Annotated in this window: 58 protein-coding genes and 1 pseudogene (1 of these 59 only partly in view); 25 read left to right on the plus strand and 34 right to left on the minus strand. The window is 46.7% G+C overall.

The genetic code is table 11. The features are described from left to right. The coding region (locus QZW47_RS18265; protein WP_293129384.1) for a GDSL-type esterase/lipase family protein at positions 1–673 on the minus strand (673 nt) is incomplete at its 3' end. Positions 674–769: 96 nt separating this feature from the next. Beyond that, positions 770–1111: a DUF4437 domain-containing protein gene (locus QZW47_RS18270; RefSeq protein ID WP_293129386.1), complete on the minus strand. Its 342-nt coding sequence runs from the start codon at positions 1109–1111 to the stop codon at positions 770–772. 191 nt (positions 1112–1302) lie between these two features. Here QZW47_RS18270 and QZW47_RS18275 point away from each other — a divergent pair, with 191 nt between their 5' ends. Further along, positions 1303–2472, plus strand: coding sequence for an iron-containing alcohol dehydrogenase family protein (locus QZW47_RS18275; RefSeq protein ID WP_293129387.1), 1170 nt, complete (start codon positions 1303–1305; stop codon positions 2470–2472). A 319-nt stretch (positions 2473–2791) separates the two neighbouring features. Beyond that, positions 2792–3976, plus strand: coding sequence for an aspartate aminotransferase (locus tag QZW47_RS18280; RefSeq protein WP_293129389.1), 1185 nt, complete (start codon positions 2792–2794; stop codon positions 3974–3976). 298 nt (positions 3977–4274) lie between these two features. Here the strand turns inward: QZW47_RS18280 and QZW47_RS18285 are convergent, their stop codons facing one another. The 3 genes from QZW47_RS18285 to QZW47_RS18295 form a co-directional block, all read right to left on the minus strand. After that, the gene (locus QZW47_RS18285) at positions 4275–5420 is read right to left on the minus strand and encodes a hypothetical protein (protein ID WP_293129391.1); all 1146 of its coding nucleotides are present in this window, start codon (positions 5418–5420) and stop codon (positions 4275–4277) included. A 352-nt stretch (positions 5421–5772) separates the two neighbouring features. Further along, positions 5773–6624 (minus strand): diaminopimelate epimerase, encoded by an 852-nt coding sequence (dapF, locus tag QZW47_RS18290; RefSeq protein WP_293129393.1) that lies wholly within the window; start codon positions 6622–6624, stop codon positions 5773–5775. A gap of 137 nt (positions 6625–6761) precedes the next feature. Then, entirely contained in the window at positions 6762–6899 is a 138-nt protein-coding gene (locus QZW47_RS18295) for a hypothetical protein (RefSeq protein WP_293129395.1), read from the minus strand. Positions 6900–6907: 8 nt separating this feature from the next. Here QZW47_RS18295 and QZW47_RS18300 point away from each other — a divergent pair, with 8 nt between their 5' ends. Next, complete coding sequence (locus QZW47_RS18300) at positions 6908–7120, plus strand: RNA chaperone Hfq (RefSeq protein WP_293129397.1); 213 nt, start codon at positions 6908–6910, stop codon at positions 7118–7120. On the opposite strand, the gene QZW47_RS18305 is transcribed toward QZW47_RS18300, so the two are convergent. Continuing rightward, the gene (locus tag QZW47_RS18305) at positions 7099–7359 is read right to left on the minus strand and encodes a hypothetical protein (protein ID WP_293129399.1); all 261 of its coding nucleotides are present in this window, start codon (positions 7357–7359) and stop codon (positions 7099–7101) included. The genes QZW47_RS18300 and QZW47_RS18305 overlap by 22 nt on opposite strands. Further along, positions 7352–9670, minus strand: a complete 2319-nt coding sequence (locus QZW47_RS18310; protein ID WP_293129664.1) for a cation:proton antiporter — start codon at positions 9668–9670, stop codon at positions 7352–7354. Before QZW47_RS18310 ends, QZW47_RS18305 begins: the two co-directional genes overlap by 8 nt. 118 nt (positions 9671–9788) lie before the next feature. Between QZW47_RS18310 and QZW47_RS18315 the strand changes: the two genes are divergently transcribed. After that, positions 9789–10031 (plus strand): hypothetical protein, encoded by a 243-nt coding sequence (locus QZW47_RS18315; RefSeq protein WP_293129401.1) that lies wholly within the window; start codon positions 9789–9791, stop codon positions 10029–10031. 58 nt (positions 10032–10089) lie between these two features. Here the strand turns inward: QZW47_RS18315 and QZW47_RS30180 are convergent. Next, positions 10090–11211 (minus strand): annotated as a pseudogene (locus QZW47_RS30180) (formylglycine-generating enzyme family protein). A gap of 239 nt (positions 11212–11450) precedes the next feature. Here QZW47_RS30180 and QZW47_RS18325 point away from each other — a divergent pair. Next, positions 11451–12389: a M23 family metallopeptidase gene (locus tag QZW47_RS18325; RefSeq protein WP_293129403.1), complete on the plus strand. Its 939-nt coding sequence runs from the start codon at positions 11451–11453 to the stop codon at positions 12387–12389. A gap of 212 nt (positions 12390–12601) precedes the next feature. Then, positions 12602–13138: a late competence development ComFB family protein gene (locus QZW47_RS18330; protein WP_293129405.1), complete on the plus strand. Its 537-nt coding sequence runs from the start codon at positions 12602–12604 to the stop codon at positions 13136–13138. 196 nt (positions 13139–13334) lie between these two features. Here the strand turns inward: QZW47_RS18330 and psb29 are convergent, their stop codons facing one another. Then, the gene (psb29, locus tag QZW47_RS18335; protein WP_293129407.1) at positions 13335–14048 is read right to left on the minus strand and encodes a photosystem II biogenesis protein Psp29; all 714 of its coding nucleotides are present in this window, start codon (positions 14046–14048) and stop codon (positions 13335–13337) included. 336 nt (positions 14049–14384) lie between these two features. Between psb29 and QZW47_RS18340 the strand changes: the two genes are divergently transcribed. Further along, positions 14385–15035, plus strand: coding sequence for a chromophore lyase CpcT/CpeT (locus QZW47_RS18340; RefSeq protein WP_293129409.1), 651 nt, complete (start codon positions 14385–14387; stop codon positions 15033–15035). Positions 15036–15508: 473 nt separating this feature from the next. On the opposite strand, the gene QZW47_RS18345 is transcribed toward QZW47_RS18340, so the two are convergent. Continuing rightward, the gene (locus QZW47_RS18345; protein ID WP_106149243.1) at positions 15509–15871 is read right to left on the minus strand and encodes an STAS domain-containing protein; all 363 of its coding nucleotides are present in this window, start codon (positions 15869–15871) and stop codon (positions 15509–15511) included. A gap of 60 nt (positions 15872–15931) precedes the next feature. After that, positions 15932–16975 carry an oxygen-dependent coproporphyrinogen oxidase gene (gene hemF, locus QZW47_RS18350; RefSeq protein ID WP_293129416.1) on the minus strand — a complete coding sequence of 348 codons (1044 nt, stop codon included), beginning with the start codon at positions 16973–16975 and terminating at the stop codon, positions 15932–15934. Between the two features lie 281 nt (positions 16976–17256). Here hemF and QZW47_RS18355 point away from each other — a divergent pair, with 281 nt between their 5' ends. The 3 genes from QZW47_RS18355 (at position 17257) to QZW47_RS18365 (ending at position 19722) form a co-directional block, all read left to right on the plus strand. After that, positions 17257–18327: an Mrp/NBP35 family ATP-binding protein gene (locus tag QZW47_RS18355; RefSeq protein ID WP_293129418.1), complete on the plus strand. Its 1071-nt coding sequence runs from the start codon at positions 17257–17259 to the stop codon at positions 18325–18327. Positions 18328–18588: 261 nt separating this feature from the next. Beyond that, positions 18589–18780, plus strand: a complete 192-nt coding sequence (locus QZW47_RS18360) for an NAD(P)H dehydrogenase subunit NdhS (RefSeq protein WP_106149246.1) — start codon at positions 18589–18591, stop codon at positions 18778–18780. 273 nt (positions 18781–19053) lie between these two features. Then, positions 19054–19722, plus strand: coding sequence for an HAS-barrel domain-containing protein (locus QZW47_RS18365; protein ID WP_293129421.1), 669 nt, complete (start codon positions 19054–19056; stop codon positions 19720–19722). Between the two features lie 70 nt (positions 19723–19792). On the opposite strand, the gene QZW47_RS18370 is transcribed toward QZW47_RS18365, so the two are convergent. Beyond that, positions 19793–19993: a hypothetical protein gene (locus QZW47_RS18370; RefSeq protein WP_293129423.1), complete on the minus strand. Its 201-nt coding sequence runs from the start codon at positions 19991–19993 to the stop codon at positions 19793–19795. Further along, positions 19990–20334 (minus strand): hypothetical protein, encoded by a 345-nt coding sequence (locus QZW47_RS18375; RefSeq protein WP_293129425.1) that lies wholly within the window; start codon positions 20332–20334, stop codon positions 19990–19992. The genes QZW47_RS18370 and QZW47_RS18375 overlap by 4 nt, the downstream gene beginning before the upstream one ends. A 157-nt stretch (positions 20335–20491) precedes the next feature. Here QZW47_RS18375 and QZW47_RS18380 point away from each other — a divergent pair, with 157 nt between their 5' ends. After that, a complete protein-coding gene (locus tag QZW47_RS18380) occupies positions 20492–20878 on the plus strand; it encodes a Rieske (2Fe-2S) protein (RefSeq protein WP_293129427.1) in 387 nt (128 codons plus the stop codon). A 273-nt stretch (positions 20879–21151) separates the two neighbouring features. Here QZW47_RS18380 and QZW47_RS18385 read toward each other — a convergent pair whose 3' ends face one another. Both QZW47_RS18385 and xrtO read right to left on the minus strand, forming a co-directional pair. Then, entirely contained in the window at positions 21152–24019 is a 2868-nt protein-coding gene (locus tag QZW47_RS18385) for a TIGR02921 family PEP-CTERM protein (protein ID WP_293129429.1), read from the minus strand. After that, a complete protein-coding gene (gene xrtO / locus QZW47_RS18390) occupies positions 23997–25562 on the minus strand; it encodes an exosortase O (RefSeq protein WP_293129431.1) in 1566 nt (521 codons plus the stop codon). Before xrtO ends, QZW47_RS18385 begins: the two co-directional genes overlap by 23 nt. 123 nt (positions 25563–25685) lie before the next feature. On the opposite strand from xrtO, the gene smpB reads away from it, so the two are divergent. Continuing rightward, the gene (gene smpB, locus QZW47_RS18395) at positions 25686–26153 is read left to right on the plus strand and encodes an SsrA-binding protein SmpB (protein WP_293129433.1); all 468 of its coding nucleotides are present in this window, start codon (positions 25686–25688) and stop codon (positions 26151–26153) included. Between the two features lie 95 nt (positions 26154–26248). Here the strand turns inward: smpB and QZW47_RS18400 are convergent, their stop codons facing one another. Next, positions 26249–26395, minus strand: a complete 147-nt coding sequence (locus tag QZW47_RS18400) for a hypothetical protein (RefSeq protein WP_293129435.1) — start codon at positions 26393–26395, stop codon at positions 26249–26251. Between the two features lie 795 nt (positions 26396–27190). Between QZW47_RS18400 and QZW47_RS18405 the strand changes: the two genes are divergently transcribed. The 3 genes from QZW47_RS18405 (at position 27191) to QZW47_RS18415 (ending at position 28559) form a co-directional block, all read left to right on the plus strand. Beyond that, entirely contained in the window at positions 27191–27916 is a 726-nt protein-coding gene (locus QZW47_RS18405; protein WP_293129437.1) for a hypothetical protein, read from the plus strand. Further along, a complete protein-coding gene (locus tag QZW47_RS18410; protein ID WP_293129439.1) occupies positions 27913–28140 on the plus strand; it encodes an Osc7112_2153 family protein in 228 nt (75 codons plus the stop codon). Before QZW47_RS18405 ends, QZW47_RS18410 begins: the two co-directional genes overlap by 4 nt. Positions 28141–28289: 149 nt before the next feature. Then, positions 28290–28559 (plus strand): hypothetical protein, encoded by a 270-nt coding sequence (locus QZW47_RS18415; RefSeq protein WP_293129441.1) that lies wholly within the window; start codon positions 28290–28292, stop codon positions 28557–28559. A gap of 352 nt (positions 28560–28911) precedes the next feature. Here QZW47_RS18415 and QZW47_RS18420 read toward each other — a convergent pair whose 3' ends face one another. The 9 genes from QZW47_RS18420 to QZW47_RS18460 form a co-directional block, all read right to left on the minus strand. Further along, a complete protein-coding gene (locus QZW47_RS18420; RefSeq protein ID WP_293129443.1) occupies positions 28912–30372 on the minus strand; it encodes an IctB family putative bicarbonate transporter in 1461 nt (486 codons plus the stop codon). A gap of 246 nt (positions 30373–30618) precedes the next feature. Then, positions 30619–31512 carry a histidine kinase dimerization/phospho-acceptor domain-containing protein gene (locus QZW47_RS18425; protein ID WP_293129445.1) on the minus strand — a complete coding sequence of 298 codons (894 nt, stop codon included), beginning with the start codon at positions 31510–31512 and terminating at the stop codon, positions 30619–30621. Between the two features lie 352 nt (positions 31513–31864). Further along, positions 31865–33310 (minus strand): 1-acyl-sn-glycerol-3-phosphate acyltransferase, encoded by a 1446-nt coding sequence (locus QZW47_RS18430; protein ID WP_293129447.1) that lies wholly within the window; start codon positions 33308–33310, stop codon positions 31865–31867. Positions 33311–33668: 358 nt separating this feature from the next. Continuing rightward, positions 33669–35678, minus strand: a complete 2010-nt coding sequence (locus QZW47_RS18435; protein WP_293129449.1) for a ribonuclease catalytic domain-containing protein — start codon at positions 35676–35678, stop codon at positions 33669–33671. Between the two features lie 310 nt (positions 35679–35988). Next, positions 35989–36204, minus strand: coding sequence for a 30S ribosomal protein S18 (gene rpsR, locus QZW47_RS18440; protein ID WP_006631377.1), 216 nt, complete (start codon positions 36202–36204; stop codon positions 35989–35991). Between the two features lie 373 nt (positions 36205–36577). After that, entirely contained in the window at positions 36578–36766 is a 189-nt protein-coding gene (rpmG, locus tag QZW47_RS18445) for a 50S ribosomal protein L33 (protein ID WP_015175916.1), read from the minus strand. A gap of 38 nt (positions 36767–36804) precedes the next feature. After that, positions 36805–37338 (minus strand): RDD family protein, encoded by a 534-nt coding sequence (locus QZW47_RS18450; protein ID WP_293129451.1) that lies wholly within the window; start codon positions 37336–37338, stop codon positions 36805–36807. A gap of 104 nt (positions 37339–37442) precedes the next feature. Next, positions 37443–37730 (minus strand): type II toxin-antitoxin system YafQ family toxin, encoded by a 288-nt coding sequence (locus QZW47_RS18455; protein ID WP_293129453.1) that lies wholly within the window; start codon positions 37728–37730, stop codon positions 37443–37445. Further along, a complete protein-coding gene (locus QZW47_RS18460; RefSeq protein WP_293129454.1) occupies positions 37705–37935 on the minus strand; it encodes a hypothetical protein in 231 nt (76 codons plus the stop codon). Before QZW47_RS18460 ends, QZW47_RS18455 begins: the two co-directional genes overlap by 26 nt. Positions 37936–38075: 140 nt before the next feature. Here QZW47_RS18460 and QZW47_RS18465 point away from each other — a divergent pair, with 140 nt between their 5' ends. Continuing rightward, positions 38076–38930, plus strand: coding sequence for an SGNH/GDSL hydrolase family protein (locus QZW47_RS18465; protein WP_293129456.1), 855 nt, complete (start codon positions 38076–38078; stop codon positions 38928–38930). A 65-nt stretch (positions 38931–38995) separates the two neighbouring features. Here the strand turns inward: QZW47_RS18465 and QZW47_RS18470 are convergent, their stop codons facing one another. The 3 genes from QZW47_RS18470 to QZW47_RS18480 form a co-directional block, all read right to left on the minus strand. After that, the gene (locus QZW47_RS18470; RefSeq protein WP_293129458.1) at positions 38996–39898 is read right to left on the minus strand and encodes a DUF4436 family protein; all 903 of its coding nucleotides are present in this window, start codon (positions 39896–39898) and stop codon (positions 38996–38998) included. Positions 39899–40264: 366 nt separating this feature from the next. After that, positions 40265–41761 (minus strand): carotenoid oxygenase family protein, encoded by a 1497-nt coding sequence (locus tag QZW47_RS18475; RefSeq protein ID WP_293129460.1) that lies wholly within the window; start codon positions 41759–41761, stop codon positions 40265–40267. A gap of 153 nt (positions 41762–41914) precedes the next feature. Further along, a complete protein-coding gene (locus QZW47_RS18480; protein ID WP_293129461.1) occupies positions 41915–43366 on the minus strand; it encodes a folate/biopterin family MFS transporter in 1452 nt (483 codons plus the stop codon). A 590-nt stretch (positions 43367–43956) separates the two neighbouring features. On the opposite strand from QZW47_RS18480, the gene QZW47_RS18485 reads away from it, so the two are divergent. The 7 genes from QZW47_RS18485 (at position 43957) to QZW47_RS18515 (ending at position 49800) form a co-directional block, all read left to right on the plus strand. Next, a complete protein-coding gene (locus QZW47_RS18485) occupies positions 43957–44430 on the plus strand; it encodes a hypothetical protein (RefSeq protein ID WP_293129462.1) in 474 nt (157 codons plus the stop codon). Positions 44431–44495: 65 nt separating this feature from the next. Next, positions 44496–44951, plus strand: a complete 456-nt coding sequence (locus QZW47_RS18490) for a cupin domain-containing protein (protein ID WP_293129463.1) — start codon at positions 44496–44498, stop codon at positions 44949–44951. A 135-nt stretch (positions 44952–45086) separates the two neighbouring features. Beyond that, a complete protein-coding gene (locus tag QZW47_RS18495) occupies positions 45087–45737 on the plus strand; it encodes a class I SAM-dependent methyltransferase (protein WP_293129465.1) in 651 nt (216 codons plus the stop codon). A gap of 157 nt (positions 45738–45894) precedes the next feature. Next, positions 45895–46779 (plus strand): AraC family transcriptional regulator, encoded by an 885-nt coding sequence (locus QZW47_RS18500; protein ID WP_293129467.1) that lies wholly within the window; start codon positions 45895–45897, stop codon positions 46777–46779. A 48-nt stretch (positions 46780–46827) separates the two neighbouring features. Continuing rightward, a complete protein-coding gene (locus tag QZW47_RS18505) occupies positions 46828–48192 on the plus strand; it encodes an AAA family ATPase (protein ID WP_293129469.1) in 1365 nt (454 codons plus the stop codon). A 304-nt stretch (positions 48193–48496) separates the two neighbouring features. Next, positions 48497–48835 carry a hypothetical protein gene (locus QZW47_RS18510; RefSeq protein WP_293129471.1) on the plus strand — a complete coding sequence of 113 codons (339 nt, stop codon included), beginning with the start codon at positions 48497–48499 and terminating at the stop codon, positions 48833–48835. Positions 48836–49203: 368 nt separating this feature from the next. Then, the gene (locus QZW47_RS18515) at positions 49204–49800 is read left to right on the plus strand and encodes a hypothetical protein (protein ID WP_293129473.1); all 597 of its coding nucleotides are present in this window, start codon (positions 49204–49206) and stop codon (positions 49798–49800) included. A 136-nt stretch (positions 49801–49936) separates the two neighbouring features. Here QZW47_RS18515 and QZW47_RS18520 read toward each other — a convergent pair whose 3' ends face one another. Further along, positions 49937–51205: a sodium:proton antiporter gene (locus QZW47_RS18520; RefSeq protein WP_366930897.1), complete on the minus strand. Its 1269-nt coding sequence runs from the start codon at positions 51203–51205 to the stop codon at positions 49937–49939. An 8-nt stretch (positions 51206–51213) separates the two neighbouring features. Here QZW47_RS18520 and QZW47_RS18525 point away from each other — a divergent pair, with 8 nt between their 5' ends. After that, the gene (locus tag QZW47_RS18525; protein WP_293129475.1) at positions 51214–51342 is read left to right on the plus strand and encodes a hypothetical protein; all 129 of its coding nucleotides are present in this window, start codon (positions 51214–51216) and stop codon (positions 51340–51342) included. A gap of 219 nt (positions 51343–51561) precedes the next feature. Here the strand turns inward: QZW47_RS18525 and QZW47_RS18530 are convergent, their stop codons facing one another. Beyond that, on the minus strand, positions 51562–52713 hold the full coding sequence (locus QZW47_RS18530) for a universal stress protein (protein WP_293129477.1): 1152 nt from the start codon (positions 52711–52713) through the stop codon (positions 51562–51564). A 209-nt stretch (positions 52714–52922) separates the two neighbouring features. Continuing rightward, positions 52923–53552 carry a K(+)-transporting ATPase subunit C gene (gene kdpC / locus QZW47_RS18535; RefSeq protein WP_293129479.1) on the minus strand — a complete coding sequence of 210 codons (630 nt, stop codon included), beginning with the start codon at positions 53550–53552 and terminating at the stop codon, positions 52923–52925. 18 nt (positions 53553–53570) lie between these two features. Here kdpC and QZW47_RS18540 point away from each other — a divergent pair, with 18 nt between their 5' ends. Further along, positions 53571–53768, plus strand: coding sequence for a hypothetical protein (locus QZW47_RS18540; RefSeq protein ID WP_293129481.1), 198 nt, complete (start codon positions 53571–53573; stop codon positions 53766–53768). Positions 53769–53810: 42 nt separating this feature from the next. On the opposite strand, the gene kdpF is transcribed toward QZW47_RS18540, so the two are convergent. The 3 genes from kdpF to kdpA all read right to left on the minus strand — a co-directional run. After that, the gene (kdpF, locus tag QZW47_RS18545; RefSeq protein WP_293129483.1) at positions 53811–54080 is read right to left on the minus strand and encodes a K(+)-transporting ATPase subunit F; all 270 of its coding nucleotides are present in this window, start codon (positions 54078–54080) and stop codon (positions 53811–53813) included. Between the two features lie 124 nt (positions 54081–54204). After that, positions 54205–56307, minus strand: coding sequence for a potassium-transporting ATPase subunit KdpB (gene kdpB, locus QZW47_RS18550; RefSeq protein WP_293129485.1), 2103 nt, complete (start codon positions 56305–56307; stop codon positions 54205–54207). 75 nt (positions 56308–56382) lie between these two features. Beyond that, a protein-coding gene (gene kdpA / locus QZW47_RS18555; RefSeq protein ID WP_293129487.1) for a potassium-transporting ATPase subunit KdpA crosses the window boundary here: on the minus strand, positions 56383–56814 show its 3' end. Its footprint extends 1326 nt past the window's final position; 432 of the gene's 1758 nt are visible here — the last part of the coding sequence; the start codon falls outside the window, past its right edge — the gene reads right to left on this strand; the stop codon is at positions 56383–56385.

A 56814-nucleotide genomic window follows, 5' to 3' on the forward strand; every position in this document is an offset into this window, starting at 1 on the left:
GTTCGTCGCGTCTATATTTCGGCAATATCATGCCCTGACTATCGCCAAGAATAGGGAAGGTATCAAACACGATAGTTTTCTCTTCAGCTAAGGTGGCGATGTAGGCATTTACTTCTTTAATTGCCCGACTTATGTCATCAGACCAAAACACCTTGCGTTCTAGTGGCACTTCTCCGACGGGGAAAATAGTAGTCACGATTACTACTGCACCTAACTTCCTAGATTCTTCGACAATTCGTTTAATACTACCTTGACAATTGGCAACGATCGCATTTCTGCGTTCAGGAAACAAGGGAATTGTTTTCAAATCGTTGACACCAACTTGGATGATGATGATTTTGGGTTTTAAGGAACTCACATGATAGGTAAATCTCTGGAGAGTTTGAACAGACGTTTGAGAGCCAATTCCCCGGTTGATGAACTCATATTGATTGAGATTAGGTGCTATCCAACTGGCGGCCCTGGAGTCACCAAAGAAAACCACACGGGTTTGCTTGGTATTAGTAACTGGCTGGGCATCGATAGGATGGTCGTTCAATCCCAGAGGATCTAAACGAGTTTGATTCAGTTCGCGATAATACTGTTTGGCTCGACTGAACAGCAGAATATTGAGAATAATTGAGCTTCCTAGCACTAATAAAAGAGCGATCGACAGCATAGTAGGTTTGCTCAATGTCATGTTTTTGGGATTTGGGTGCAATTTAATGTCACATATTCTGAGAAATAAATATCGATATACTAGCGATATTTAGCTGCATAGCTATCTCATTCATCCTAATGTTGATTCAAATTCTCCCATTGCTCCCAGACGAATCGTGATTAATTCTACATCGGTTAACGCTTCGTGCGCTCCCTGTTTTGTTCCTTTCGGCGTTGTCCAAAAGCATCCCGCTTCACACACTCGATCGCCTGTTTTAAGACTACCCGAAACTACAAACACATACTCATCAGCCGGATGGGTATGAACTGGAATAATTGTACCTTGCTTCATCTTCAACCGATGAATCGAGCCTTGCGGTACAGGCTCAGCTAACACAACCCAACTTGTCCCTGGAAACACCGGTAAGTCAGCGAATTGTTGTGTGGATAAGTCTTGAAAAGTTTGAGTCATCGGTTTCATCCTCGCTTTGCCGTAAATTTATCATACCGATCGCCCTTCAACTCCCCCAGCCCATGCCCAACCACAATACTTAATAAAAACTTTACAAAACTTACCCGATCGCCCAAGACGAGTTAGAGTTATTCTATAAAATCCAGCAATCCTGGTACAGTCAACCTTCCCGTCACTTATCCAGTGGTTCGATGACTCACACCCAAAGCACCAAAACCGCCGCCCCTACTGCAATTTATTCCTTGACAATTGCTCCCGCCTGTGTATTGCGGGGTCAAAACGCCCTCGCACAAGCCGGAGATGCGATCGCCCGTTTCGGAAAGCGGCCCTTAATTGTCGGCGGTAGCAACTCCCTCGCCGCCGCCCAACCCTACCTGCAACCAATCCTCGAAGGCGGGGCGAGGGCGAGCACGGGGGCATCGCCCCTACAATCCGCGTACACAGCCTACGGCAAGGATTGCAGCGAAACCAGCCTCGAAACCCTCCGCGAAGCTGTCCAAAGCCACAAAGCCGACTTCATCATCGGCGTCGGCGGCGGCAAAGCCTTAGATGCAGCCAAACTTGTCGCCCATCAGTGCAAAATGGCGATCGTCACCATCCCCACATCAGCAGCCACCTGTGCTGCTTGGACAGCCCTTTCTAACATTTATTCCGAACAAGGTGCATTTCAATACGATGTCACATTAGCCAGATGTCCCGATTTATTAATCCTGGACTACGGCTTAATTCAAACTGCACCGCAGCGGACATTAGTAGCAGGAATCGGAGATGCGATCGCCAAATGGTACGAAGCATCAGTCAGCAGCGGACACTCCGAACAAACCATGATAATCGCCGCCGTCCAACAAGCTAGAATATTACGAGATATCCTGTTCCAAAAATCAGCCGCCGCCCTCAAAGAACCCGGTAGCGAAACCTGGCAAGAAGTCACAGATGCCGCCGTATTGCTAGCAGGAGTAATCGGAGGAATCGGCGGGGCCGGGTGTCGCACCGTCGCCGCCCACGCCGTCCACAACGGCCTAACTCATCTATTAGCAAGTCACGGCACATTGCACGGCGAAAAAGTCGCCTACGGCATTTTAGTGCAACTGCGACTAGAAGAAATGCTGCAAAACAATCAACTCGCAGCCACCGCCAGACAGCAACTACTAAAATTCTACACTGAGATTGGATTGCCTCAAACTTTAGACAATTTAGGACTCGGAGACGTTAGCCTCACACAATTACAGCGCGCCGCCGAAATAGCTTGCAATCCCAATTCCGACATCCACAGACTGCCATTTAAAGTCGTTCCCGAACAATTAATGGCGGCGATGGTTTCTACTACCGCACCTGTGGGAGAATTGAAAATTAAGCATTAAAACAGTTTGTAGTTAAGGACTAAAGTCCTGGCTACAAACTGTTTTAGAAAGCAATACGGTTCCATTAAGACAGATCCCCCCTAGCCCCCCTTCTTAAGGGGGGGACAAGAGTATTCTCAAAGTCCCCTAAGACAGATCCCCCCTAGCCCCCCTTCTTAAGGGGGGGACAAGAGTATTCTCAAAGTCCCCCTTCTTAAGGGGGATTTAGGGGGATCTCCGGGGAATAAACACTGTTAAATTAATTGAACCGTATTGTGTTAGAGAGGACTAAAGTCCTTACTACAAACCCGGAAAACAACTAATAACTGATACACAACAAATGACATTGGATTGGATTAGCCCTGCTGACAGGTTGCAAAAACTACCGCCCTACGTATTTGCCCGTCTCGATGAACTCAAAGCCCGCGCCCGCGAACAAGGACTCGACCTGATAGACTTAGGAATGGGAAACCCCGACGGTGCGACTCCGCAACCGATAGTAGAAGCCGCCGTCGCAGCTATCCAAAATCCTGCAAATCATGGCTATCCACCCTTTGAAGGAACTGCCAGTTTCCGCCGCACAATTACTAAATGGTACAGCCGCCGCTACAATGTTGAACTAGATCCAGAAGGCGAAGCATTGCCTTTATTGGGTTCAAAAGAAGGTTTAGCACACTTTGCGATCGCCTATATCAATCCCGGCGACGTAGTATTAGTACCAAGTCCCGCTTATCCCGTATTATTTCGCGGCCCCATCATCGCCGGTGCCAAAGTTCACAACATCATCCTCAAGCCAGAGAATGGCTGGGTAATTGACTTAGGTTCTATTCCCGACAGCGTAGCCGAACAAGCAAAAATTCTCTACTTTAATTATCCCAGCAATCCGACCGGAGCAACTGCCCCCCGCGAATTTTATAAAGATATTGTTGCTTTCGCCCACAAACATCAAATCTTGCTGGTTCATGACTTGTGTTACGCCGAATTAGCTTTTGACGGGTATCAACCGACAAGTTTGTTAGAAATTCCCGGCGGCAAAGAAATCGGCGTCGAATTTCACACCATGTCAAAAACCTATAATATGGCCGGCTGGCGAGTCGGTTTTGTGGTAGGAAATAGCAAGATAATTCAAGGTTTGCGTACCTTAAAAACTAACTTAGATTACGGTATATTTTCCGCCTTGCAAGCAGCAGCAGAAACTGCACTGCAATTACCCGACAGTTACTTACACGAAGTGCAGGAACGCTACCGCACTCGCCGCGATTTTATGGTTGAAGGATTAGCCCAATTGGGCTGGAATATTCCTAAACCTCTGGCTGCAATGTATCTTTGGGTTCCTTGTACTCCGGGCATGAGTTCGACGGATTTTGCCTTGAATATTTTGCAGCAAACTGGTGTTGTTGTCACTCCTGGTAATGCTTTCGGCCCTGGCGGCGAAGGATATGTGAGGGTGAGTTTGATTGCAGATTGCGATCGGCTGGGAGAAGCTTTGAGACGCTTGAAACAAGCCAACATTCGCTATCAGTAGTCGGCAGCCATCAGTCAGATCGTGTCCGGTCGATTACCACAACAAAAACGGTTTGTAGTGCGGACTTTAGTCCGCATCCATAAAAGGACTAAGAAACGAAAATTTAATAACTTAAACACTTCCTACAGTCCTCTCTCCTATAAGTCGGGAGTTAAAAAAATGCTCTTCCGACCGATTTCCCCTGATTTCGCAGAGCCTGGCAACAAGCAATTCCCCCTAATAAAAGTGGTTCTGTGAGGACTTTCGTCCTGGGATGGATGCGGACTAAAGTCCTCACTACAAACCCTACAAATGACGACTATAAACTTTTGATTTTGTCAACTACCCAGTTAAAAGTTTCCATAACTTGCTGGAGGGCAAATTCGTCTTCCAAAGTAGATAAAGCCAGACTCGGAGACCTTTTTTCTCCAGGTTCTTTAGGTAGTGAGAGACCGATCGAACTTAGCTTATTTCTCAATTCCAGCCAATTTTGCTCAGCATTAAACGGCGGCCCGGAACCGTAATTGTCAGCAGAAATTTCCATTCTGCCAGCAATATCTACAGTGAATAACTGATATGGCTTTCTTCCCTTATGATGCAATTGTGCTGCGAAACCGCCGTAAGCATCCCCCGTTCCCCAATGGATTTGAATTTCGGGTTCTTGAGTTTTCGCCCAAAGGTAAATTGCTCTTGCGATTTGCGCCTCGTCTGCGCCCCGTCTAGCTTTGATTTCTGCAAAAAATGACGATTCATCCCAGCGCCTTCTTTCGCGCGTGGCACTGGATTTTTTCTGCTGTGCTTCGGCGGTCTGACCGATTACTCTGGGAACCAATGTTTTCAAACCGTCTTCACTTACATACTGCTTAATTTCGAGTGCCAAAACTTCAACCGGGTCCATTTGTTCGTTGAGAAATTCCACAACGCGGCGCATTTCAGCCGAAATCTCGTCTGCTACAAATACTAAGCGAACTTTACCCGCTTGCAAATTAGTTTTAACCTTTTGCCAAAATAGGTCTTCATTAGCATCCGCACCGAGAAACTCTTCAAAAATGTGTTCTGGATCGCGTCCCCGATCGCGACAATTAGCTTCAAACAAAGCAATAATTGAATCGATCGGCCAATAAACCAACGCATTAGCAGCATAGTCGATCGACTGACCTAAAACTTTTTGCCGGAGTGCAGCATTAGGAGTGCGCCGGACATCCACTAAAGTAGGAACTGCATTTTGGTCTAGAAACAAATGATCCAGCGACCACTGGACGGCACTTTCTTCATCGGTGGGCACTGCTGATTCCCGCGAAATTAACAGCCACTTCCGCGCCGTCGCGCGATCGATTTGGTCTCCCGCGATCAGATTAGGATAAGTTACAAGCAAGTCTTGTAACTGGTCTTCCGAGTCGTAGGGCTGCTCCATCATTTCTACCAGCCTGTCGTCGTCCTGAATCAGATAAATACCTCCAGCCATGCACATCCACCTAGTAAATTTTAGATTTTAGATTTTAGATTTTAGATTTTAGTCATTAGTCATTAGTCATTAGTCATCAGTCATTTGTCATTTGTCGTTTGTCATTTGTCATTAGTGTTCAGCCGATGACTTTTGAAGGTGCAAGCCATTAGTCATTCAGCATTATTCATAATTAAAGAAAAATTTTGAATTCAATACTTTTCCTTGTTTGTCAATTCCCCAAAAAACTCCTTCTGACCAATAACTAATGACCAATGACCATTGACTGATGACCACCCTTCGGCTTCGCAAGCGGGTAAAATGACTGATGACTGATCACCAATGACTAATGACTAATGACCAATGACCACTGTCAACTGTCAACTGTCAACTGACAACCAGTAAATACTCGCTTGGCTGGCCCAGTCATGTAAATCCGCCCAGAAACTTCTGCCCATTCGATTTCCAAAACGCCGCCGGGGAGTTCAACAGCAGTTGTTCGATCGCACTTTCCGACCAACACTCCAGCCACCACAGAAGCACAAGCACCAGTCCCACAAGCTAGAGTAACACCTGCGCCCCTTTCCCACACCCGCATTTTTACATAGTCTCGTCGTATTACTTGAATAAATTCCGTATTTATACGCTGCGGGAAAGCTGGATTGTTCTCGAATTGAGGGCCGACAGTTTCTAAAGCAACAGCCGAAACATCGTCTACAAAGGTAATGCAGTGAGGATTTCCCATGCTGACGCAGGTAACAGACCAAGATTTATCAGCAACTTCGATCGGCACATCTATAACTTTGGCATCAGGTGCGGCTAAAGTTGTCGGAATTTCCGCAGCCAGCAGCCGGGGAACTCCCATATCCACCTTAACTTGACCGTCAACAAGCAATTCAGGGCTAATCACACCCGCCAGAGTGTGGATGCGATACTCTGTTTTCGCCTTCTCACCTTCCAAATCGGCAATAAACTTAGCCAAACAGCGAATTCCGTTGCCGCACATTTCCGGTTCCGAACCGTCGGAGTTAAAAATCCGCATCGTATAGTCAGTGCCGTTTTGACCCGGTAGCGCAAAGATTACACCGTCTGCGCCAATCCCGAAATGTCGATCGCACACGGACACAGCTTGTTCTGGTGTTAAAACTGGTTCTGAGGAGTGGCGGTTGTCAATCAGAATAAAATCATTGCCCAATCCGTGATACTTCGCAAACTCGATCGGCATAAAAACAAACCTCTGTTGGTTAAAACTAATTAGTTGATACACTTGCGTAAGTCATTAATTCTTTAGTCATTTGCCCCTTGCGTCCCGCCCGGATGTCATTAGTCCTAAGTCCTCACTCCTCAGTTGGCCACCAAAGACTAATGACTAATGGCCAATGCCCAATGCCCCATGCCCTGTTTGGCCAATGCCCCATGCCCTGTTTGGCCAATGCCCCATGCCCCATGCCCCATGCCCCATGCCCCATGCCCTGTTTGCCCAATGACCAATTTACCCATTTTCCACTATGTCAGAATTTGAGACCGGATTGCCCAGTGTTCGACTAATACAAAGCTACATCAAAGACAAAGAACAGGTAGAAATTAAACTCATGACCGGCGACTCGCTAGCCGGCAGAATTTTTTGGCAGGATCATAGCTGCATTTGCCTCGTCGATGCCTCAGAAACACAAATTCTGATCTCGCGATCGGCAATTGCCTATATCAAACCCAACGGGTGAGGAGAGGGGGAGACGGGGAGACAGGGAGAAGGGGAGACGGAAAAAATATTCCCTCTTCCTTCTGACCAATGACCTGTTTGGCCTGTTTGCCCCATGCCCCATGCCCCATGCCCCACCCTTCGACTTCGCTCAGGGCGAGATGCCCCATGCCCAATGCCCCATGCCCCATGCCCCATGCCCCACCCTTCGACTTCGCTCAGGGCGAGATGCCCCATGCCCCATGCCCCATAACTAATCACTAAACAACTTTTCGCTGACTTGGGCGGTGACAAAAGGTAGCTTTAAGGCAGGTTGTGGCACCGGAGGCGAGGCCGCCGTCCGCTGCATCAAGCCGATCTCGTAGAAGCCGCCGCACAGCAGCAAACGATCGCCCTCTTGCAAATCAGTAGTTCCCTCGGGCCAGCGAGTAAACTTCCCTTCCCGGCGGATCGCCCGCACCTGCACCCCGTACTGAGTCAGCAAATCAACCTCTGAGAGTTTTTGACCCACCCAAGGGCTGTTTGCTGGCAGCCTCAGCCACTGACAAGAACTGTTGCCCTGCGGCACTGCAACTTCGCCCTTCGCCAGTAACTCAAAACTGATTAGTTCTTCCGGTTCACCGACTACCAAAAGTCGATCGCCCGAGAGCAAAGCAGCCTTCCCGTTAGGATAATCAATTTCGTCGCCATCTTCGCGGACGATCGCCATTACGCTGACCCCTGTCAACTGCCGCAAGTTAGTTTCTTCCAGAGTCATCCCGGCGAATGGAGAACCCTCCGGCAAGTTGTACCAATCGCTGTTGAGATCTCGAACCGCTACTTTCAAATCCCGCGAAACCGCCAAAGGTTCCCGCGCCGGCCGCAATTCCAGATAGCGGCTGCTGCGAATTTGCTGGATTTCTCGCCCAATCGCCATTGCTGACAAACCCATACCCGCCAGCAAGTGGGCTGACAGTTCTAAACTCGCCTCAAACTCCGGTTGCACAACTTCCCAAGCCCCCAGTTGGTAAAGCAGTTCGATATCTTTATCTTTGTTGGCGCGCACCACGATATCCAAATCCGGGACTAATTCTAAAGCCCGCTTCAGACACAAACGAGTGCTCATAGGATCGGGAAGCGTCACCGCCATTGCCTTGGCGCGTTCTACCCCAGCGGCTTCCAATACGTGCAAGCTGGCAGCATTCCCGTAAATGTAAGGAATTCCTAACACTCTGCACTCTTGAATTCTGCTTTCCGACTCATCGATCACGACAATTGAACAGTTGCGACTTTGCAGCATTTTGACTAAATTTCTGCCAACTCGCCCGTAGCCACAAACCACAACATGATTTTGTTCAGGCAAAGTTTCAGCTATTTCGACTGGTTGAGATGTTTCGTCAAAATAGCGCTGCAAAGGCCCGAAATTTTCCGCCCATTTGAATAACTGCGGCACGCTTCTCAATACAAACGGCGTCAGTACCAAAGTGACTGCCGTTGTTCCTAAGATTAATAGGTAAACATTTCGCGAAACCAGTCCCATAGCTTGGCCGGAACTAGCTAGTACAAAGGAGAATTCTCCGATTTGAGCTAAGCCCAAACCTGTGATTAATGCTGTTTTTAGGGGATAGCCAAATAGTCGGACAATCGGCGTTATAATCAAGAATTTGCCGACAAATACTATAAATACCAGTCCCAGAATTAACTCTAGATGGTTCCAGAGAAACACCGGGTCGATTAACATTCCGATGGTGACAAAAAATAGGGATGCAAAAATATCTCGCAAAGGCTCAACATAAGTTAGAGTTTGGTCGGCATATTCCACCTCAGAAATCATCAAGCCTGCTACAAATGCGCCCATTTCGATCGAGAAACCCAAATATTCTGTCAGCAGCGCAATGCTTAAAGCCAAAACCACAACTCCCAGCAAAAACAGTTCACGGCTTTCTGTTTGTGCGAGGTAGCGCAGCAATTGCGGGACAATCCAAATGCCCGCGACGACTGCACCGGCAGCAAATAACCCGATCCGCAACAGTGCCCAGGCTACCGTCATGCCGATCGCCTCTGCGGGCTGATTGAGTGCCGGCAAAACTGCCAGCATTAGCCCCAAGGCCAAATCTTGCACTACCAAGATTCCCAGCATGACTTGACCGTGGGAAGTACCGCCTTCGTTGCGTTCCATCAAGCACTTGAGTACAACTGCTGTCGAGGAAAGCGACAGAATCGCCCCTAAAAACACGCCTTGGGCGGGGGATTGTACCCAGCCTACACCCAAGGAAATTGCAGTAGTAAAGGCGATCGTCAGCACAATTTGCAAACCCCCGCCGCCCAAACTAATCGCTTTAACTTTTTGGAGTTCGGCAAAGGAAAACTCTACTCCCAAGGCAAACAACAGAAAGGCAACGCCGAATTCAGCTAGGGTATCTACCTGAATTAATTCTTTGATCAACCCCAAACCAGCCGGCCCAACTACGATCCCTCCCAGAAGGTATCCGAGAATTACCGGTTGTCGCAATAGCGATGCAAAGAGTCCTCCTGCTGCGGCAGCAGCGAGAACTAGAACTAAGTCAACGATCAGTCGGAAGTCTTCTTGCACAACTTTATGAAAAAAGTGTAAAGTTATATTATAGTGTTTAATGTGTTGACTAGGTTGAGAGTGTTGATTATAGTTGAGTAGCCAGCCCAACTGCCACTCTTGAACAAGGTATTTTCTCATGACAAAGAGTTCAAATGCTCACAAAAAGCTTAATCTCTTGCAGGTTTATCGAGGGATTGCAGCTTTATTGGTGGTAATGTTTCACATCAACCAGATGAGTACGGAGAGATTAAATCAAGTTACTTTTTTTAATCTATTTCAGGCTGGATGGAGTGGTGTTGATTACTTTTTTGTATTGAGCGGCTTTATCATGGTGTACGTTTATTGTCGTTTGTGTAGCGTGGGTCTCTCTGTGAGATGAGAAATGGAATTTGAAGATTGTAGATAGCGACGCACATTCTATTGTGTGGAGAAATTATTCATCCAAGGCCGACAACAACACGAAAACCAATGCCCATCTTCCCGCTGTCCCGCGAGAGATGGTGACGATACGAACTAGAGCACTGGCAGCTATTACTATTCCAAGAACCTCCACGCAACATCCGTTGATTCTCTTCTCCACCTATTTCCCAGGAACTTCCGTCAGAAGGGGCACCGTTATAGTTAGAGTGGTAGGGATCGCTGCACCATTCCCAAACATTTCCGTGCATATCAAACAGCCCAAAACCATTAGGATAAAACTGCCCTACATCAAGTGTGTGTTCGCGATAATCTGTACAAGTATAGTAATCAGGATGACCCCAACAAGTCTCCAGATAACACCACATATTTAAGTCAAATCCAGTGTTAACCAAATCATGTGTGATTTTATCACCAAAAAAGAAACGTGTCGTCGTTCCCGCACGACAAGCATATTCCCATTCTGCTTCAGAAGGTAAACGATAACTATTGCCTGTTTTTTTAGTAAGCCGATCGCAAAATTCCACAGATTCATCCCATGATACTGATTCGGCTGGTCATTTACCTCCTTGAAAATAGTATGAACCCTTTTCCATTACCTTTTTCCACTGTTCTTGGGTAACGGTATATTTCCCCATAAAAAAAGGTTCGATCGTTACTCGCCGTTGTACGGAACGTGAGTCATCTGAGCCACCCATCTGGAATGTGTCACCCGGAATATAAACCATGTCGATCGCTGTTGAGTCACCTAAGTCTTCGATAAAAGATTGAGCCGACTTAACGCGACGGCTGATTGCTATGCCCTGCTTATCTACTCTGATGACCTCAAACTTAAAGCTATAAAAAAAATCATTTAATTTCAATTTTGCCTTAAATTCAGCTTGAGCTTTCAGCAGATTATAGGCTGCAAATTTTACTTTCGGTGATTTATCTTCCAGTCCTTGAAGGAAGATCAAATCTAAACCGTTTTCTCCGTATTTCAGCGCTTGGGACAGTCCAGCGATTCTCACTTCGATCGCGGGCGAGGCTAAGCGGCTTTTAACACCTGCAATTCCTCCTAGAACAGCCGCATCGATGGGAGTTGAATTTTGACTGCCGAGGACGGCATCATATTCTCTAGGTTGATTTGGCTCGTTTGGCATGGCATTTTAACCTCTGTACGATTAACCAATGTGGCATTTACTGAATAGCTATGTCAAATATTCACAACTGACGCAGCCACCTAAAAAGCAGACAAATAATTCGTTATGCTTTGCGCTTTCATAAGCTACATTTATCTACTGTGTGTCAGCTTAATATTCCTTGACTTTTTAGGTCGAGAGCGTGATAAACTTAGGAGCTTTGTGTAACATTAGCTGGACAAAGATTGAGGATCTCGGTGATGACAACGACTGTGAATCAAGCTAACTCCAAGTCAATTACGGAAATAGTTGTAGGTGCTATTTGGGAGTGTAAGCTGTTGAGAACAAGCATGAAAAGGTCGATCGTCAGTGGGGGAATTATTGCCAGCATTCTCAGTCTGGTATCGCCCGTGCAAGCTTTGCAGGTGCAGGTGACACCGGCAAATCCCGAACTGGGAGATACGCTGTCAGTAATTATTCAGGTAAATAGTAGCAGCTCGACTCCCACGGTTTCTGTACTGCAAAAAAATTACCCAGCTTTTCCGATCGGCAATAATCGCTTTCGGGCCCTGCTACCGACAACTCCGCTAGAGAAGGCTGGTGCTCGCCTTCTGCAAGTCTCGGGTGACGGACAAGTGCAGAAGTTGAATGTGCAAGTGCGCGATCGAGATTTTCCCACTCAGTCAATCTGGCTACCTCCGGGTAAAGACGGGGAAGGTACGGATGCCGAATTCGATCGCGTAGACGCCTTTAAAGCACTCGTGACACCCCAAAAATTCTGGGACGGCAAATTGTTGCGCCCCAACTCCGGCGAAATTACCACTATTTACGGCGTGCGCCGATACTATAATGGAGTATTTGCTAAAGACTACTACCACCGCGGCGTCGATTACGCTGGTGATTATGGTTCTCCTGTAGTCGCACCGGCGGCCGGTCGGGTGTCTCTGGTGGGACGCGAATCCCAAGGCTTTAAAATCCACGGGAATGTCGTAGGTATCGATCACGGTCAAGGGGTAGCAAGTATTTTGATGCACCTGAGTCGGATTGATGTTAGAGAGGGCGAATTCGTCAAAGCCGGTCAAGTAATCGGCGCTTTGGGGTCTACCGGGGCTTCGACAGGCCCTCACCTCCACTGGGGACTGTACGTGCACGGACAGTCCGTCGATCCGGTTCCTTGGCGGCTTCAGGGAGTTGAGTAGCAATTTTTACCTATTTTGACGAATAAAGCCGTCAATTATGGGGTAAGTTTGTGGCTGGGGTGGCCCGATAACTGTTGTAGGCGATCGATATTGAGTTAGGATTTGTATGAAAATGCTCAACTCTACCCTGAAAACTCGAATCTCAAGACGCCAGCAATCGCGTCTTTACAAAACAAAACTGTATTAATGATGCCGTTGAGCGGGAAGCATATATGAGTATTGAAAAAATTGTGGAACAGGCTTTGCAAGATGGCTATTTAACGCCGTCTATGGAAGCTGAGGTGGGACGAATCTGCAATACGGCTTCGGAATTGTCGATCGAAGAGTACATGGCTCTCGATCGCCTGATGGGAGCTTTGTTGACCGGGGAAGTTGTGGTGTTGCCACGCAAACAGTTCATCAACGTCATGGAAGAGTTGGTGCTGAGCGATGCGATCGCTAGGGTTGCCGACATTGAGGCGACGAGCGACCTGAGTCTGGATGTGGGAGATATTGCGGCTTATGCTTTAAATAGGCTGCCACCTTTGTACGCTACGACGGAAGAGGGAGCTCACTTTCAAAGGGCTAGGGCTAAAGAGCAACTTCACGATTTGATTTCCAAAGAAGTCAACTCAGCGATCGCCCGCAACTTGGACAGGCCAGACACCCCAAACCCCACAGCTTTGGGCAAGTCTTCTGGAAACGAAGTTCTTTCACAGCTAAGCACTTGGCTGCAAGCTAACGCCACTAATTTTGAGCCGCAGCCTTAGTACCGCCACCAACCGCTCACTTGGCTAGTTAAGTGAATCCCGCTTTTTTGAAAAAGCGGGACTTTTAGTTGTTGAGCCACCAACATTTATCTCAAGGCACAAGGCATCTGTCAGAGTTCAACAAAAAATTTAAATTTAAGAGTTTAATCTATTTGTTTTATAAAATAAATAAACTCTTGCTTTTGGCTGCCAACGATTAATTGCTGCTGTCAGATGAGTCGGCAGTCGGGCTGGCGCTAACTTTGGTGTCTCGCTTTTCCCGTTTTTTGCGCTCCGCTTGGATGACATCTTGAAGCACTATTCGCGCTTGCACCATTTTTTCCAAATTGCTGCGGTACAAATCTAAATCTTTGCTAACTTTGTCTTCAGGCAGGTGCAAGGCAGCGCTGACTTTGGCGATCGCGTCGTTGCGAGTTTCTGGGTTTTTTACCATCTCGGCGTCAGCTTTTTCTAACAGCGAGAACAAGCCGATCGCGAATAAGCGACTGTACTTAAATTGAGCGTTGCTGGCGATCGCCGCTAACGATGCTTGCAAATCTCCTGTATCTTCAAAGCTAGTGGAGCGATCGAGCCACGACACCAATTCTGGGCCCGAAAGTCGCTCTGCCAAGCTTTCCAAGCGGTGAGCGTCACGTTTGTAGCGATCGGGATCGTCTTCTAGGGATTTGCACAAAGCGTTAAAAATCGAAAGTCTGTCTGCTTCTGGGGCGTACCCAAGCATGAATTGATCGAAAGCTGTCACCACGCCCAAAGCATAAATCGGATCGTATTGAAAATCGACATTCGCCGAAAGCAAGTGCATTTCTACCATCAACTCTTCCACCACTCGACGGTAAATTGAGTTAATCGGTCGAGTGTGAATCGTATAGAAACTTCGCTTAGTATCTGAAACAGTACGGTTATTGTTCACCTGAGTCTTATAGATAAATAATTTTGCAGCAGCGGCCTGGGACGGTGCGGCGTGAGTCAAGTCGGGGAGTCTATTGGGGAGCGCGCTGACCAAATGGCCAGTTTTTTAGCGGTGCGGCCGAGACAGCGAGGCTAAATTTTATCGATAAGATTTTACCTGCGATCGGCAGCAACAATTAATTTGTCGCGCTACCAGGGCAAAACCCAAGTACGTTTACAATCATAGCTTAGCTGGGATCGGTCAAACATCTAATCTTCTGAGTCGATCGACCCCGCTCTTTTGATCACCACAATTTTTTGTAATTGTCAAGCTAAAACCCTCAAAAATCAAACAAACATGACAATTTCTCCTGAATTAAAAGCTTTAGCCCAGTACATGGCGGGCGAATTTGACAATCGGGAACAAGCGCTAGCAGACCCAGCGTGGTACGTCCACCTTCGTTTTTGGCAAAGACCCCTGCCGGTGCGTCTATTCGACGAACCCAGCATTGCGCTGTTTGCCGAACAAGCGAACATTCTGGAACTAGACAAGCCCTACCGCCCGCGCATCGTGCAACTGAGACCCGTGAAGACAGCGCCCGGAGAGATAGAAGCTCAGTATTATATGTTTAAGGACATTGCAGCCGTCAAGGGAGCTGGGAGCAATCGGGAATTGCTCGAAAAGCTAACTAGCGAGCAAATCCAACTGCTCCCGGGCTGCACCCTCTCGGTTGCGGTGCAAAATTTAGGTTCAAACCGCTATCGCTTTCGAGCATCTCTGCCGGAGGGCACTCGCTGCGGCTTTGCCTACGAGGGGCAAAATTACCAAGTAGACTTGGGATTTGAAGCCGCAGACGAGGAATTTCTCAGCTACGACAAAGGAATAAGCCCCACGACAGGCAAGGCTATCTGGGGAGCTTTAATGGGCCCTTTTAGATTTATCAAGCGTCAGGATTTTGCTTCTGAGATATTGGCCAATACGCTTGGGAGCAGATCGGACGGGGGTTGAAACCGCCTCTAGACAAACAAAGATCGGACGGCGGTTGAAACCGCGCCTACAAAAACAAAGTCCGCCTCCGCGGACTAAAGAAGAAGTTGACATTCTCACCGCCCTAAAAGTGCGGCGATTCCCAAACATCGCTATTTGGGTTCCTGTTTCATTGCAACTGCCTCCACCTCCCGAAGGGTTTTCCGGTCTTATGCTCGCTCCACAGGCTTTGGCTATTGCCTCCCGCAAGCCCTGCGGTAGACTTTTAATTATAGACTAAAAGTCCCCCTAAAAGGGGGGAGGTTTCAACCCTCCGCTACGCTCCGCCCAATTTTTCGATGACGTAATTTTCACCGCCCGGTCTTTAACCTGCGGAGGCAGGTGAAAGTTTGTGTAGACGCGATTTCAATCGCCCGGTCTTCTTCAACCTGCGGAGGCGGGTGAAAGTTTGACTTAAATTGTCCTTACACCGAAATCGATGTCAGCAAGAGCCATCAACTTGCGCGCGGCACCCCCTCTAGAGCTTCTTCTTCCGTTTCAAATATTTCAAAGACAGAATCCATCATGGTGACTTCAAACACCAGTTTGGCTTCTGGATGAACATTGCAAATGCGGAAACTGCCCTTAACTTTATCCGCATCGCGCATACCGGCTACCAACGAGGTCAGGCCAGAACTATCGATAAAGTTTACCTGACCAAGATTCACGACGACATGACGGCTGAGTTTGGAAATACACTCTTGCAACTTGAGGCGGAATTGCCAAGCTGTCGTGATGTCCAACCGTCCTGTCGGTGCTAAGACGATAACTGTTGTACCGTCAGATAGCGTGTGGGTTTTTTGATCAATATGAATCACTGACCCTTCCCTCAAATTTATTACTATTTATCGCGGTGGTTACTTTCTCAGTAGTTTAACTCAGGTCGGTGACTGCTGAGGCAACCAATTCGCCCAATCTTGCGGTTTTAAGAACTTTGAGTAGAGTTCGGCTTCTGGAGAGTTGGGTTCTGGCTCGAAACAATATTCCCAGCGTACCAGAGGTGGCAGGGACATCAGAATCGATTCGGTACGTCCGTTGGTCTGTAAGCCAAAGGTCGTGCCCCGATCGTACACTAAGTTAAATTCAACGTAACGGCCGCGGCGGTAAAGTTGAAAATCGCGCTCGCGATCACCGTATGCTTTCGATCGATGTTTGTCAACAATTGGGGTGTAAGCCGGCAAAAATGCGCGGCCGCAGTCCTGTACGAAGGCGAACAGCGACTCCCAGCTTCTGGGTTCTGGGTGGCCGGCATTCTTGCTGTACTCAGCAGCTTTCCCCTTGACATTCTGGTCGCGGTAAATCGGGCCTTGAGCGTTTTGGTAGTCAAAAAACAGGCCGCCGATGCCGCGGGTTTCTTGGCGGTGCGGGAGGTAGAAATATTCGTCGCACCAGAGTTTAAATGTCGGATAATAGTCTGAGTGGTGTTTGTCGCAAGCTGATTTCAGAGTTTTGTGGAAATGAGCAGCATCCTCATCCAACAGGTAATAAGGAGTCAAATCGACTCCACCACCAAACCACCAAATCGGGCCAGCCTCAAAATAGCGGTAATTCAGGTGCACCGTAGGCAAGTACGGATTGCGGGGGTGTAGCACCATCGAAGTACCAGTGGCGTAAAAATCGTGACCGGCAGCTTCTGGGTGCTTAGCAAGAATCAAGGCCGGCAAACTTTCGCCCCAAACTTGGGAAAAATTGACTCCACCTTGTTCAAACACATCACCTTCGCGCATCACGCGAGAACGTCCGCCCCCGCCTTCGGAGCGTTCCCAAGAGTCTTCTTTAAATTTGCCACCGCCATCGAGCTGTTCGAGGGCTTGACAAATTTCGTCTTGTAGGCTTTTCATAAATTGGCTGACTCTAGCTCTAGAGTCAGCGGGTGGCAAAAACGGGGAAGTCGCGGTTTTAAGTGTTGTAGAAACTGTCATCCGATTTTAGATTTTAGATTTTAGATTTTAGATTGAAGAATTGCGACCACGGATCAATTCGGGGATTGTGACCAAATTGCTTTCAGTCGTAGAAGTTCTTAGCGATCGGATGTGAGTTTGAGATGTACGATAGTTCCCAAATCCTGTCGCCATATAATTATGCCACCGCAGGTCTGCAAATGATCGCTATGAAGTTACATTAAAAAATAGCAATAAAAATATACTTAAACTTGCGATCGATAATTCGTTGACCAAATTGCAGAGCTATGGTGGAGAACACAATGCCCAATACACTCGATATTAGTTCAGTCTTAGAAATCCTGCGACCTGTGCAAGACCCCGAACTGCAAAAGAGTTTGGTGGAATTGAACATGATTCGTAACATTAAAATTGACGGCGGTGTCGTCAGTTTTACTTTAGTGCTGACAACGCCTGCTTGCCCGCTGCGAGAATTTATTGTCGATGATTGCAAAAAAGCGGTCAAACAGTTGCCAGGAGTGGAAAAAGTGACCGTAGAGGTCACAGCCGAGACTCCGCAGCAGAAAGGAATGGTCGATCGCCAAGGCATAGAAGGCGTTAAAAATATTATCGCAATTTCCAGCGGCAAAGGTGGCGTCGGCAAAAGCACGGTAGCGGTAAACGTGGCCGTAGCCCTGGCGCAAACTGGCGCGAAGGTAGGTTTGCTAGATGCCGATATCTATGGGCCCAACGACCCAAATATGTTGGGTTTGGGGGATGCGAAAGTGATGGTGAGGGACGGAAAAAGCGGAGAAACCCTCGAACCCGCTTTCAACTACGGCGTCAAATTAGTCTCGATGGCGTTTTTAATTGACAAAGACCAGCCTGTAATTTGGCGCGGCCCAATGTTGAACGGAATCATCCGACAGTTCCTCTACCAGGCGAATTGGGGCGATTTAGACTATCTGATTGTCGATATGCCTCCGGGTACGGGAGACGCGCAGTTGACAATGGCGCAAGCGGTACCGATGGCCGGTGTGGTGATTGTGACGACGCCGCAGACGGTGGCTTTGTTGGACTCCCGCAAGGGTTTAAAGATGTTCCAGCAGTTGGGAGTCTCGGTATTGGGAATTGTGGAAAACATGAGCTATTTTGTGCCGCCGGATATGCCTGACAAGCAGTACGATATTTTCGGTTCCGGGGGCGGGGAAAGAACGGCGGCTGAGTTGGGAGTGCCGCTGTTAGGCCGCATTCCGCTGGAAATTCCGTTGCGGGAAGGTGGCGATTCGGGCGTGCCGATTGTCGTGGGTCAACCGGATTCTGCTTCGGCGAGGGAGTTGCGGGCGATCGCGGGTCGGATTGCTGGTAAGGTTTCTGTAGCAGCCCTAGCTTGAGTTGACTGTTGACTGTTGACTGTTGACTGTTGACTGTTGACAGCTACCTCTACCTCCACGTGGAAGTCCGTGAGTGAGTGTGGAACAGGCATCTTGCCTGTGTGTGTGTGAGTGGGTGTGGAACAGGCATCTTGCCTGTGTGTGTGGAACAGGCATCTTGCCTGTGTGTGTGGAACAGGCATCTTGCCTGTGTGTGTGGAACAGGCATCTTGCCTGTTCTAGCGTTAAACTATCAACAGCAAACACAACATTCAAACAATTATGATTTTTCCTGGTTCGGCAGTTCGAGTTAAAGATAAGGGCGAGATTTACTACGGCTTTCAAGGACTTGTCCAGCGAGTTACCGATGGCAAAGTCGCGGTACTGTTTGAAGGTGGCAATTGGGACAAGCTGATTACTTTCCGCCTGTCGCAGTTGGATCTAGTGGATGCTACGGCTGGCCGCGCGAAATAGTCAGTTGACAATAAGATTGGTTTGATCGTTCGGACTTTAGTCCTTGATGAATGCGGACTAAAGTCCGAACGATCAAACCGTTTTTATTGTGAGGACTTTAGTCCTTGATGAATGCGGACTAAAGTCCGAACGATCAAACCGTTTTTATTATGCAGAATTGACCGTAAATGATGTAATTGATAATTTATAATTGGTAAAAAGACCAAGACAAGGCAACTGAGTCAATAGCATTGAAAACAACACAAAACAAATGACAAATGACTAACTAAAATTATGCGTTTACCTTTACCCCAATTTACAACAAAAGAGCGCCATCCCGATCGCATTGCCGAAGTCATCGAGACAGCAACTACGGAGTTTTTGGCTCAATGTTTAGAACCGGATGACTTGAGTTTTCCGGTGATGCCGCCTTTTGGGAGTTGGGTGAAGGCGGAAGATGAAGAATCAAAAAATCAAATCTACGGCGTGGTTTACCATGCTACCACTAGCCCGATCGACTCTGTGCACAGAGCTCGCGCCTTGGGTTTGTCGCTGGAAGAGTTGCGGGAAGAACAACCGCAGATTTTTGCGATGCTCAAAACCGAGTTTAGAGTGGCGATTGTGGGGTTTGAGAAGCCACCGGAAAGGTTCAACGGCCACGGCCCATCTAGGGGTACAATTTATCAGTATTTGCCGCCACGCCCGCCACAAATTCACCAAGCAGTTTATCGCTGCGAACCGGATGAGGTGATTGATTTTACGGTACAGTTGGATTTTTTGAGGACGCTGCTGGGAGTGACAAATGCGCCTGTGGATGCACTGGCGGCGGCGACGATTCGGGAGATTTATCAGTTGCGAATGCGCGATCGATCTTGGTTGGTAGAAGCCGGGAGAAATTTAAGTGTTTTGTTGAAAGATGATTATGACAGATTGCGGGTGATTTTGAGCCAGATTCATCCGTAGGAGACATTGGACAGTTTGTCGATCGGGAAAGAGGATTGTTAATCTTATTTGTCCTCTTTATTGATCGCGCTTATTCCGCTACTTTTTCTTGCACTCGCCGATATTTGCCCTCTAAACGTTCCTGTCGCTGACGGCGGTTATCAGCTTCTAACATTGCGAGGACTTCATCTAATTTTAGCGTCCAAACATCAAGCAGGCGACAAGATTCTCGCATCCTAGCAACATTTTGCTGTCTTGTCTCTAAATCTGGTATTCTCGGCTGTTGAGTCATGGCAGGTTCCAACTCCTTTTAATTTCTTGAATACTGGCTTCTGAGGCATCGGCGATTGCCTCTCCCTGGTCTATCGTCCTATACAAAAAGTCTAGCACATCGGCTGTTGCTGCTGGTTGAGATTCTGCCACCTGTTGCAAGATTCTGTGCAAACGGTTGTAGGGAATTCTCAGACGTTCTTTCACATGATCAATTGCTTCTAACTCAGGCATTGTTTCCTCTGTTTCTCCAAATTGCTGTAAGAGGGAATATTCTGCTGTTGTTGCTATATCCAGAAGTGCGACTAACCGCTGTTGCAATATGAAAATAGTGCTAATAGTCTGGTTTGGTAATTTTGCCATGACTTTGAATTTTGAGTGACAAATTATCAGTATAATATAGCAATCCTAAATCATTATCCAGTCCGTTCATCAGTGTAATTCTTGTAGGGGCAACCCCCCGTGGTTGCCCTCTTTAGTTGACGCTGGGGGTAGGCACGGGGGCACTACCCCTACAAATATGTACAAATCATTTAGGATTGCTATAGCACTTCAGAATCGCCAATCAATCCGTCATAATTTATTTAAGCCTAAAAATCATATGTGGGTAGAAATAACAGCGCTAAATCAGATTCCCGAATCGGATATTTTGAAGGTAAAAGTTGAGGAAACTTCACTAATTTTGAATCGCCAAGGTGCGAATGTCACTTGTTACCGCAATGCTTGCACTCATTTGGAATATCCGATCGATATGGGTAGGGTAAGTGACGGCATTATTACCTGTCCTTTTCACAAATATCGGTACAAATTAGATACGGGTAAATGTTTGAATGCACCCAGTGATTCGCTAGAGTCTTATCCGGTGAAGATTGAGGGCGAGATCGTTTTTGTAGAAATTGGTTCGTAGTAAGGACTTTAGTCCTGATTTGTCAAAATCATTAAGGAGGACTGAAGTCCTCACTACAAACTTATAAGTGGTTTGTAGTAAGGACTTTAGTCCTAATTTCCTAAAATGGATGCGGATTGAAGTCCTCACTACAAACTTGTAAATGGTTTTTAGTAAAAACTTTAGTCCTGATTTCCTAAAATGGATGCGGACTGAAGTCCTCACTACAAACTTCTAAGAGTGCGATGGTTGTTGAAATTTGTAGGATTTCAACAACCATCGCACTTCTCACTTTCAACCTACAATTTTCGCCCGCTGCTGACGGATGAAAACCCCCAAAAGCCCGATCGCCCCAAAAATCAAAAGCAGCCATTCTTCCGGCTCAGGCACCCCAGAAACATTCAAAGGATTGCTAGGTTTCGTCAACTCCTCCTTACCCGATTCTACCTTTCTTTCAAATCGATCGCTCTTAGCTTCCGCCGCCTTTAGCTGTGCCCTTTGCGCGTCATTAACCAACACAATCATCGAAGAATAGGGCGTCACCACTTTAAAGGTTTTAGCCAACGAGTGCATCGCATCCAACTGAGTCAACTGATTAGCAGTTTTCTGCTTGCTAAGTGCAGTTATCAACTGCCGCGCAGCTATCGGTTTAAAACCTTCATTATCACCATCTGTAATTTTTGCAACCGCTGTCGTCGCCTTCGGCGTTTTGCTGTAACTCCAAACATAACCATCAACAACACTGATTACAGACTTACCCGATGCTGTTGTCGTCGCCACTCGCTGCATCGCCTCTTTGATATCCGTAGAAACTCCGCCGCCACTATCTTGAATCAGCTTTAAAGTTGCGTCGTCATAACCGGGGGGCAAACCTCCCAAATGCACTGTCCATAGGGGCGAGGCTATAGAAACGGTGGTTTTGCGATCGTCCGCTAACTCGTAACTGTGGCGATCGCTCACCAAGAATACAGTATCGTAAGTCTTATCACCGCGCAACTGTGCAAACTGTTGCAGAATATTCTTAAGTTGGAGCGTACCATAAAACGTCAACTTTCCCACATCAAAACTCCGCAAATCTTCCACCAACTTCGGCGGCATCCCCGCAGCACTCGCCACATACAAATCAACCGAATTTGCTTTTAAACTATTCGCTTTCAACCATTCAAAAGTCTCCTTAACCTCCTTATTTTCCCCCGCCATGCTGCGGGAAGTATCGAGAATCACTGCAAACTTTTTGCCCTGGGGTAGCGAGTAATTTGCATCAACCAGTGGCTTAGCCGAAATTGTATTTTCCCCGGGCAAATTCGCTAAACGCGGTATTGGTTGCTGCTGCGAAGCTGATGGCACAAATTCCGGCAGCCAAATTTCTTTAGCCTCTTTCGGGCTGTATTTAATCTCCTTTCCGCCTATGACTCGGCGAGTATTTTGATTCCAAAAAATATTGCGTTTTTCAGCCAAAACAGGCATAGCCCAACCCTGCGGCTGTCGCATAACTTTGTAAGTCAGCCACATATTCATTTCCGTTGGCGCGTTAGTTTGCGTGCGCGAAAACTCTCGTTTAGCTGGAATTGGAAAAGCTCGCAAGCGGTATTGTTTCGGGCCAATTTGTTCAAGCAAAGCCGGATCTACATTTTCTCTCACCTGCTGGTTATAAACTTGCTGTGCGGCACCTCTGGGCGACACAGTAAATGCAAAACGCTTGTTCAAATTGCCAGTATCACCCAACCAAACTCCTGTAACTGTGGCACTTTCCGGCAGGGAAAAGTAGTAAAATACTTCTTGCAAGTTGGGCGTTTGATTTTTGTAAACTTCGTAGAGTTGAACGTCAGCCCAATCGCCCTTTTCTGTGACTGTCACTTCTTGCGATTCTAGCCATACTTTTTCCTGATTGACATTCAGCAAACCAGCTTTGGCTTCTTCGCGGTTAGATGTTGACTGTACCGCGTACTTGACTGCTGCTGCGTCACCTTTTTGGATTTCGGTATCGAAGAATTCGCCGTAAAGTTTTTCGGCTTTTTTGACATCGGAAGTTGAGCCTTGATACAAAAACGGCGACATTATAAAATTGTAGCTGTTCTGCACATTGCGAGCCGCTGCGTCAGACAAACTGAAAGTATTTTTGTATATCTGATAAATGTGATTGTTTTCTCCCACAGTGCTGAGATAGCGGTACGGAGATAAATAAGCGTTAACTAAGCCCGATCGAATCATATCAGACTTGGCTAATAAAGTTTGACGGGCAGTCTCATTGGCTGCGGGAGTCGCCAGCATTTTCATCGCTTGAATTTGGGGCTGCTGTAGCAAAGCTGCGAAAATCGCCAGCCAAGCCGCCATAACTCCCAAGCTGCCTATGATTGCTTGATTTTTCCCGTATTGGGAAGCGAAACTGTTTAATATTTTTCGTCCAGATTGGATGTAGAGAAATCCGTAAAGCGAAGGCATTAGGACGAATAAGCTCGAAGTAAGACCAAACAGAATCAAGGATAATGGCACCCACCAAATTATCGCAAATGAACTGTACTTTAGAGACTCTATAAGTGGTGTCACCCAGGTAAAACTAAAAAATCCAACTATTATCACAAGTGCGACAGGTAGAGCGTAAAACATCAGCAATGTTGCTGCCCAAGTTCCCACTAACAACATTAAGCTGTGCAATGCTAACTGTATCCACGCACTTCGCTGGTTTCCCATGAATCCAATCGAGCGGGGCTTTCTGTTGCCATCATCTTGAGAGGTTGAAATATCTTGAACGTTTTCTTTTTTTCCCAGATATCCGTACAGCATCTCTACAAAAAATGCTGCGATGCACAAAGCGATTGTTGCGATAATTAGCGAGCTGGCTGGATTCAGTTCTCGCAGCATGAACAGCCTGATTAAGCAGAGTAAAAATAACGGTGCTTCTACTCCGTAAAATAACCGCATTAGCTGTAGCGGTTGCTTTTGAAAACGCTTTGCCCCAACTATGGTAAATACTGTCGGTACTGCTATCAGTGCTGTTAGGGTTAAGGAAAATTCTAGGGGAATTATTCCATCTATTGTGGCTTGGATTAACGGGATTGCCAGGTAGGGCAAAATCCCGAGATAGACTATTGACAAAAATGTCAGGTTCCACACCCAAAAAATGATTTTAAAAATTGCATCAAATACCTGCTTGGCTTTCATGTTTTCCTCCTTTTAAGCTTTGTTTAACAGCATTATGTACGTTAGCAGTAAACTCTTCTACATCGGGATTTTCAGGATTTACGGAACTGTCAAAAAGAATGGAAACTAGCACCCAAGTCTGATTGCGATGGGTGATGTCGCTGCCGATGCGCGATAAGAAGTTATCGGTTGTTTGCTGCGAAGATTGCAGCCAGTATGTAGCGGATAGTTGGTTGTCCTTCAGAGACAGCCAGCGAGCGGTTACGGCAGGAGTTAGCTGTTTTTGTTCTATCCGATTGACGGAGATGCCACTGGTTACAAAGCATAACTCGGGTGCGTGATAAGTCTGCCAAGATGTGCTGGCGACTGCGAGCATGGAACCGCGCAAGTTACCTGACACAAATCTCTTTTTTTCGGCTTTTGTGTCTGGGTAATTGCCAAAAAATCTTTGTTCGCTGGGATTTAGGGGAATTGATTCGGATACGATTTGTTTGGAAAGTGTCAGGGGGGCGATCGCTATTTTTGTACTTTCTACATGATACAATTGAGAAATCACTGCAAGAACAGCCACCGTCGCAATTACTCCGGCTTTTGCCTGAGGCTGATTTTTCAGTATTTCAGGATCTCGTTGCGAGTCAAAATCAATTTGTTGTGTTATCCGAAATTTGGGAACTTGTTGCAGCATCAACCAACTCAAAAAACAAGCGCAGACTAAACCGACAATTCCCAGAGGTACGTGGAGGATTTCTGCATAGGTTGGCTGTTGCCAAACTTGGGCAACCAGCACTAACACGACAACCCGCAAAGCGTTAGCAGACAACAACATTAACAAGTTAGCAGCACATACTGCCAGCCATTTAAAACTCAATTTTCGGCTTTCTAACCAAGTAGCGAATAGCAAAAATAGCGTCCCGACTAACAGGGTTTTAATGCCGCTGCAAGGTACATCAACGTGAGCAATGCCGTTTTCCAAAATCAGGATATCGTAAGAAGAAATAGCTCCCACGTGCAGGATTGAGAGCAACTGTTCTACTAGATGAGCAGTCATCACTCGCGCTGGTAAGCCCAGGCCGCTATTAAACTGATTGCTGAAGGATAAAAGACAACCCACCAAGCCGGCAATTGGCAAGTTTTTTTGCCAAAAATTCGGTTCCGCAAAGAAGCCGCACAGCCCGTAAGTTCCGAGGATAAATAGCATTACGCTAACTTGCGGGATATTAATTGTGCACCCTGCGGCGATCGACAAAACGCCTGCACCCAACATTAACAGCAGCGGATTGCGCCTCAAAACGAAGTTTGTCGAAAATGCCCGCGGCCGATCGCCCGAATTGAGCGATCGCACTACTAATGCTACAATCAGAAAACCAATTGCTATCTTGTACAGTGTCGGTATCTCAACAAACGACGATAACAGCCACTTAACAGCAGAGATATTGGCCCAAAACCAAGCAAGCGCTAGCAAAAAAGGAGCCAGCCAAACCAAATTAACCCCCTGAGTGGGACTAACAGAATCTGAAATTCCCGAATTTGGAACATTGGTGCGCTGCATGATATCGCTTGACATTCACATTGATGAAATCTTAGCTCAGCAAAATTGGGAATGCCTAGACCTGTAAATTAAGTTTTGTCAAGCTGCTATTTTCTATACATAAATGTTAGCCTTATAATAATTTTATCGGAGGTAAAAATGAGCGAAAAAACTACAGGATACAAAATTCTTAGCGACAACCGACAAGCGCGCCATCTGTATGAAATTATAGATACATATCAGGTTGGGATTGAGCTAAAGGGAACCGAAGTCAAATCAATTCGGGAAGGAAAAGCCAATTTGCGGGACGGATACGCTTTGGTGAAGAATGGCGAAATATGGCTGCTCAACGTTCATATCTCGCCCTGGAGAAGTGCTAGCAACTATTTTAATCACGAGCCTCGCCGCACCCGCAAATTGCTGATGCACAAGCAAGAAATTCGCAAATTAATCGGCAAAGTGGAAGAAAAAGGCTTAACTTTAGTGCCGTTAAAAATGTATTTGAAAGGTGGTTGGGTAAAACTTGATATCGGTTTGGGGAAAGGCAAAAAACTGCACGACAAGCGCGAAGATTTGAAAAAACGCGAAGACAAGCGCGATATGGAACGCGCGATGAAGCAATTTTAGTTATTGGTCATTGGTCATTGGTCATTGGTCATCTCGCCCGCTCGCGAAGCCGAAGGGTGGTCATTGGTCATTGGTCATTGCTCATTGGTCATTGGTCATTGGTCATTGGTCAACTGCCAACTGCCAACTGCCAACTGTCCCACTTCAATCTTCTTGAAAATATCCGGATAGCTTGTCGAGCCGCACGAAGCTGTAGGGTGCGTCGCCATTAAAAATACCTCAATAAAAATCGACAATCTCATGGCGACGCACCTGGGTTCTTCAAAGGCCCCTGTAAACAATCCTTAGTTTCAATCCGCACCAACATTATGTTGTAGCAAGACTTGAGAGAAATGGTATAAATCAGAGGCGATTATCTGTAGGGAAACGGCAATGCTGTGTCCGGTGCGGGACAGGCGCGAATGAAAGATAATTTGGATCGGATTGAGGATTGTAGCAATACTTTTTAAAATTGGTATTATTTTAGATTTATTCTGGTCAATTAGCCATCATAAAATTGTTCGATATCCCCATTTATGATTTTGAGGACGGATGTCTTCAGTATAAAGTTAATTAGAGTTATTTCACCGCAATCGATTTTAGATATTATACCAGTTATAAAATATTGGCTATAAAATAATAGTTTGGTTTGTTTAGGAGGCCGAGAGTTGGTCAGGTGCGTCGCTGTAAGACTGTTGATATTTGTTTGGGGATTTTTGATGGCGACGCACCCTACAACTGATACAGTCACATATTGTCGATCGCCTGCCCCAGACTAAGTATTATTACTTGTTTTCGTAACAGTCCTGCCTTCTTCCCGCTTCCCGCTTCAATCTTCCTGAAAATATCCGGATGGCTTGTGAAAACGGATGAAGAATCGACCTATGCTCGAATACATATAGGTAGTGGCAGCATTACACAAGCATTCGGCTGTGGAGTTGCAAACTAGAGATCAGAGGAAATCGGCTCAAGTATGAGTCATTTCCTCAGATGATGATGCCGTGAGGCTGGCAATTAAATATTGTCCACCAAAGATCGCCCAACTCTCAAGTTTAAATATGCTAAAAACGACACCATTAGCTAACCTTTTCAATATCATGAAACAGCCGGGAAAAAAGCATCAAAACTCTAAGTGGGCAGCCTTCCTGCTGATGCTAACCGTAGGCATTGGCGGTTGGCAACTTGGGTTGCCGGAACTCGCATCATTTTTTAACAATAAGGGGTTTGAAAACTACAAAGCCAATCGATTAGCTGATACTCAACAAGCATACGAGCTAGCCCTGTCTGTAGACCCAAAAAGTCGCACGGCTCTTTACAATTTGGGCTGGCTTTGCGAAGAAGTGCAAGATTTTGAATGCGCTAAAGCAAAATACCTGCAAGCTGCCAAACTCGGTCTGCCTGCTGCCTACAGCAATTTAGCTAGATTATATATAGTAGAGAAAAAAAACTATGCTGCCGCCGTTCACTTGCTGTGGCAAGGTTTGAAATTCGCGGAGGACGATCGAGTAAAATATTCTTTACTCAAAAACTTGGGATGGGCTCGGCTAAAACAAGCTAGATATTCCGAAGCATTGCAACATTTGGATGCAGCGATTAAGCTTGATAGTGAAACAGCCGGAACTTACTGCTTAAAAGCGCAAGTCCTGGAAGGGATGAAAAAGACTAAGGAAGCGCTGCCGCAGTGGAAAAGTTGTCTAAAGTATGCGGATTCCCAAGAATTCGATGAGGATATATGGATAGGAATGGCACGTCAACGATTAAAAGAGGAAAAAACAAATAAATGAAACGCACACTTTTGCTTTCATCAACCATACTGGCAATCATAACGGTACTGGAGCTCAGTCAAGCCTCACAAGCGGTGCCAACTTCTGTGGATGTTAAACCCACAGTCAATGAATCAGTGGAAACGCCCTTCAACTCGAATCAGTCAACGTGGCGGCGGTGTACCGATAGAGGTAGAGATTATGCGTGCCCGAGATTCGTCACGCCTACCGACAGCGAAGAATAAGAATTATTTTGAAATAATTTTGTACAGTGCGCCATCAGCACTTGACACCAACAGGTATGTAGTATGTAGTAGTGTTATGTAGGTGCGCGGGGCGCACCTTATACCATTTGAGATTTGAGATTAAAGCATTAAAGAATTGGAAATGACTGATGACGATTTTGGTTTGCAGCTTGTCTCAAGTTGCATTTTTTTTTGAACTCGTTCCTACAGCCACCACGTATAGCAGTGGACAGTTGACAGCTTGCGCGCTGAGCGAAGTCGAAGAGTGGACCTGGGACAGTTGCTTCGTCAAGGAAATCAAATGGTTTCTGCTATGGGCTATAGGCTCTATTCATGAGGTTATTTATGTCCTCACCGCTGTGGCGATTGCTGTACAACCATTTACCAAGAAGAATGGGTTTAAAGCCTGCTCCTTCTAGCTACTGTGTACACACAAGTCCTGAGATCCCCCCTAGCCCCCCTTAAAAAGGGGGGAACCGGACAAAAATCTCTCAAAGTCCCCCTTTTTAAGGGGGATTTAGGGGGATCGAAAGGCTCTGACGTTAGTTTTTAAAGTTGTGTGTACACCGTAGGCTCCTTCTAGGGGGAAAGAAAACTAAATTATTCAGTGTTTCAATCCTGTGCCTTTTAGCCAGAGGTAGCCCTCATCCCAACTACTGCGCGGTAGCTGAACTTCGCCGAAGCTGGGGGATCTTCTTTCAACTGAATGAAAGCATCTTTCACGCCTCGCGCCGACAAGCGGGGAAAAAACCCCGCCGATACTTCTATTATCTACTCGCCCTCTGTCAAAGGTGAATCTTGCTGCTGCTGGGAGTTGTTGTAAAAACTAGCAATAATCGCCACCATCAACCACCAAAGCATATTAACTTCCGGCCGGTACCAAACGGTATCGAAAAAACCGTGAGCCATCATTCCGGCTAAAGTTGCGATCGCCCCAATCAGCCAAAACGCTTGATTCGATTTGAGATTTCGGATTTGGGATTTGAGATTTGGGGATTTTTCCTCTAAATTAGAGGTGTTAAATTGTGAATCCCGCAAACTTTTTATCTGCACTAAACCTTGATTGACGGTGACTGTCAGCAGCCACAGAAAACACATTAAACCGATAAAACCAGTTTCTACAGCAATTTCTAGCAGCACGGAATAAGCGCTCAAAGCAGTAAATTTCGGTTTCATGTAAAGCGGATAAACTTTATTAAAAGCCGTGTTTCCCGGGCCAATGCCGATAATTGGCCGATCGCGAATCATGTCAATCACCGCCGTCCAAACAGTAATCCGAAAATTGTTGCTGCTGTCGCCGCGGCCGACAAACATACTCGAAACTCGATCGCGCAAGGCTGGCACCAAAAGCACTCCCAAAATTAACGCTCCCGCCAAACCTCCTAACCCTAGCGGCAGGGCCAAAGTCCGCCAGAACTTAGGCATCAAAGGGCTGTACCAGTACCAAAGCAGCACTAAAAACACCACAAGCAGAGCCACAAAACCGATCCAAGCACCCCGGCTGTCGGTGTAGCGCAAACACGCGCAATTCACCACCAACATCGTCAGTGCTAAAAATTTAGTTCCCCATCCTTGCCACACAAAAAGTGCAGCAGCGCTCAAGGCAATGGCCGGAAGCAAATAGGAACCCAGCAAGTTGGGATTGCCCAAAAAACTGTAAACTCGCGTGAGATCGGCTTGACTAGAAGTCGGATCGTTCCAAGTAGCTAATGGTGGCACTTTATCAATCCACTGCCGCACGCCGTAGAAACTGACAACTAGAGCGACATTTAAATATACGGCTATTAACCAGGAGCGCCAGCGGGGATCTCGCAAAATCCGCGCCATCAGGGCAAAAAACAGCAAATACAGCGTTAGCTTGCTCCAACCGGTAAAAGCGGCGGCTTTCACCGGCGACATCGCCGTGGCGACGGTAGCAATGCCCCAGTACAAAAGTACCAGTAAGTGAATGGGTGTCAGGGCGATCGCGCGATCGTCAGAAACAGTCAGCAGCACCCAAAATGCAGCGCCAGCCGTCATCAACACCCCCACCAGGGCATTGTTCACAAACGGGCCCATACCAAAAGTCAAGGCCAGCAAAGCAAAACCCAGGGGTTCAGCCCACTGCATCAGCCAGCTACTCTGCCGCCAACTGCGCGCATTGCCGATCGCCCAATTCAATAAATAACTAGCATTTTGCCACTGAGAGAGCGACAAATTTGCCAGAGTTAACTGTTGCCAAACTGAATTCATTTCTATTTGAGATTTGTAGTTAATAACCGGGAATTGGTAATCGGTAATCAGTAATCGGTAATCGGTAATTTATTACTACTTTCGGAGTCAACTGTCAACTACTTTCGGAGTCAACAGTCAACAGTCAACTGCCAACAGTCAACTGCCAACTGCCAACTGTCAACTGTCAACTGCCAACTGCCAACTGCCAACTGCCAACTGCCAACTGCCAACTGTCAACTGTCAACTGTCAACTATCAACTATTTTTACCCTTCCAACAACTCCGTAGCATTGGTGCAGGGTAGCCAGAGCACGTAGCGATATCCAGAGTCCCCAGTGCCCTGAATCGAGAGTTGGCCGCCTTGAATTTCCACCAACTGGCAGCAAAGCAGCAACCCCAAGCGTTCCCTGTCCCCGTAGCCAGCTAACACCGGTGCGGTATCCGCGGCATTCTCGGCCACCAACGCCGCCAACTCAGAAAACTCCAGCGTTAACCGCTGGGATCTCTGTGTCTGTGTCGCCAGTTGCGGTTCGAGTTCGAGGAAGCAGGCTTCGGAATTCGATCGCCCACCGCTAGCCGATCCCACCTTTAGCAAGTAGTCGGAGTAGAGTTTAGCATGGGGCAAACTTTCTCCCAACCAAGGATGAAAAACCCAAACTCCGATGTTGATACCCTCTTCTTTCCGAGAAACGTGGATGCGAATCACGCTGCCTGCCCCAGCCGATTGAATAATGCTAAAAATTAAGTGGTGGAGCATTTGCTGAACTTTATCCTTATCGGCCAACCAGATGCGCGGCCCGGGCCCCATGGACAAGTTAATTTCTTGCTCTCGCTTGCTTGCTGCCGGCAACAGGATTGTCACAACTTGCTGGCACAAACTTTCTATATCGACTGCGGTTCGCTTCAAGGTGAAACTTGAATCATCTAATTCTGCAAGTTCCAAAATTTCTTCAACTAGCGATCGCAAAGAACGGCTGCTGTCTTGGATTACGTCGATATATTCTTTTTGCTTGCTGGTTAAGGGGCCGTAAATTTCTTGGTTCAAAACGCTTGCCATGCCGATCACCGAAGTGAGCGGGGTGAGCAATTCTTGCGCTAAATGATTTAGCAGTTTTATCTTAATTGAGTTACTAGATAAATCGATAGGTTTGTTATTCATCGGTTATTTTTTTTGCTTGATTATGGAGAGTATTTTGTTAGATAGAGTTTAGTTAAACCCTTGTAATTAATCTGGCAGTTAGGACTTTTGTCCTCAAACTCCTCCAGGGGCGAGAGGGAATAACTTTATTATCAGCGAACGTTCGGCACTTGATATTAGGGGTTTATTATACCTCTTCCCCCAATTTATAACAACGTGTTTGCTTCGCGATCCATCAAAAACGGAGCGGGAACGGAAAGGCAAAATATCTTCCTTATTCCTGCTTTTCGATTTCTACTTCTTCTTTCCTGCTTCTCTCTTGCTTTTTCTCTCTGCTTCCCTCGAACCTCTTCCGGCTGCGCGATGTGACTAATTAAGATTTAATCATTCCTTCTAAAGCTGATTGCAAGTCTTGAGTGAGTTCGGCAACGGCTAATCTGCGGCTGGTTTGATATCCCTGCCAGCGATCGCCCACTGAGATTGGTTCGCCCACGGTCATTTGTACCTGCTGTTTCCCCAAAGAAGGGCGGCCGAAAGGATTTCCGCCTTTGATGCGAGTCAGTACGTCCCACAGCAGTAAAGTTGTTTCTGCCAAACGTTCGGCTGTCAGCTTTTCTTGGACGTACCTGCCGGTGACGGAGACGAAACTTTCGACAAGTCTCATGTGCCACATTCGCAGACTTGCTTCTTCAGCGAGGCGATCGGCTAATCCTCGTTCTAAGGGACAAAGTGCTGCAATATCTTTGATATCTTCTCGATAAATATAGTCCCAGCCTGCTTGTTCCAGACGGCGGCAGCGGTCGATTAAACTGCCTTTTGGCTTTAAGTTAAAATATTCTTCTGCTACTTGCAAAGCCACGTCTAACAGTGCTGTAAGTCGAGGAATTATCTGCTCGTTGCCCCCATCATTTGCAGTTGGTTCTGGAAGTGATAATGAGGTTACAGCAGATGATGCGGGCTGTAAACCTCTATGATAAAAACGGGTATAAAATGCTTCCATAACAGCTAGCAAATGGCTGCCAAGGCGAATCAGGCGCAGATATTGGAATTTGTTGTTGTGGTTTTTGGTAGCGGAATTCTGGGTTTCTAAATTGGTGATCTCTGTGGGTTCTAATGCTGGGAGCCCGCAATCTATTTCTAATTGAGTTAAAAGCTTTTCTAGGGGTAGCCAAGGCGGATTGACATAGCGATATTGAATGCCGATCGGCACAATTAACACTTTTTCATCAGTGCGTCCGGCTTTTAGCAAGTCTTCGACGCACCAGAAGCCCATTTGAGCGATTCCCGGTTCCAGGGGGCTGACTATTTCATTGTGACCGTTGGTGGCGCCTTCTGGGGCGGCGGCGATGGGGAATTGGCTGTTGGCGAATAAATCGCGGGCCGATCGCAATCCAGCGCGATCGATCTTGCCGCGTACAATCGGAGTACCGCCGAGGCGAGAATACAGCCAACCGACGCCAGAACCGGCCCACAGGGGAATTCCGCGATCGTAGATAAAGTGGGAATGTACCGGAAATTGAAGGGGAATCCCCTTAGCCCGGGCCGCTTGGGGAACGAGTTTCCAAATTAGTTGTCCCAAACAGTAGGGATCTTCGGAGTTGGGGTGGCGGAAAGCTAATAAGAAGCGAACTTTCTGATTTTGAAATTGGTGGAATAGTTCGGCGAGGGTATCGACATTTTCGGCTTGAATATCGCTAATATTCGTCTTAAATCGCAGCCACCAAGGAAGTATTTGCTGACAACCTTGCACGATTAGGGGATTGTAGGCTGGCGGTATGAATTCCAGCGGCGGCTGAACTTGGTTAATAGAATTGGGCATTTGGCGATTTTAAATTTTAGATTTTAGTTCATATCATGTCCGATCGATTGACCGCAATCAGATTCGTTCGTAGTGCGGACTTTAGTCCGCAGCCTGAAAGCGGACTAAAGTCCGCACTACAAACCGTTCGTAGTGCGGACTTCAGTCCGCAGCCTGAAAGCGGACTGAAGTCCGCACTACAAACCTTTGGTAGTGCGGACTTCAGTCCGCAGCCTGAAAGCGGACTGAAGTCCGCACTACAAAGAGAAACAAAACCCACTTCAATGAGATTGGTAACTTAAGCTTATTCGTTTCTACCCACAAGCGCATAACTCCTGTTACTAAGATTTTGGCGATCCAAAATCCAAAATCTAAAATCCTATTGTGCAGCTTCGAGAATGACTTCTTGGAAGTTAATCACGTCCGATCGCGGATCGCAGTGTGTGACTTTGACTTCTAGCCGATCGCCAATTTCGACCGATCGACCAAATCGCATCGCCAACTCCAAACCCAACTCTTCCAACAAAATCAAGGCCAGATTACTATCTTCCCTCAACCAGCGCAGCATCAAAGCTTCCCAAACCTCATCGGGATTGCGCCGCAAATATTCCAATCCCCAATAACGGTTTGTTTGGCGTTCCACACTAGAAGCTTCTCTAACTGCGGTACCGAGACACATCACAATATCCTGTATTTCTTGGGCCGAAAAAGGCAGGGGCTCATCGCGCAGATGGGCTTTAATTTGGAAGTGAGTCAGCAAGTCGGTATAGCGGCGGATGGGAGACGTAACTTGGGTGTAGGATTCCAAACCCAAGCCTGCATGGCGTCCGGGGGTCAAACCCATCTCGCTGCGCGGCATACAGCGGCGCACGGCGCAGGCGCGGGCTGGGCCTGCGGGTACGGCTAGGAGTTCTTCTTCTGGGGGGAGTTCCGGCTGTGGCTGATAGCGGTAGGGAATTGGTAGGCTGTGGGTTTGACCGTAGCGGGCTGCGACTTCGCCAGCTAAAATCATCATTTCAGCTACTAACAGTCTGGCTGTGGAGTCGTCTATGACGTGAATTTTGATGTCATCGCCGTTGACTTTGATGACGGATTCGGGCATGAAAATGCTGATTGCGCCTTGGGTTTCCCGCCATTTTTGACGCAGTTTCGCTAAAGTGGCGATCGCGCTTATTTCCGGTTCTGCTTCAATTCCCAACTCCAGCATTTCATCTACATCATCGTAGGTTAAGCGATAGGTAGGTCTGATCTTGCTGATATAGATGTTGTAATCTTCGACTGCGCCAACTTCATCTAAGGTGACGCTAAAGCTGAGAGCGCTGCACTCTTTACCTTGAATTAAACTCATCGGCCCAGTTGCCAAAGCTGGGGGAAACATCGGAATCATGCCCGTGGGCAGATAAACTGTAGTGGTGCGCTTTCTGGCTTCGAGGTCGAGTTCGTCTCCGGGGGAAAGCAAGCGGGTGGGATCGGCTATGTGTATCCACAGGCGCTGCTGGCCGTTGTCGAGGAATTCTAAGCTGAGTCCGTCGTCGATTTCCGTGGTGCTCTCGTCGTCGATCGTGTAAACCTTGAGGTGAGTTAAATCGAGACGATCTGTGTCCGATTCGGTTAAGGGTTCTTCTAAGCAGCTTTGCGCCACTTCTAATACCTTTGCCGATAGTTGTAGAGGAATTTGGCTGCGTCGCAAAAACAGGTTTTCGTGGGGACTCCACAGGCCGAGATCGACTAGGAGCCCAAATGCTGCTTCGGGGTTTTCGGGACGTTGTAAGCTGGCTAAAGTTTCTAAAGCCGGGGTGCGATGAGTTGCTTCTTCTCCGAGGGTAGCAAAGCGTTCTAGGGCATCAAGGCGAGTTCGATCGCTAGGAAGCCAATCTACATTATTTTCTCCAGCTAGTCGCTGTTTGACTCGATCCCAAAATCCTTGAGACTCTTGGTGTCGCTGCTGTTCTACTTCTTGCTGGTGTTTGATTTCTGCTACTTGGGCGGTCGATCGCGGTTCGTAGCGATCGCCCTTTTGTTTGAAATACAGTTTATCTCCCGATAGCAAACAATAAGCTGCATAACATTGCGCCGGAGTGCGATCGGAAAATAGCAAAACGGCGAGGCCTTCTGGATCTGTATTTTCTCCGTCGTCCACTAGGAGTTCCCAAGCTACTTCTAGACTTGACGGATCTGAGTAAGCTTCTACTTCTTTAAGAAATTTGGAAATGTCGGAGGGTTTGTAAGTTTCTCCGACTGCTTCGTAGCTGATTTGTTTGGGCGGTATGCTGTGCGCTTGACCGTTTTCGTCTACCACGACCCAGTTTTTCTTGCCATCGGGGCGATCGGCAACGGCCAGACGGCGGTCGCCGTGCACTCTAAATTCTACTAACGTTCCCTTCTCCACTTGCCAGCTTTTTGTTTGAGATTTTGGATTTTAACAGTTGTCACTTTATCGAGTTTCTTTGCTTCCGATTTTAGATTTTGGATGTTTACATTTTTTAAATCAATTGTCAAAACTAACATCTAAAAAGTTGTGCTTTTTGTGCTTTAATTTTTAACTCTTGAGATTTTGATTAAGACTTACGCACTAGCGACTCAATATCAAATATTGCCAGCTATTAGCTACCATCGCTTACGACTAAAAGACGTTGTTTTCGCGTAAGTCTTATTTTTGTCCAAAATCTAAAATCTAAAATCTAAAATCCAAAATCTAGTTAGCCTTCTTGGTTTACGAAGGGCATCAAAGCTACGATTCTTGCTCTTTTGATGCTACGGGTTAGGTCGCGCTGTTGTTTTGCGGTCAAACCTGTAATCCGGCGGGGCAAGATTTTACCACGTTCTGTGACGTATTTTTTGAGCAAATCGACATCTTTATAGTCGATCGGGTCTCCTGGTTTGATTGGCGAAACGCGCCGGCGAAAGTAAGTCATGGTTCTTTGGTAATTGGTAATCGGTAATCGGTAATTGGTAATTGGTAATCGGTAATCGGTAATCGGTAATTGGTAATTGGTAATTGGTAGTTCTTGAAAGATTCTTGAATGACTGCGATAGTAGAAACTATTGGTCATTCATCTTTAAACACTACTTATTCTCTATTTTCCATTCTCCATTGGTATCAACTTAAGCCCGATAGACCGCCAGGGACTCAAGTCCCTGGCTAATAGCGAAAGTCCTCTAAAGAGGACTAATGAGTTATTTAGTCCTCTTTAGAGGACTTTCGCTATGAGGCAGGGGTTTAAACCCCTGCCGGAATAAGGGTTTGACCTTAAGTTGACACCATTGCCATTACTCATTACCCATTCCCTACTTGATCTCTTTGTGAGCAGTGTGCTTGTTGCAATGGGGGCAGAACTTTTTGAGTTCTAGCCGCGCCGTCGTGTTGCGACGGTTCTTGGTCGTGGTGTACCGAGACACGCCTTTCGAGCGTTTGCTCGCGTTTGTTCGGCACTCAGTACACTCTAGGGTAATTATGATGCGGACGCCTTTAGCCATAATTCTAAATAAATTTCGACTAATTTAAACACAATTTATTATCGTCTCACATTTGTCTGCACTTGGTCAAGCAATCTTCTAACTTTGATGTCGAGGGAGTAGCCGCGCCGGGCTCCGATGACGATCGTCTCGCCGAGTCGATCGTGAAAAGCTTGGGGAAACCGGGCGGTATCGGTGAAAGCAACGCTACAGTCGATCGCCAGTGGTAACATCAGCAGCAAGACGCCCGCGTTGCTTGATGTGAGGCCACCTACACCTGCGAAGGCTAGGGCGGCGCAAAAGCCCAGCAATGCCTCACGCTTGCAGAGTTCTTGCACTCCAGGAATCCGTTGGAACCTGGTATCGGCAATTTTCATGTCCAAGGCCCAGCGCCCGAGACTTTGACCTTGGTTTTTCCTGACGGCGGGTACCCGCAGGATCATCCACAGTAGGATAAAAAGGATGGTTTGGGCGATCGGATTTGTGGCGAGAATCAAACTGGGTATCCAAACGGCAATGCCGTCGATGCAGAAGGCACCGGCGCGGCGGGCGATCGATACTTTCGGAATCAGGGGAACTAGATCGGAACTCATGGGCTAAAAAAGAATTACTTTAAAATGCGTAAGTCCTGTTTCTATGGTAATCGAAATCAAGGGGCTTGGAGCCGTAGGGCATAGGGTCAAGGCGCAGCTACATATTAATAAACCTCATCATGGCTTCCAACATCAACCAATAGAATCACCATTTCTAACAATTCCTCATCTTCAGAGAAATTAAAAATTATTCTGCAATCATATGTAACAGAACAAGACCATAATCCGGCTAACTCCCCTCCTAACTTGTGAGACTTCAAAGATGGCGTAAATGGATCATCTGCCAATAGCCTTAACACCTTAGCAATTTGATCCTTTAATTGTGGATTTTTCTTTGCGATCTTCCTAAAAGACCGATTAAATCCACTACTCCAGACAACTTCCATCATCATCTCCTAGTAAATCTGCAATCAAATCATCAACGCTTCCTCTCTTTGCTGTCCCCTTCTTAAAAGCTTCCATCACTTCCTGAGCATTCGCCAAAATTTCATCCCGCCGATTTTCAATCCGTCGCTTGCGGATTAACTCAAACAACTGATCCTGATCTTCTATTGATAAACTTTCGACTTGAGCGATAATTTCTTGCAAAGTCATCATGTAAGCTCCTTTTGACTAAAATTGACTAAATATTTCGCCTCCGCCAAAACCCGATCCTGAATCAAACGGCTTAATCCTTGTTCTGTCATAATATCTACCTTACAACCTAGTATATCTTGCAAATTCATAAAAACTGCGTCATGTCTCCAAATGTGAAATCGCCCCGTCCCAAATCCCCGAAACAGCAAGTTTTAATCAGACTTGTCCTCGCTGTAATTGCTGCTGTAATCGCCTTCAACATTCCTCACTCCTTAAGTCCCATGTTTAAAGAACCCGTATCCGAAGCCTCGCCGCCGCCCGAAATCCAAAACCTGCTCGCAGGGAAGCGCAGAATTGTGACTGTGGGCGACAGCATCACTGAAGCCGCAAAGTACCCCGGAGGTTACGTTTGGCTGCTGCAACGCTATCTGAATGCGCTTTATCCCGATCGCCAAATCGAGATCCTCAACGCCGGCATCTCCGGTAATAAGGCGAGTGATATGCAGGTGCGTTTTCAGAAAGATGCGATCGACAAAAAGCCAGATTTAATCACAATTAACGCCGGAGTCAACGACGTTTGGCACGCTTTCTTCGACTTCCAAAACCTTCAATTTCATCCCCAAGGCAACTTAGCTGCGGGAGTACCGCTAGCAGAATATATAGACAAAATAACTCAAATGGTGCTAGCAGCCAAAGCCGCAAGAATTCGAGTTGTGCTGCTTTCTCCTACTCCCATCCGCGAGATTCTCGACGGCCCAGAAAATCTCAGGTTGCAAGAATATGTTGCTGCGATGCGAGAAATTGCCAAGCAAAATCAGTGTTTATTTATCGATTTAAATGCACCCTTTCGGGAAGTAATCGGCACCTATCAAAAACACGCGGGAAAAACTCTAAATTTGTTGGCCGCCGATGGAGTTCACCCGAATCCGTCGGGATATCGAATCATTGCTTTTACTATCTTGCGCGGTTTGGGCGTACCCGCTAAGGATATTGAGAATTTACAGGTAAAAAATTGACAGTTTGTAGTGCGGACTTCAGTCCGCTGCATGAAAGCGGACTGAAGTCCGCACTACAAACAATGTTACTTATCAATGGGCGGATGATAACGCTTCAACCAACAGCTACCGATAATTACTAACGCTACTACTACAATAATTTCCGTCCAAAAAAACGAAAGGAAATCACTCGCAGTTCCCACTGGCGGAACTCCCGGTTGAGAATTGCGAATGGCTGGAAAAGCAAACAGCATCACACCCGTCCAACTCAGCATTCCAACTTCCGGCAACTTCCCCGATTTCATCACTTTTAATGCTAGCAACAGCGCCATACTTGACAGCACCCACATGATGACAATAATCACTATTGCAAAGAATTTCACCGGGAGTGACCGGGTTGCAGAAACATCGATATAAATAAAGATAGACGAATTCTCTTCCATCGGCTTGTAACTGATGTCGAAGCCGGGAACATCGGCATTAAACTTAAATTCCAGTGGCACGGGATTTAGCTCAAATGGAGCAAACTTTTTGCCAATAGAAGCCAGCGGATCGATCGAAATAGCTACTTTAGCAATGTGCGTGTCAAATGGATAATTGTTGATTTTGCCCTTGACTAAGTTAAACTTTAATGCCGGGACAATCATCGGCTTGCCTTCTTTAAAGATAATTTCCGAATCCTCGACATTAGCACCGTTAACTGTCATTAACAAATCTTGAGCCGGATAAGTTGGCCCTTTTTTATAAATACCTTTGAGATCGAACCGCAAGCGAGTTTCAAATTCATTTTTAACCGGGTCTACCCCAATAACCGTCATTTTGACCTCAACCAAGCCTTTGGGGGCTACAGTAGTATCGGGAGAAGCATTGTAGGGTTCTTGAGCATTCGCATTGTGAGAGTAAATAGATAGTATAATTGCAAAAACTACGGTGACGCTGCAAATTGAAATAAGTATTTTTTTGAGATTTATTTTGTTGACAGTTTGCATTAATTATGAGTGTTTGATAATTTGAATTTCAATTGTTCTTAGCATTCCCACAGCCCACCATTAACCAAGCAGGTTCGTAGTGAGGACTTTAGTCCGCATAAATCACAGGACTAAAGTCCTCACTACAAACCTGTTCGTAATTAGGACTTTAGTCCGCATAAATCACAGGACTAAAGTCCAGGTTCGTAGTGAGGACTTTAGTCCGCATAAATCACAGGACTAAAGTCCTCACTACAAACCTGTTCGTAATTAGGACTTTAGTCCGCATAAATCACAGGACTAAAGTCCTCACTACAAGCCTGTTCGTAATTAGGACTTTAGTCAAGCGTCATGGATGCGGACTAAAGTCCTCACTACGAACCTTTTTTACGAACCGACAGGAAGCAGTACGTTTGGTGTAAAACTGCCGTGCAAACCGTAGGGAATGTGCTGTTTTAAATGCAGGTGCGCTAGGGGGCCTTTGGTGATATCGCTGGCATCTAGAATCGCTAAGGTCGATCGATGATTAGCTGCATCATACATCAAAACCAACAGCCAACCGTCATCTTCAGCAACAGCATCGGGGCGAGGAACAAACACTGGTTCCCCCGCAAACCCGCGCGGCGCGACACTCCAAAGTTGCCTCTCATCCGTTAGGAAATCTATTTTAAGAATAGCTTGCAAAGGAGCATTCCCGGTGGCAGAATCGGCAGCGCCGATATAAAGATATCGGTAAGATTGTCCGACATTATTCGGATGCAAAGTCGGAAACTCGCAACACCGAGTCTCAACAACTTGATGCTGCACAGTTTTATCTTGCAGATTTAGCTTAAACCGCCACAATTCGCCTGCTGGAATGGTGTCAAAATCAATTTCCAGAAAATCGCCATCATGTTCTACAGTTGGAAATGATTCGTAGCAAACTGAATCAACAAAAACTTGACCGTCTTCTTCCCATGCGTTGCAGTGGTGAAAGACAAAACAAGGTTCCGTTTCTAATACTTTTACTTCGTCAGTGCCGTTGCGGGGAATTAAAATTGCTTGGGTGGGCTTGTTTGGTGAAAATTGAATGCACTGGGCTGCACTCCGAAATCCTAAGAGGAAAAGTAGGGGATTGAAGCTGACGGGATTTTGGAAGAATATGCAGTAATTCGGGGTAATTACCATGTCGTGCAAAAAGGCAAAACCCGGGATTGCATGGGCGTGTTTTTGTAACAGTTTGCCGCTTTCGTCGAATTCGTAAATGGTGATTGTACTCGACAAACCGGGCTTGACGGAAAAGTTGATTAGTCTGTCTCCGGCTCCATTTTTGCCTTTTTCAATTCTCGGGTGGGCGGCGAAGGCTTCACCGGGTTCTAAGATGCCGTCTAGGGTGTCTAATCCGATGGTTTCTAGGGTGCGGGGGTCGAGTCTGTAGGGCTGTGCTGCTTCCCAGAGTGCTAGCAGTTTGTCGCCCCAATAAATGATGTTGGTGTTGGCGATGTTTTTGATTTTGACATCGAAGATGTTGGCTAACCAGCCGCCGGGTTTCTGTGTGCCGAATACGCCTCGATGCAGGATTTTTCCGGCTTTTTGTTCGGCGAGGTAGCCTTCGGTACGCACGAATCGGTTGCGGAAGTGGGCGCGTTTGTCGGAAATTACGATCGCACAAACCATCCCGTCGCCGTCAAAGGGGTGATGAATGCGTGAACCGTTGACATCCAATAATCCGGGCCCGTTGCGAAAGAATGTGCCTTGCAAGCCTGCGGGGATTTCGCCTTCTATGTCGTCAATCCAGTAGTCGGATTCGTTGGGTTGGGATTCGTAGCCGCGCTGCCAGTCTTTGCGATCGTATGATGGTTTTTCGGCTGTTGTTTGAGGTTGGGGAATTTGTAGTTTTTGCATGGGTGGAATAAGCTTTTTTTGTTTAACCGCAGAGGGCGCAGAGAGCGCAGAGAGAGGAGAAGATGGGAAGAGGGGGATTTTTTTGTTCTTCTTTATTCCTTATAGCTGATGACAACTAACAATTGAAAACTATCAACTGCTAACTGCCAACTGTCAACTATCAACTCTGCGGCTTTCGGGAATTGATGTCGGTACTAAGTCGGGAAAGTATTCGGGCATGAAATGCTGTCCGCCCGGTTTGGCACAGCCGAGTTCTGGTTCTAATACTGGGAGAGATTGTTGGTAGTTTGGATCGCCACTTTCTGCACTGTCAGCGGGTAGCCAATTTAAGAAGGGGAGGGGTAGAAGTGTGGAGAGGTTGGTGATGACTACTAGCAGCCAGAGGTAGTCGAAATTGCGATCGGTAATTCCCAGCCAGTGAGTTAAAATTGCACCGCCTTCGTAGGAAATAAGTCCTGCTAAATTGCTGACTGACATCAATACTGCAAATAGTGTTGCTTCGACGCCGGGGGGACACAACCGTGCGGAGAGTACCAGCACCGGCATATAGGCAATTTGTCCGATTACTGTTAGGATGAGGCTGTCTCCAATGCTGAACCACTGGTCGTCAATTCCTAATGCTCGGTTGGCATGAGTTACTAATAGTAACGTTGTCATGCCTAAAGCTGTGGCAATGACTGTTGACCAACCAAAAATTACTCGAAATGGAATTGCTTTGAGGTAGCGTTGAAACAGCCAGATTCCTACTAGCGCGGCTATGCTGGTGACAAGGCGCACTCGACCGAGAAATTCTGGTTGAAAGCCTAATTCGTTGGTGGTGAAAAAGAAGAAGGCGGAGTCTGAGCTTGGGGTGGCTTGCCACAGGAATAGAAAGGCGGTGGGCAGCCAGATGGTTTTTTGGGTAACAGCTTCCCGCAGTTTTTTTACTTGGTCTTTGACTGTGGCAAAGTCAGTTTTTTTGTAGATTTTCTCTTCGGTAATTAACCAGGCTGTTGCTGATACAATGAGCGGAAAAGATGCGGTGATCAAAAAGATGGTGTGGGTGCTGAAGTGTTGCAGCAGGGAACCACTGAGGTAGGCGGTGATTAGTCCGCCGATCGCAGATGCACCCCAAGATAATGATTGCAGGGAACCGGCATCGGTAACGGTTTCTTTTCTCGCTCTCTCTACCACTAGGGAGTCGGCGATTACGTCGCTGACTGCGAGGGATAGGGAACTAAGGGCGATCGCCCCTGTAGCGGCTAACGGTGTGTGTACAATTGTTGCGAGGCTCACCCATGCTGCGGTTCCTAACAGCCCGGAGAGGACGATGTAAGGCCGTCTCCGATAGCCGAATATGGGCAAGCCATCGGACATGAAGCCAAATAGGGGCTTGATAATCCAAGGTAGGGCGACGACGCCCAGCATTGCTGAGACTTCGGCGGGACTCATGCCGAGTTCGTCTTTCAGGAAGAAGCTGACGGCTAAGCGGGCTAGTCCGAGAATGCCTTGGACGAAGTAAATCAGTAAGATGGCTATGAGTTCCGGGGTTGGCTCATTCCCGAAGAATACTTTTTCTTTTAAAGATTCTTTGAGTTTGCTGGCGCCAGAGGGGGAAAGGAGCATTTGAGCAATATTTCTTAATGAATCTCAATATTTATAACACATTCTTTAATGATTTGCCCGGGCTGTGGCTGGTGAGATGCCAGAGTAGCGGGGAACTGGCAGCGGGTATACAATAATTGTGGTTAGCTGAAATTAAACTATGTTTTGTAGCCGTCAGGAACTCAGGTCTAAAGACACTGAGCTTGCAAGAGTAATCGAGTAAGCTATTCTGACCAGCCTAAGACTTTCGAGGTCTACGTTATTCGGGTCACGATACCGGAGAATGCGACGCTAGTTTTCCGCTCTATCGCCAGTAGTTAAACAGTCTTAAAGTCACTGAGACAGTGCTCCTAGCCTAACAAGCCCTTATAACATTGACCGACAAGCGAACATTACCCGCAAGGGAGGCCCAACAAAGGCAACCATTATGCGATCGCGGATTGTGAAGCTTGAAATGGTAATTGTCCCATTGAGAGTACATTACAAAAGTACACGAGAGCCAAGCAATCCCAAGGCGGTAATGGAAAGATTCACGGTGGTTAAAACCACCCGTGTCGTTTCCCTCTCCGAGGCTCAAGCCACGCTCGTTTCCCACTTACCGAGTTTTTTTTATGAAAGCAGAAATTAGAATTATTTCTCTGGCAGTTGCTTGGATTTTAGGATTGGGGGCTAATGTAGCGTTAGCTTTACCTGTTGCTAATCCGCAAGGTGATTATCCTGGGCCAGTGAGACAGCGGGGGAACAGACAAGTGAATTGGGTGGTTGTTGACTCGGATTCTAGGTTGAACTGTCGGATGGCTGAGAGATTTCAATCCGTTTCTGTGGATGCCCTTGATGCACCGGATGAGTTGTTTGAAAGGAATAAACACAATGTTTCTCAGTGGCCTGTGGTGACGACTTTTCGCCGGGGAAAACGCTTGCAAGCGGTGACTGGAAATAATGCCAATCAAATTATGATTGCTGATTCTCAGGGTAAACCTTGGTTGCCGATTTCCACAGATAAGGGTAATTGTTTTGTGCGGGCTAACAGCCGTTTTATTAAGCCGATTCGGGAAAATCCTACTACTTTAGAACCTTTGGAATAACTAACTGCGAAAATAATGTGAAGCAATAAAAGAGACTATGCCACAACTAATGAAAGGAGTATTTGATGATTATCAATCCTGAAAATGTGCCGAACAGTACGGGATCGAATTATCCCGAACAATTTAAATCTGCGGTGGCGGGAAGGGTTAAAAAACGCTTGGGTAATGCTGCGGGTTTGCAGAATTTTGGGGTAAATTTGGTGCGGCTGGCGCCGGGAAGTTGTTCTGCTCTGAGACATTGGCACTCTCGTCAAGATGAGTTAGTCTATGTTCTAGAAGGGAGGGTTACTTTGATTTCTAATGCCGGTGACGAAGTGCTGGAATCTGGTATGGTGGCTGGTTTTCGGGCGGGTGATGCTGATGGGCATCATTTGGTGAATCGATCGAATGCTGATGTTGTTTATCTGGAAATTGGCGATCGCACTCCTGATGATTCAGCGAATTATCCAGATGACGATTTAATTGCTAAAGCTGACGGCAATAGCTGGATTTTTACGCATAAAAATGGTGATATTTACTAAACATCAATGGTTATTAGCCACCTTCAGGTGCGGGCGGATTGTGTTTATCGATCGGTTTAAATCCCCGTCTGAAAAACCTCGCCCTCATCTGTCCACTGTCAACTGTCAACTGTCAACTATCAACTATCAACTGTTATGAGTCAAGTCAATCTTTGGAGTTCAGCGGAACACGCTTTGTGGTATCTGGCGAAGGCTGATGGTATTCCTCACCGCACTGAGGGTGAGGCGGTTTTGTTGGAGGAAGTACCGCAAACTGTGCGCCGGATTCTGGATGTGGGCACGGGTGATGGACGGTTGTTGGGTTTGCTTAAGTGCGATCGCCCGAATGTTGAGTGTGTGGCGATCGACTTTTCGCCGACAATGCTGGAAAAAGCCCGCATTCGCTTTGCTGACGACAAAACTGTCACGGTAATCGAGCACAATTTTGACGCACCTCTGCCGGATTTGGGCAAGTTTGATGCAGTGGTTTCGAGTTTTGCTATCCATCACGTTGAGGACGATCGCAAACGTTCGCTTTACGCCGAGATTTTCGAGCTTTTGGAACCCCGAGGCATTTTTTGCAATTTGGAGCACGTAGCGTCCCCAACAGAGGCTTTACATGAGAAGTTTCGAGTGGCGCTGGGTATTAGCAAAGAGTCCGAAGATCCGTCTAATAAATTGCTGGATGTGGAGACACAATTGCGTTGGTTTAGAGACATTGGTTTTGGTGAGGTAGATTGTTATTGGAAGTGGCGGGAACTTGCTTTATTAGTTGGGGTGAAACCCATCGCAGCGCCATCAGATTAGTTCGATCTTTCGGGCTTTAGTCCTCTCTTGGATGCGGACTAAAGTCCTCACTACAAACCGTTTAGATTAGTTCAATCGTTCGGGCTTTAGTCCTCTAGATATGCGGACTAAAGTCCTCACTACAAACTGTTTTTGTCGATCGCAGTCGAGACTCGCCGTGTCTGATAATCAACCCGCACCGCATTTGCACCTCCTTTCTAGCTTTGAATCGGGATGGGATGGTTTGAATCTCATTTATGAGCTAGAACCTGCTGACGAAATGCCGGAAACTGATTTAGAACATCACTTTATCATCATCGCTGAAAATGATTTTCGCGCGAGTTTTATGTTTAATGGCAGTTGGCAAGAGGTAGATTATGCTAGGGGCGATATTGCGATTATTCCTGCTACTGAAACTTTTCCGAGAACATTTGTCGATCGCGAAGTTCCATTAATTGAGCTGTTTCTCGCGCCTGCAATGCTTGCTCGTGCTGCTTTTGACTCTGTGGATGCAGATAAAATTGAGTTAGTGCCGCAGTTGCACCTGTGCGATCCGTTAATTCAGCATATGGGGCTGGCTTTGAAGCAAGAATTAGCAGCCGGAGGTGCAGACAGTCGCCTGTATGCAGAGTCAATGGGGACAGCCCTTGCTGTGCATTTGCTGAGGCGCTACTGTTCTTTTACTCCTCAGATTAAAAACTACACGGGCGGATTGTCGAAGTATCAGCTCCAGCAAGTATTCAATTATATCGAGCAAAATTTAGATGGTAATTTGAGTTTGGAAAATATGAGCAGTGCTGTGCAGATTAGTCCGCATTATTTTGCTACTTTGTTCAAGCAATCTACAGGTGTTACACCCCATCAGTATGTGATAAAATGTCGTATCGACAGAGCAAAGCAGTTGCTAGGGCGGCGGGAGTTGACTCTTGTGGAAATCTGTCTCGCAGTCGGCTTTCAAAGTCAGAGTCATTTTACTAGAGTGTTTCGCCAACAGGTGAAAACTACGCCCAAGGCTTATAGAAATGATTTGGCAGGTACTCCCATAGATGAGGCAAAATTTTGAGCAGATTCAGCTTCAAATACATACCCTAGAGGATTGAAGTTTACCGATATGGAAATCAAACGGGTTACTTTAAATAATATCGGGCCATTTGGAACCGAAGAAATTCCCATAGCCCCCACCGAGCAAAATCGTAGTAACGTCACCGTCTTTGTCGGTAACAACGGCACTGGCAAAACATCGATACTAGAAGCATTAGCTACTTCCCTCAGTTGGTTTATTGCCCGTTTACGTACAGAAAAAGGCAACGGCAGCCTGATTCGCGAAGATGTCATCCTCAACGCCGCGAATGCTGCTGCTATAGAAATAGAAATCTATGACTCCTTTGGGGCATCAGCTCATCAAAATGAAAGTGAGAATCGCTTTCATTGGACTGTCGCAAAAAACCGCACAGGGCGTAAATCCCCATACGCCAGTAACCTCAATAACTGCACCCGACTAGCAAATCGCTATCGCGATGTTCTTACCTACGATGACAACACTAGCCTACCTCTGATTGCGTTTTATCCTGTCGAGCGCAGCGTCATCGATATTCCGCTAAAAATTAGGACTAAGCATACATTCTTGCAACTAAATGGTTACGACAATGCCCTGAGTCATGGTGTAGACTTTCGTCGCTTTTTCGAGTGGTTTCGGGAACGGGAAGATGCCGAAAATGAATCGGGAATTTCTGAAGATATGTTTAGTGAATTGAGAACACGATTGGGAACAAATCAAAATGTATGGCAACAATTAAAAGAATTACAAGCCTCAGCCAAAGATCGACAATTAACCGCTGTTCGCGCCGCTATTCATCATTTTATGCCCCACATGGATCGTCTCAGAGTCCGCCGTAAACCTCGTCTCCATATGGCGATCGACAAAAATGGTGAAACTTTGAATGTAGCCCAACTTTCGCAAGGCGAAAAATCCCTCATGGCTCTCGTCGGTGATATTGCCCGCCGTTTAGCCATGCTCAATCCCGCTCTAGATAATCCCCTCACGGGTGATGGCATCGTCTTGATTGATGAAGTGGATCTGCACTTGCATCCCTCTTGGCAACGCAGCTTGTGCGATCGCCTAGTCGAAACTTTTCCAAATTGTCAATTTGTGCTTACAACTCATTCGCCCTTGGTAATTAGTGACTGTCAGAATGTTTTGGTTTACAGCTTAACTGATGGTGAATTGCAAGAACTGCCATCCCAATACGGGCAAGATGTCAATACCGTCTTATTAGATGTCATGAATACTAGCATCCGCAACCAAGAAATTGACAGCAGACTCAATGATTTGCTCGATGCGATCCAAGAATCAAACCTGCCTCAGGCTCAACACTTACTAGCAGAATTGACGGCTGAACTACCTGCCAACCATCTAGAACTGATGAAAGCCAAACTATTACTTCGGAAACAAGAATTGCGTCATGCGAAACATTAGTAAAAAGACTGAACCACCTAGTTTTACAGCCTGGAAACGGAAAAACTCACAGGGGCAATACACCGATTTAGACGCAGATATTCGTCGAGAGATTCGAGACTATACCCTACAATAACAGTTCGATCTTTGTGCTTATTGTTGCCAGCAAATAGAAGGCATTGACGCTTGCCATAACGAGCATCTAGAAGCTCAACATCTGAATCCCAAACGTTCCCTTGATTTTACAAATATTGTTGCTAGTTGTAACACCTATGATCGATGTGGCAAGGCCCATAAATCCCAACCATTACCTCTCACGCCATTGATGGCGGAATGTGAAACAGAACTTCGATTCAAAATTAGCGGTAGGGTAGAAGGATTGAGCGATCGGGCAACCACAACGATTCAAGTATTAAACTTGGGAGACAACGAAAAAAATAACCGCGCCTTGATTGAAAAACGCAAACAATTATCCAATGCTTTATTGTGGAAATATTATGGCGATCCCAACCAAGGGCTAGAGGACGACACAGAACTGCTGGAACTGTTGATTAAAGACCTGGAACAACCCCAAAATGGTCAACTGGAATCCTTTGCTCCTGTAGTAATCAATATCCTGCGAAGTTGGCTTCAACAGCTCAATTTAGAAGGTGAAACATCATAACGCGATCGCAAACCATGACGATAAATCAAGGCAGCGACAACAATTCACAACTCTCCCTCTCTGATTGAAGGTTGGGAAGATTAGGACATTTTTGAGGAGATTGGGCAAGACGGTGGCCACGGGCGATCGCTAAATTTAGTACGTACTGAGCTCGTGTCCTGTCAATTACCCGCATTCAAAAGGTTCGTAGTAAGGACTTTAGTCCTCGGGAAGAAGGACTGAAGTCCTCACTACGAACCTATTTTTTCGTGAGGTTCGTAGTGAGGGCTTTAGTCCTCGGGAAGAAGGACTGAAGTCCTCACTACGAACCTATTTTTTCGTGAGGTTAGATGGGCAGGATATGAGAATTTATTGTCAGGATTCATCAGATGAAAGGTTCTAAATTTGCTTGTGAAGGATGGAGCATTGTTGGTTTTTTTGCGCTGATAATTGGCGTGATGTTGGCTGGGATTTGGCTAGTTTATGGTGTTGATGAACTAGGGATGCGGTTGGCGATTCGAGCAACTGCTCGTACTTCGTGTGTCTTATTTCTCGGTGCTTTTGTTGCTTCATCAGTTCGCAGGTTGTGGCCAAATACTTTTACACTGTGGCTGTTAAAAAATCGCCGCTATTTCGGGCTATCGATGGCGGTGTCGCATACCTATCACGCGATCGCCTGGATCGGCTTGTGGTTTGCAACTTCTGGCGCGTCGCCTGGGTTTGACCCTCTGGGGATCTTGGGCTATGTCTTCTTGTTTGCGATGGCTGTAACATCTTTTGAGCGATCGGCAGCATGGATAGGTCAACGGGCCTGGAAAATATTGCACAATGCTGGAATGCACTATTTTTGGCTGGCTTTTACCTTTGAATTTGGTACTAAGATTGTCAAATCGGCGATCGTATATTTACCTTTGACAGTGTTACTCGTTGCAGCAATGATGCTGCGCCTAGTTTCTCCGAGAATACAGAGAAGATTAGTTAGTTAGTTCGGACTTGTATATTGTTGGCTAAAATACGGTCGATCCACAACGTTCGTAGTGAGGACTTTAGTCCTTATGAAAGAGCGGACTGAAGTCCTCACTACGAACCTGTTTGTATGACCTTGTGGGTGAGTTCTGTGAATTAAATTAAATCTGGGACTTTTGGTTTAATTCGGCGATCGTACCAGTTCATTAATGGGGTGGCGCTAATGCCGTGGACAATCACAGAAATGACGATGGTTGTAAAGGTTATCCAGGCAATCTTTTCGCCGAGTTCGCCTTTCAATCCGTGACCAAAAGCATAGGTAAGATAATAAATTGAACCGACGCCACGAATCCCGAACCAACCGCACAGCAAGCGGCTGGCGGGATGCAAGCGACCACCTATCGTACTGAGCCAAGCTCCCACAGGCCGGATGAAAAAGATTAATAATCCAGCTATTAACAGGGCGTAGCTGCTATGTGCTACCAGAGCTTCTAGGCGTAAAATGGAACCCAATATTAAAATTGTTGCTACTTCCATTAACTTTTCTATGCGCTCGGTAAAGTGCAGTTGGGAAAGCGGTTTTTCTGGGTCATGGTAACTGCGCTGCACTACAATTCCTGCTACAAAAACAGCGAGAAATCCGTAGCCGTTGACTACTTCTGTGAGGGAATAGGTGAGTAGAATTGTGCTGAGAGCGATAAAATCTTCCATTAATTCGTCGGCCGGTGTGTAGCGTTGGAGTCTTAAATCGATCCAAGTCACTGCTTTAGCTACTAAAATGCCCATGACGATACCTGCGGCCCCGGCCCAAAGCAAGTCAATTGCGGCCCACTGCGAAAACCAGTTCGGCCAGTTGTTATCTTTGAGCGCATAAATGCCAAAATAAACAAAGGGAAAAGCTAAAGCATCGTTTAATCCCCCTTCCGAGGTTAAGCCAAAGCGCAATTCATCGCGATCTTCTATATCAGCTATCTGAACTTCTGAGGCTAAAACTGGATCGGTGGGCGCCAGAATTGCTCCCAGTAAAATCGCAGGGCCCCAATCTAATTTGACAAACCAATGAGCGATCGCAGCAACAGCAAAAATCGAAATCGGCATTAAAAAACCAAGCAGTCGCGCGGTGGAATTCCACGCCCAAAGTTGTAGCGGGCGATTCATTTTTAAGCCACAACTGAACAGGGAAACAAGAACTACAAATTCTGTGAGTTTTTCGAGAACTTGAGCTTCGGGCCGCAATTCAATCAGCTTGACGCCGTAGGGCCCCAATGCGATACCGACAATTAGATAAATTAAGGCATAAGATACAGGTAATCGCGAAATCCATCCCGAGCCCAAGGTGACTGTGAGCAGGAGGATGCCAATTACTAGCAAGTTAAGAATGTAATGATCTACCATAGCGATCGCACTTTTAATCAGGCGTGACAAGTGCGATCGTGACAGATAAAAGCTTCTGGCACATCCGCCGTCAGCTAGAGTCTGCTATCTTCCGAAAGTTGCAGTTGTTAAGTAGAAGGAAGAAGATATCCATAGCAACCTGTCAACTGTTAGCTGTCAACTGTTAGCTGTTAACTGTTAACTGTTAACTGTTAACTGTTAACTGTTAACTGTTAGCTGTTAGCTGTCAACTGTTAGCTGTCAACTGTTAACTGCTAACTGTCAACTGCCAACTGTCAACTCTTCGACTCCCCTCGACTTCGCGGGCGGGCAAGTCGCTCAGCGCAAGCTGTCAACCCCTCGACTCCGCGGGCGGGCTCTTCTGTCAACTGTCAACTGTCAACTGACTAATTAGGAACCCCACTTTTATCGGTAGCGATGATGTGCAAATCTACGTGTTTGAGCGATCGCACTAACTGTTGAGTCAAGGAGCCACGCAGCAGCAAATTCCAGCGGGATTGCTGGCTTTCCCCGATCACAATTTGAGTAATTCGATACTGTTTAGCTACATCCGAAATCGCTTTTGCTATCTTAGTGCCGTTTACTCGCAAAAAATTCCCGTTAAATTCTTTACAAAGTTTCTGACAAGTTTCAACGTGCAAGCTTTCTGATTTTGTTAAAAATCGGTCTGGATCATCGACAAACACAGCATAAAACGGGGCATTCATATAGTTAGCAAGCCTCGCGCCTCGCCGCAGCAATTGCAAGGAATTAGGATAAGTCGAAACGCAGACTAAAACTCGTTCGTGAATGTTGCAAACTTGACCTTTTAAAGTTGCTGCGTCGTCTTCAACACTGTCTGCAACTTCTCGCAATGCTAGTTCTCGCAATGCAATTAAATGACGGCGCTGAAAAAAGTTTTTTAATGATTGTTCTATTTTTTCTGGAGCATAAATCTTGCCTTCTAGCAACCTTTCTTCGAGAGTTTCGGGAGTGACATCAACCACTACTATTTCGTCAGCTTTTTCCAAAATGCGATCGGGTACTCGCTCTCGGACTACAACTCCGGTAATTCGTGCTACTAAATCGTTGAGACTTTCTATGTGCTGAATGTTGAGGGTAGAGAAAACATCAATTCCAGCATTAAGAATTTCTTCGACATCTTGATATCGCTTTTCTCGCAGAGAACCTGGGACATTTGTATGAGCCAGTTCGTCTACTAATGCTAGTTGAGGGCGGCGTGCTATCACCGCCTCTGTATCCATTTCGGTCATCGTTTTTTCGCCGCGCAGCATTTGTTTTCGCGGCACTATTTCCAGTCCTTCAGCTTTAGCTGCCGTCTCTTTCCGCCCGTGGGTTTCTAATAGTCCGACAGCAACATCAATGCCTTGAGATTTGAGTGTATGTCCTTCTTCTAGCATTCGGAAGGTTTTGCCGACACCGGGGGCCATCCCAATAAAGATTTTGTGCTTTCCCCGGCGGCGGGTGCGATCGTAAGTGTGATTTGGTTGGACGTAAACAGCGTCTGGATTGTTTGGGAGTTCGCTAGAGTGAATCATAGCTTAATACTCAGTTGACAGTTGACAGTTGACAGTTGACAGTTGACAGTTGACAGTTGGAAGTTGGCAGTTGGCAGTTGGCAGTTGGCAGTTGGCAGTTGCTAAAAATAACAACTAACTAATGACTAATGACCAATGACCAATGACTAATGACCAATGACCAATGACTAATGACCACTGACCAATGACTAATGACCACTGACTAATGACTATTGTAAACCGTCGAGAGCCAAATTCAATTTGAGGACGTTAACTCCAGGTTCGCCGAAAACCCCCAGAAACCTGCCGTCTGTATTGTTGGCTACGAGCATTTCTACTTGATTGAGATTGAGCGATCGCACTTTGGCTACCCGCTCAATTTGCGCCCTAGCTGATTCTACACTAATGTGGGGGTCGAGGCTGGAACCAGAAGTGTAGACTAAATCGGCAGTCGGTTTGATTCCAGCTTGGCTGAGGCGGGCTACTTCCACTTGCACGCCTTGAAAACCATCTTTTTCATTGCCTCGTTTCAGCAAATCCGAGTTGCTGGGAGCGAGGTTGCTCGCTCCCGAAACCCCTGTTCTCTGAGTGGTATTTTCGGCTTTGCTAGGGTCGTAATCAGTAGCTGCAAAGCTGCTGTAGTTTGTGGTGCTGGGGCGACCCCAAAAATACTTTTCTGAGGCGAATGGTTGACCGATTAACGATGAACCGACAACAATTCCTTGCTTGGTAATTAAGCTGCCGTTTGCTTGGGAGTTGAAGGCAAGTTGACCGATCGCTAGCAGGATTAAGGGATAGATAATTGCGGTGATTCCCCACAAAACTAAAGTCACTCGGATGGCTCTGATTAATTCTCTCATAAATTACCTCAATTATTAATGAAGGAAGGAAGAAGGAAGAGGGAAGAAGGAAGAAGGAAGAAGGAAGAGGGAAGAAGGAAGAAGGAAGAAGGATTTATGAACCGCGAAGGCGCGAAGGGCGCGAAGGAACAAAAAAGAAGGAAGAAGGATTTAGACGCGGGGGTAAGAAACCGGGTTTTTCGCGAAATCTTTCGTTTGAGCGGGCAGATTTGGTAAAAAACCTGGTTTCTGCGAGTCGGCGCGCCCTACACGCTAAACCTAAAATCTTTCGGGTTGAAAAATTACGACAAACAAATAAACTGCAAGTCCGATGATTACTAAACCTAAAAGACTTAAACCCCAGGCAGCTTTTTTAGTTAAACCTTCATCTGTAGCCGCATAAACTGCGGGGGCAATTATCAAGTTAAAGCACATTACTAGAAATAGCTGCACCGGGATTGGGTGGCGCTGCCACAGCATTTGTCCTAACTCAATGGTTTCTTGAAAATCTCTCGGTAAAACATCATTCAGCAAATCGTTGCGTTTCATAATTACTCTTGTTTTTCTAATTGAGTTTTTTTGAGAAGTTGCAGCAAGGATTTTTTGATTAACCTTCATTCTGTCGCTTTTCTTTCTATCCATTAAATCTCGTATTCTGCTCGCGACTGAACCTCTATGCTAGCCCGACGGCGGTAATCAAAACATCGATAACTTTGATGGCAATAAACGGTGCAACTGCTCCACCCAATCCGTAGATTAAAATGTTTCGCTGCAACAGTTGATTGGCGCTCAATGGTCGAAATTTAACTCCGGTTAATGCTAGGGGAATTAAAGCGGGAATAATCAACGCATTGTAAACTAATGCAGATAGAACTGCTGATTGACCGCTACTTAAACCCATCACATTCAATGTGCCAACGGGGGCAAACATGGCGGGAATAATTGCAAAATATTTGGCGATGTCGTTGGCTAGGGAAAATGTGGTGAGGGCGCCGCGAGTAATCAGCAATTGTTTGCCGATTGTTACTAAGTCGATGAGTTTGGTGGGATCGGAATCTAAGTCCACCATGTTTGCTGCTTCTTTGGCGGCTTGGGTGCCGGAATTCATCGCGAGTCCGACGTTTGCTTGGGCTAGGGCGGGTGCGTCGTTGGTGCCGTCTCCCGTCATTGCTACTAATTTGCCTTCTGCTTGTTGCTTGCGAATTACTTCGATTTTGTCTTCGGGAGTTGCTTCGGCGATGAAGTCGTCAACTCCCGCTTCGTCGGCAATTACTGATGCTGTAATCCGGTTATCTCCGGTGAGCATTATGGTGCGAATTCCCATTTTTCGCAGTTGGTCAAATCGATCGCGAATTCCGGGTTTAATCACATCTTTCAAATAGATAATCCCGTAGGTGTCGTTGCCTTGACAAACGCCTAATGGTGTGCCTCCTAATCGCGAAACTCGCTCGTAAGCTTCATCGAGATCGGGGCCGATATTGCCGCCGCGCGATCGCACAAAACCCTTCACTGCCTCCACCGCACCCTTGCGCGCCTCGGTACCATCGGGAAAATCGGTGCCAGACATCCGCGTTTTAGCAGAGAAATCAAGTCCGATCGCTCCTTCTGCATTTTCTCGATCGAAGTTCGCCTGTGCGCCCAGGTTTTGAGCCAAACGGACGATCGACTTTCCCTCTGGAGTATCGTCAAATACGCTCGCCGTCAGCGCCACCTGCGCCACTTCTTGCAGCGTATGACCGTTTACGGGAATGAATTCCTCGGCTAAACGGTTCCCCAGCGTGATCGTCCCCGTTTTGTCCAAAATCAATGTATTTACGTCGCCGCAAGCCTCCACGGCGCGCCCGGAGGTCGCTATCACGTTAAATTGAGCGACGCGATCCATCCCCGCAATGCCGATCGCACTCAGCAAACCGCCGATCGTTGTCGGGATCAGCGCTACCAGCAGCGAAATCAGCGTTACTACGCCTACAGGAGTTTTGACATAATTGCCGATCGGCGGAATCGTCGATACCACAATCAAAAATACCAGAGTCAGCACCGCTAACAGCACCGTCAGCGCGATCTCGTTCGGCGTTTTCGTGCGTTCAGCGCCCTCTACCAGCGCGATCATCCTGTCCAAAAACCCCTTACCGGGGTCGGCCATCACCCGCAGCGTCAGCTCGTCAGAAAGGATGCGTGTCCCGCCGGTGACTGAACTGGCGATGTCCGAACCAGGTTCTTTGAGTACGGGCGCCGATTCGCCAGTGATTGCAGATTCATCCACCGACGCCACGCCTGCGATCACTTCGCCGTCAGAAGGAATGACATCGCCTGCGATCACTTTAATTTGGTCGCCGCGTCTGAGAGATGTTGAACTAACTTCTTGAATTGTACCATCTGGCAAGAGTTTGCGGGCTGTGGTGTCAGCTTTAGTCGATCGCAGGGCATCTGCTTGCGCTTTCCCGCGGCCTTCCGCCACCGCTTCGGCAAAATTAGCAAATACCAAAGTGAAAAACAAAATTAACGTTACCAGGCCGTTAAAAAGAACTTGATTCTTGCCGGGAACCGGGCCAAACAGCGTCGGATCGACGGTCAAAAGTGCAGTTACAATTGTCCCCACCCACACCACAAACATCACCGGATTTTTTAGCATGATCCGGGGGTCTAGCTTGAGAAAAGCTTCTTTAAAAGCTCTTTGATAAAGCCCTTTAGTATTTGCTTTTGGTGTATGTTTTCGAGACTCACGAGAGCCTCTGCGGGGGGATTTTTCGGAATCAGGGGTATTGGAGGAAGCCATAATTTGGATTTTTAATGAACCACAGAGGACGCAGAGAGCACAGAGAAAGAGAAGGGTGAGGTTGATGTTTTTTCGCTACTGAGATGGAGGAGTTGGTGTTCCCAGAGGCGATGGCGCAGTTATTGGTGCGGGTTCAAATTTGCCGCTCCTGATTTCGTATCCTTCAGCAATTGGCCCCAAAGCTAGCACGGGGAAGAATGTTAGCGCACCCAGAATGATGATTACTCCTGCGGTTACACTGGTGAACAAAACGGAATCTGTTCTGAGAGTTCCTGTGGTTTCGGGAACCAGTTGTTTGTTTGTCATGCTGTCAGCTAATAGCAGCAAGGCAATAATTGGAACGTAGCGCCCCATCAGCAAGCTAAAACAGGTGCTTAAATTCCACCAAAGTCCGGTAGGTGCGGGTTGAGAATCGGCCAATCCTTCAAAACCAGAACCGTTGTTAGCCGCCGCCGAAGCGTATTCGTACATCACCTGCGAAATGCCGTGAAATCCTGAATTACTGAT

This window comes from Microcoleus sp. bin38.metabat.b11b12b14.051 (genome assembly GCF_013299165.1).
GTDB lineage: Bacteria > Cyanobacteriota > Cyanobacteriia > Cyanobacteriales > Microcoleaceae > Microcoleus.

Coding starts and splice junctions, on each gene's coding strand:
- QZW47_RS18360 (WP_106149246.1), top strand. CDS start 18,589: ATGATTTTTCCTGGTTCGGCAGTTCGAGTTAAAGATAAGGGCGAGATT.
- QZW47_RS18505 (WP_293129469.1), top strand. CDS start 46,828: ATGGAAATCAAACGGGTTACTTTAAATAATATCGGGCCATTTGGAACC.
- QZW47_RS18420 (WP_293129443.1), bottom strand. CDS start 30,372: ATGAATTCAGTTTGGCAACAGTTAACTCTGGCAAATTTGTCGCTCTCT.
- QZW47_RS18365 (WP_293129421.1), top strand. CDS start 19,054: ATGCGTTTACCTTTACCCCAATTTACAACAAAAGAGCGCCATCCCGAT.
- QZW47_RS18385 (WP_293129429.1), bottom strand. CDS start 24,019: ATGAAAGCCAAGCAGGTATTTGATGCAATTTTTAAAATCATTTTTTGG.
- QZW47_RS18405 (WP_293129437.1), top strand. CDS start 27,191: ATGCTAAAAACGACACCATTAGCTAACCTTTTCAATATCATGAAACAG.
- QZW47_RS18270 (WP_293129386.1), bottom strand. CDS start 1,111: ATGACTCAAACTTTTCAAGACTTATCCACACAACAATTCGCTGACTTA.
- kdpC (WP_293129479.1), bottom strand. CDS start 53,552: ATGAGAGAATTAATCAGAGCCATCCGAGTGACTTTAGTTTTGTGGGGA.
- hemF (WP_293129416.1), bottom strand. CDS start 16,975: ATGACAGTTTCTACAACACTTAAAACCGCGACTTCCCCGTTTTTGCCA.
- QZW47_RS18400 (WP_293129435.1), bottom strand. CDS start 26,395: ATGAGATTGTCGATTTTTATTGAGGTATTTTTAATGGCGACGCACCCT.
- dapF (WP_293129393.1), bottom strand. CDS start 6,624: ATGCCGATCGAGTTTGCGAAGTATCACGGATTGGGCAATGATTTTATT.
- QZW47_RS18480 (WP_293129461.1), bottom strand. CDS start 43,366: ATGCTCCTTTCCCCCTCTGGCGCCAGCAAACTCAAAGAATCTTTAAAA.
- QZW47_RS18490 (WP_293129463.1), top strand. CDS start 44,496: ATGATTATCAATCCTGAAAATGTGCCGAACAGTACGGGATCGAATTAT.
- QZW47_RS18275 (WP_293129387.1), top strand. CDS start 1,303: ATGACTCACACCCAAAGCACCAAAACCGCCGCCCCTACTGCAATTTAT.
- QZW47_RS18450 (WP_293129451.1), bottom strand. CDS start 37,338: ATGAGTTCCGATCTAGTTCCCCTGATTCCGAAAGTATCGATCGCCCGC.
- QZW47_RS18415 (WP_293129441.1), top strand. CDS start 28,290: ATGACGATTTTGGTTTGCAGCTTGTCTCAAGTTGCATTTTTTTTTGAA.
- kdpF (WP_293129483.1), bottom strand. CDS start 54,080: ATGAAACGCAACGATTTGCTGAATGATGTTTTACCGAGAGATTTTCAA.
- QZW47_RS18315 (WP_293129401.1), top strand. CDS start 9,789: ATGACAAAGAGTTCAAATGCTCACAAAAAGCTTAATCTCTTGCAGGTT.
- QZW47_RS18355 (WP_293129418.1), top strand. CDS start 17,257: ATGCCCAATACACTCGATATTAGTTCAGTCTTAGAAATCCTGCGACCT.
- QZW47_RS18530 (WP_293129477.1), bottom strand. CDS start 52,713: ATGATTCACTCTAGCGAACTCCCAAACAATCCAGACGCTGTTTACGTC.
- QZW47_RS18430 (WP_293129447.1), bottom strand. CDS start 33,310: ATGCCCAATTCTATTAACCAAGTTCAGCCGCCGCTGGAATTCATACCG.
- QZW47_RS18515 (WP_293129473.1), top strand. CDS start 49,204: ATGAAAGGTTCTAAATTTGCTTGTGAAGGATGGAGCATTGTTGGTTTT.
- QZW47_RS18340 (WP_293129409.1), top strand. CDS start 14,385: ATGACAATTTCTCCTGAATTAAAAGCTTTAGCCCAGTACATGGCGGGC.
- QZW47_RS18485 (WP_293129462.1), top strand. CDS start 43,957: ATGAAAGCAGAAATTAGAATTATTTCTCTGGCAGTTGCTTGGATTTTA.
- smpB (WP_293129433.1), top strand. CDS start 25,686: ATGAGCGAAAAAACTACAGGATACAAAATTCTTAGCGACAACCGACAA.
- QZW47_RS18300 (WP_293129397.1), top strand. CDS start 6,908: ATGTCAGAATTTGAGACCGGATTGCCCAGTGTTCGACTAATACAAAGC.
- QZW47_RS18540 (WP_293129481.1), top strand. CDS start 53,571: ATGAAGGAAGGAAGAAGGAAGAGGGAAGAAGGAAGAAGGAAGAAGGAA.
- QZW47_RS18495 (WP_293129465.1), top strand. CDS start 45,087: ATGAGTCAAGTCAATCTTTGGAGTTCAGCGGAACACGCTTTGTGGTAT.
- QZW47_RS18375 (WP_293129425.1), bottom strand. CDS start 20,334: ATGGCAAAATTACCAAACCAGACTATTAGCACTATTTTCATATTGCAA.
- QZW47_RS18285 (WP_293129391.1), bottom strand. CDS start 5,420: ATGGCTGGAGGTATTTATCTGATTCAGGACGACGACAGGCTGGTAGAA.
- QZW47_RS18370 (WP_293129423.1), bottom strand. CDS start 19,993: ATGACTCAACAGCCGAGAATACCAGATTTAGAGACAAGACAGCAAAAT.
- rpmG (WP_015175916.1), bottom strand. CDS start 36,766: ATGGCTAAAGGCGTCCGCATCATAATTACCCTAGAGTGTACTGAGTGC.
- QZW47_RS18465 (WP_293129456.1), top strand. CDS start 38,076: ATGTCTCCAAATGTGAAATCGCCCCGTCCCAAATCCCCGAAACAGCAA.
- QZW47_RS18475 (WP_293129460.1), bottom strand. CDS start 41,761: ATGCAAAAACTACAAATTCCCCAACCTCAAACAACAGCCGAAAAACCA.
- QZW47_RS18380 (WP_293129427.1), top strand. CDS start 20,492: ATGTACAAATCATTTAGGATTGCTATAGCACTTCAGAATCGCCAATCA.
- QZW47_RS18510 (WP_293129471.1), top strand. CDS start 48,497: ATGGCGGAATGTGAAACAGAACTTCGATTCAAAATTAGCGGTAGGGTA.
- QZW47_RS18325 (WP_293129403.1), top strand. CDS start 11,451: ATGACAACGACTGTGAATCAAGCTAACTCCAAGTCAATTACGGAAATA.
- QZW47_RS18425 (WP_293129445.1), bottom strand. CDS start 31,512: ATGAATAACAAACCTATCGATTTATCTAGTAACTCAATTAAGATAAAA.
- QZW47_RS18280 (WP_293129389.1), top strand. CDS start 2,792: ATGACATTGGATTGGATTAGCCCTGCTGACAGGTTGCAAAAACTACCG.
- QZW47_RS18460 (WP_293129454.1), bottom strand. CDS start 37,935: ATGATGACTTTGCAAGAAATTATCGCTCAAGTCGAAAGTTTATCAATA.
- QZW47_RS18455 (WP_293129453.1), bottom strand. CDS start 37,730: ATGATGATGGAAGTTGTCTGGAGTAGTGGATTTAATCGGTCTTTTAGG.
- xrtO (WP_293129431.1), bottom strand. CDS start 25,562: ATGTCAAGCGATATCATGCAGCGCACCAATGTTCCAAATTCGGGAATT.
- rpsR (WP_006631377.1), bottom strand. CDS start 36,204: ATGACTTACTTTCGCCGGCGCGTTTCGCCAATCAAACCAGGAGACCCG.
- QZW47_RS18330 (WP_293129405.1), top strand. CDS start 12,602: ATGAGTATTGAAAAAATTGTGGAACAGGCTTTGCAAGATGGCTATTTA.
- QZW47_RS18295 (WP_293129395.1), bottom strand. CDS start 6,899: ATGGGTAAATTGGTCATTGGGCAAACAGGGCATGGGGCATGGGGCATG.
- kdpB (WP_293129485.1), bottom strand. CDS start 56,307: ATGGCTTCCTCCAATACCCCTGATTCCGAAAAATCCCCCCGCAGAGGC.
- QZW47_RS18410 (WP_293129439.1), top strand. CDS start 27,913: ATGAAACGCACACTTTTGCTTTCATCAACCATACTGGCAATCATAACG.
- QZW47_RS18470 (WP_293129458.1), bottom strand. CDS start 39,898: ATGCAAACTGTCAACAAAATAAATCTCAAAAAAATACTTATTTCAATT.